The organism is Streptomyces sp. NPDC017936 (genome assembly GCF_044328485.1).
In the GTDB taxonomy this organism is placed as follows: Bacteria; Actinomycetota; Actinomycetes; order Streptomycetales; family Streptomycetaceae; genus Streptomyces.
Genome location: NZ_JBIRHK010000027.1, coordinates 11,976 through 69,646, shown reverse-complemented (window position 1 = coordinate 69,646; position 57,671 = coordinate 11,976). Strand labels below are relative to the sequence as shown.

At 73.4% G+C, this 57,671-nt stretch carries 39 protein-coding genes and 1 other RNA gene (1 of these 40 only partly in view); 25 read left to right on the top strand and 15 right to left on the bottom strand.

Translation table 11 applies throughout. From position 1 onward, the window contains the following. Window positions 1-2,838, top strand: the 3' portion of a protein-coding gene (locus tag ACH4F6_RS37455; RefSeq protein ID WP_397964947.1) for an NAD-glutamate dehydrogenase. It extends 2,106 nt beyond the left edge of the window; 2,838 of the gene's 4,944 nt are visible here — the last part of the coding sequence; the start codon falls outside the window, past its left edge; the stop codon is at window positions 2,836-2,838. Between the two features lie 97 nt (window positions 2,839-2,935). Here the strand turns inward: ACH4F6_RS37455 and ACH4F6_RS37450 are convergent, their stop codons facing one another. Both ACH4F6_RS37450 and ACH4F6_RS37445 read right to left on the bottom strand, forming a co-directional pair. Next, window positions 2,936-3,793, bottom strand: a complete 858-nt coding sequence (locus ACH4F6_RS37450; RefSeq protein ID WP_397964945.1) for an ABC transporter ATP-binding protein — start codon at window positions 3,791-3,793, stop codon at window positions 2,936-2,938. Continuing rightward, window positions 3,786-4,703, bottom strand: coding sequence for an ABC transporter permease (locus ACH4F6_RS37445; RefSeq protein WP_397964943.1), 918 nt, complete (start codon window positions 4,701-4,703; stop codon window positions 3,786-3,788). The genes ACH4F6_RS37450 and ACH4F6_RS37445 overlap by 8 nt, the downstream gene beginning before the upstream one ends. Before the next feature lie 251 nt (window positions 4,704-4,954). Between ACH4F6_RS37445 and ACH4F6_RS37440 the strand changes: the two genes are divergently transcribed. After that, window positions 4,955-5,593, top strand: a complete 639-nt coding sequence (locus tag ACH4F6_RS37440) for a TetR/AcrR family transcriptional regulator (RefSeq protein ID WP_397964941.1) — start codon at window positions 4,955-4,957, stop codon at window positions 5,591-5,593. Between the two features lie 69 nt (window positions 5,594-5,662). Here the strand turns inward: ACH4F6_RS37440 and ACH4F6_RS37435 are convergent, their stop codons facing one another. Next, on the bottom strand, window positions 5,663-6,157 hold the full coding sequence (locus ACH4F6_RS37435) for a MarR family winged helix-turn-helix transcriptional regulator (protein ID WP_397964939.1): 495 nt from the start codon (window positions 6,155-6,157) through the stop codon (window positions 5,663-5,665). Between the two features lie 143 nt (window positions 6,158-6,300). Here ACH4F6_RS37435 and ACH4F6_RS37430 point away from each other — a divergent pair, with 143 nt between their 5' ends. After that, window positions 6,301-6,714 (top strand): organic hydroperoxide resistance protein, encoded by a 414-nt coding sequence (locus ACH4F6_RS37430; RefSeq protein WP_397964938.1) that lies wholly within the window; start codon window positions 6,301-6,303, stop codon window positions 6,712-6,714. A gap of 36 nt (window positions 6,715-6,750) precedes the next feature. Here ACH4F6_RS37430 and ACH4F6_RS37425 read toward each other — a convergent pair whose 3' ends face one another. From ACH4F6_RS37425 to ACH4F6_RS37385, 9 genes are all read right to left on the bottom strand, one after another. Then, entirely contained in the window at window positions 6,751-8,307 is a 1,557-nt protein-coding gene (locus ACH4F6_RS37425) for a hypothetical protein (RefSeq protein ID WP_397964936.1), read from the bottom strand. Window positions 8,308-8,379: 72 nt separating this feature from the next. Continuing rightward, window positions 8,380-9,717 carry a hypothetical protein gene (locus ACH4F6_RS37420; RefSeq protein ID WP_397964934.1) on the bottom strand — a complete coding sequence of 446 codons (1,338 nt, stop codon included), beginning with the start codon at window positions 9,715-9,717 and terminating at the stop codon, window positions 8,380-8,382. Beyond that, a complete protein-coding gene (locus ACH4F6_RS37415) occupies window positions 9,714-11,993 on the bottom strand; it encodes a CDP-glycerol glycerophosphotransferase family protein (RefSeq protein WP_397964932.1) in 2,280 nt (759 codons plus the stop codon). Before ACH4F6_RS37415 ends, ACH4F6_RS37420 begins: the two co-directional genes overlap by 4 nt. 8 nt (window positions 11,994-12,001) lie before the next feature. After that, window positions 12,002-14,206 carry a bifunctional glycosyltransferase family 2 protein/CDP-glycerol:glycerophosphate glycerophosphotransferase gene (locus tag ACH4F6_RS37410; protein WP_397964930.1) on the bottom strand — a complete coding sequence of 735 codons (2,205 nt, stop codon included), beginning with the start codon at window positions 14,204-14,206 and terminating at the stop codon, window positions 12,002-12,004. Between the two features lie 80 nt (window positions 14,207-14,286). Continuing rightward, the gene (locus ACH4F6_RS37405; RefSeq protein WP_397964929.1) at window positions 14,287-16,551 is read right to left on the bottom strand and encodes a CDP-glycerol glycerophosphotransferase family protein; all 2,265 of its coding nucleotides are present in this window, start codon (window positions 16,549-16,551) and stop codon (window positions 14,287-14,289) included. A gap of 149 nt (window positions 16,552-16,700) precedes the next feature. Continuing rightward, window positions 16,701-17,582 carry a carbohydrate ABC transporter permease gene (locus ACH4F6_RS37400; protein WP_397964928.1) on the bottom strand — a complete coding sequence of 294 codons (882 nt, stop codon included), beginning with the start codon at window positions 17,580-17,582 and terminating at the stop codon, window positions 16,701-16,703. Continuing rightward, window positions 17,579-18,925: a carbohydrate ABC transporter permease gene (locus ACH4F6_RS37395; protein ID WP_397964927.1), complete on the bottom strand. Its 1,347-nt coding sequence runs from the start codon at window positions 18,923-18,925 to the stop codon at window positions 17,579-17,581. The genes ACH4F6_RS37400 and ACH4F6_RS37395 overlap by 4 nt, the downstream gene beginning before the upstream one ends. 7 nt (window positions 18,926-18,932) lie before the next feature. After that, the gene (locus tag ACH4F6_RS37390) at window positions 18,933-20,315 is read right to left on the bottom strand and encodes an ABC transporter substrate-binding protein (protein WP_397964925.1); all 1,383 of its coding nucleotides are present in this window, start codon (window positions 20,313-20,315) and stop codon (window positions 18,933-18,935) included. Window positions 20,316-20,877: 562 nt separating this feature from the next. After that, window positions 20,878-24,429, bottom strand: a complete 3,552-nt coding sequence (locus tag ACH4F6_RS37385) for an FHA domain-containing protein (RefSeq protein WP_397964923.1) — start codon at window positions 24,427-24,429, stop codon at window positions 20,878-20,880. A gap of 389 nt (window positions 24,430-24,818) precedes the next feature. On the opposite strand from ACH4F6_RS37385, the gene ACH4F6_RS37380 reads away from it, so the two are divergent. From ACH4F6_RS37380 to ACH4F6_RS37365, 4 genes are all read left to right on the top strand, one after another. Then, window positions 24,819-26,558 (top strand): protein kinase, encoded by a 1,740-nt coding sequence (locus ACH4F6_RS37380; protein ID WP_397964922.1) that lies wholly within the window; start codon window positions 24,819-24,821, stop codon window positions 26,556-26,558. Between the two features lie 152 nt (window positions 26,559-26,710). Then, on the top strand, window positions 26,711-27,958 hold the full coding sequence (locus tag ACH4F6_RS37375) for a serine/threonine-protein kinase (protein ID WP_397964921.1): 1,248 nt from the start codon (window positions 26,711-26,713) through the stop codon (window positions 27,956-27,958). Window positions 27,959-28,299: 341 nt separating this feature from the next. Further along, window positions 28,300-29,406, top strand: a complete 1,107-nt coding sequence (gene prfB, locus ACH4F6_RS37370; RefSeq protein WP_397964920.1) for a peptide chain release factor 2 — start codon at window positions 28,300-28,302, stop codon at window positions 29,404-29,406. Between the two features lie 283 nt (window positions 29,407-29,689). Beyond that, on the top strand, window positions 29,690-30,430 hold the full coding sequence (locus tag ACH4F6_RS37365) for a hypothetical protein (protein WP_397964919.1): 741 nt from the start codon (window positions 29,690-29,692) through the stop codon (window positions 30,428-30,430). Window positions 30,431-30,519: 89 nt separating this feature from the next. On the opposite strand, the gene ACH4F6_RS37360 is transcribed toward ACH4F6_RS37365, so the two are convergent. After that, a complete protein-coding gene (locus tag ACH4F6_RS37360) occupies window positions 30,520-30,711 on the bottom strand; it encodes a hypothetical protein (protein WP_055639109.1) in 192 nt (63 codons plus the stop codon). A gap of 342 nt (window positions 30,712-31,053) precedes the next feature. Here ACH4F6_RS37360 and ftsE point away from each other — a divergent pair, with 342 nt between their 5' ends. Beyond that, the gene (gene ftsE, locus ACH4F6_RS37355) at window positions 31,054-31,743 is read left to right on the top strand and encodes a cell division ATP-binding protein FtsE (RefSeq protein ID WP_397964918.1); all 690 of its coding nucleotides are present in this window, start codon (window positions 31,054-31,056) and stop codon (window positions 31,741-31,743) included. Between the two features lie 36 nt (window positions 31,744-31,779). Further along, window positions 31,780-32,697 (top strand): permease-like cell division protein FtsX, encoded by a 918-nt coding sequence (gene ftsX, locus ACH4F6_RS37350; RefSeq protein ID WP_397964917.1) that lies wholly within the window; start codon window positions 31,780-31,782, stop codon window positions 32,695-32,697. 36 nt (window positions 32,698-32,733) lie between these two features. Here ftsX and ACH4F6_RS37345 read toward each other — a convergent pair whose 3' ends face one another. Beyond that, window positions 32,734-33,936 (bottom strand): RNA-guided endonuclease InsQ/TnpB family protein, encoded by a 1,203-nt coding sequence (locus ACH4F6_RS37345; protein ID WP_397964915.1) that lies wholly within the window; start codon window positions 33,934-33,936, stop codon window positions 32,734-32,736. 248 nt (window positions 33,937-34,184) lie between these two features. Between ACH4F6_RS37345 and ACH4F6_RS37340 the strand changes: the two genes are divergently transcribed. From ACH4F6_RS37340 to ssrA, 3 genes are all read left to right on the top strand, one after another. Further along, window positions 34,185-35,357, top strand: coding sequence for a S41 family peptidase (locus tag ACH4F6_RS37340; protein ID WP_397964914.1), 1,173 nt, complete (start codon window positions 34,185-34,187; stop codon window positions 35,355-35,357). Window positions 35,358-35,437: 80 nt separating this feature from the next. After that, window positions 35,438-35,980 (top strand): SsrA-binding protein SmpB, encoded by a 543-nt coding sequence (smpB, locus tag ACH4F6_RS37335; protein ID WP_397964975.1) that lies wholly within the window; start codon window positions 35,438-35,440, stop codon window positions 35,978-35,980. Window positions 35,981-36,121: 141 nt separating this feature from the next. Beyond that, window positions 36,122-36,525: a transfer-messenger RNA gene (gene ssrA / locus ACH4F6_RS37330) on the top strand. Between the two features lie 77 nt (window positions 36,526-36,602). Here ssrA and ACH4F6_RS37325 read toward each other — a convergent pair. After that, complete coding sequence (locus ACH4F6_RS37325) at window positions 36,603-37,898, bottom strand: MFS transporter (RefSeq protein ID WP_397964913.1); 1,296 nt, start codon at window positions 37,896-37,898, stop codon at window positions 36,603-36,605. 83 nt (window positions 37,899-37,981) lie between these two features. Between ACH4F6_RS37325 and ACH4F6_RS37320 the strand changes: the two genes are divergently transcribed. From ACH4F6_RS37320 to ACH4F6_RS37260, 13 genes are all read left to right on the top strand, one after another. Then, window positions 37,982-38,947 (top strand): LysR family transcriptional regulator, encoded by a 966-nt coding sequence (locus ACH4F6_RS37320; protein WP_397964912.1) that lies wholly within the window; start codon window positions 37,982-37,984, stop codon window positions 38,945-38,947. Between the two features lie 387 nt (window positions 38,948-39,334). Then, on the top strand, window positions 39,335-40,099 hold the full coding sequence (locus tag ACH4F6_RS37315; RefSeq protein ID WP_397964911.1) for a hypothetical protein: 765 nt from the start codon (window positions 39,335-39,337) through the stop codon (window positions 40,097-40,099). Between the two features lie 1,379 nt (window positions 40,100-41,478). Beyond that, window positions 41,479-43,569 (top strand): bifunctional polysaccharide deacetylase/glycosyltransferase family 2 protein, encoded by a 2,091-nt coding sequence (locus ACH4F6_RS37310; protein WP_397964973.1) that lies wholly within the window; start codon window positions 41,479-41,481, stop codon window positions 43,567-43,569. Beyond that, window positions 43,566-44,882 (top strand): acyltransferase family protein, encoded by a 1,317-nt coding sequence (locus ACH4F6_RS37305; protein ID WP_397964909.1) that lies wholly within the window; start codon window positions 43,566-43,568, stop codon window positions 44,880-44,882. The genes ACH4F6_RS37310 and ACH4F6_RS37305 overlap by 4 nt, the downstream gene beginning before the upstream one ends. Before the next feature lie 412 nt (window positions 44,883-45,294). After that, window positions 45,295-46,566 (top strand): metallophosphoesterase family protein, encoded by a 1,272-nt coding sequence (locus tag ACH4F6_RS37300; protein ID WP_397964907.1) that lies wholly within the window; start codon window positions 45,295-45,297, stop codon window positions 46,564-46,566. Window positions 46,567-46,918: 352 nt separating this feature from the next. After that, window positions 46,919-48,307: a nitrate/nitrite transporter gene (locus ACH4F6_RS37295; protein WP_397964906.1), complete on the top strand. Its 1,389-nt coding sequence runs from the start codon at window positions 46,919-46,921 to the stop codon at window positions 48,305-48,307. Between the two features lie 205 nt (window positions 48,308-48,512). Beyond that, the gene (locus ACH4F6_RS37290) at window positions 48,513-49,697 is read left to right on the top strand and encodes a uroporphyrinogen-III synthase (RefSeq protein ID WP_397964905.1); all 1,185 of its coding nucleotides are present in this window, start codon (window positions 48,513-48,515) and stop codon (window positions 49,695-49,697) included. A 193-nt stretch (window positions 49,698-49,890) separates the two neighbouring features. Further along, window positions 49,891-50,484: a CGNR zinc finger domain-containing protein gene (locus ACH4F6_RS37285; protein WP_397964904.1), complete on the top strand. Its 594-nt coding sequence runs from the start codon at window positions 49,891-49,893 to the stop codon at window positions 50,482-50,484. A gap of 428 nt (window positions 50,485-50,912) precedes the next feature. Then, window positions 50,913-51,434 carry a sigma-70 family RNA polymerase sigma factor gene (locus ACH4F6_RS37280; protein WP_010039908.1) on the top strand — a complete coding sequence of 174 codons (522 nt, stop codon included), beginning with the start codon at window positions 50,913-50,915 and terminating at the stop codon, window positions 51,432-51,434. A gap of 50 nt (window positions 51,435-51,484) precedes the next feature. Then, entirely contained in the window at window positions 51,485-52,258 is a 774-nt protein-coding gene (locus ACH4F6_RS37275; RefSeq protein ID WP_397964903.1) for an anti-sigma factor family protein, read from the top strand. A 96-nt stretch (window positions 52,259-52,354) separates the two neighbouring features. Further along, a complete protein-coding gene (locus ACH4F6_RS37270; protein WP_397964901.1) occupies window positions 52,355-54,757 on the top strand; it encodes a HelD family protein in 2,403 nt (800 codons plus the stop codon). Window positions 54,758-55,119: 362 nt separating this feature from the next. Then, on the top strand, window positions 55,120-56,535 hold the full coding sequence (locus ACH4F6_RS37265) for an NAD-dependent malic enzyme (protein WP_397964900.1): 1,416 nt from the start codon (window positions 55,120-55,122) through the stop codon (window positions 56,533-56,535). Window positions 56,536-56,867: 332 nt separating this feature from the next. After that, window positions 56,868-57,149, top strand: a complete 282-nt coding sequence (locus ACH4F6_RS37260) for an HU family DNA-binding protein (protein WP_397964899.1) — start codon at window positions 56,868-56,870, stop codon at window positions 57,147-57,149. Window positions 57,150-57,671: the final 522 nt, after the last annotated feature.

Below are 57,671 nucleotides of genomic sequence, written 5' to 3'. Positions count from 1 at the left end.
GCGTACGCCAAGTACCTGCGGCAGGCCGGCTCCACCTTCAGCCAGGACTACATGGAGGACACCCTCCGCACGAACGTCCACACCACGCGTCTGCTCGTCAGGCTGTTCGAGGCACGGATGTCGCCGGACCGGCAGCGCGCCGGGCACGAGATCGTCGACGCGCTGCTGGAGGAGCTGGAGGCCGCGCTCGACCAGGTGGCCTCCCTCGACGAGGACCGGATCCTGCGGTCCTTCCTCACGGTCATCAAGGCGACCCTGCGCACCAACTTCTTCCAGAAGTCCGCGGACGGCGCGTCGCACGACTACGTGTCCATGAAGTTCGACCCGCAGGCCATCCCCGACCTGCCGGCGCCGCGCCCCGCCTTCGAGATCTGGGTGTACTCGCCGCGGGTGGAGGGCGTGCACCTGCGGTTCGGGAAGGTCGCGCGCGGTGGTCTGCGCTGGTCCGACCGGCGCGAGGACTTCCGCACCGAGATCCTCGGCCTGGTCAAGGCGCAGATGGTGAAGAACACCGTCATCGTGCCGGTCGGCGCCAAGGGCGGATTCGTCGCCAAGCAGCTGCCCGACCCGAGCGTCGACCGCGACGCGTGGATGGCCGAGGGCGTCGCCAGCTACAAGACCTTCATCTCGGCGCTGCTCGACATCACCGACAACATGGTCGCCGGCGAGGTCGTCCCCCCGGCGGACGTGGTCCGGCACGACGAGGACGACACCTACCTGGTCGTCGCCGCCGACAAGGGCACGGCGACGTTCTCCGACATCGCCAACGAGGTCGCGCAGTCGTACGACTTCTGGCTCGGCGACGCCTTCGCCTCCGGCGGCTCCGCGGGCTACGACCACAAGGGCATGGGCATCACCGCCCGCGGCGCCTGGGAGTCCGTCAAGCGGCACTTCCGGGAGCTGGACGTCGACACGCAGACCGAGGACTTCACCGTCGTCGGCATCGGCGACATGTCCGGTGACGTGTTCGGCAACGGCATGCTGCTCAGCGAGCACATCCGCCTGGTCGCCGCCTTCGACCACCGGCACATCTTCATCGACCCGCACCCCGACGCGGCGACCTCGTACGCCGAGCGCCGCCGGCTGTTCGAGCTGCCGCGCTCCAGCTGGGCCGACTACGACACGGGGCTGCTGTCGGCCGGCGGCGGCGTCTTCCCGCGCACGGCGAAGGCGATCCCGGTCAACGCGCACGTCCGCGAGGCCCTCGGCATCGAGACCGGCGTCACCAAGCTGACCCCCGCCGACCTGATGAGGGCGATCCTCAAGGCGCCGGTGGACCTGCTGTGGAACGGCGGCATCGGCACCTACGTGAAGGCGAGCACGGAGTCCCACGGCGACGTCGGCGACAAGGCCAACGACGCCATCCGCGTCGACGGCGCCGACCTGCGCGTCAGGGTCGTCGGCGAGGGCGGCAACCTGGGCCTGACCCAGCTGGGCCGCATCGAGTTCGCCCGCAACGGCGGCAAGATCAACACGGACGCCATCGACAACAGCGCGGGCGTGGACACCTCCGACCACGAGGTGAACATCAAGATCCTGCTCAACGGCCTGGTCACCGACGGCGACATGACCGTCAAGCAGCGCAACAAGCTGCTCGCCGAGATGACCGACGAGGTGGGCCGGCTCGTCCTGCGCAACAACTACGCGCAGAACACGGCGATCGCCAACGCCCTCGCCCAGTCCCGGGACATGCTCCACGCCCAGCAGCGCTTCATGCGCCACCTGGTGCGCGAGGGCCACCTCGACCGGGCGCTGGAGTTCCTGCCCACCGACCGGCAGATCCGCGAGCGCCTCGCCTCCGGGCACGGCCTGACCGGCCCGGAGACGGCCGTGCTGCTGGCGTACACGAAGATCACCGTGTCGGACGAGCTGCTGCACACCTCGCTGCCCGACGACCCCTACCTGCGCGGTCTGCTGTACGCGTACTTCCCGACGGCGCTGCGCGAGGCGTTCCCCGAGCACATCGACAGCCACCCGCTGCGCCGTGAGATCACCACGACCGTGCTGGTCAACGACACCGTCAACACCGGCGGCACGACGTACCTGCACCGGCTGCGGGAGGAGACCGGCGCCTCGCTGGAGGAGATCGTGCGGGCGCAGACCGCGGCCCGGGCGATCTTCTGCTCGGCGCCCGTGTGGGACGCGGTGGAGGACCTCGACAACCGGGTCGAGGCCGAGATCCAGACCCGGATCCGCCTGCACTCGCGCCGTCTGGTCGAGCGCGGCACGCGCTGGCTGCTCAACAACCGGCCGCAGCCGCTCCAGCTCGCCGAGACCGTCGACTTCTTCGCCGAGCGCGTCGAGCAGGTCTGGTCGCAGCTGACGAAGCTGCTGCGCGGCGCGGACCTGGAGTGGTGGCAGAAGATCTACGACGAGCTGACCGGCGCCGGCGTGCCGGACGAGCTCGCCACGCGGGTCGCCGGGTTCTCGTCCGCCTTCCCGGCCCTGGACATCGTGTCGGTGGCCGACCGCACGGGCAAGGACCCGCTGGACGTCGCCGAGGTGTACTACGACCTCGCCGACCGCCTGCACATCACGCAGCTCATGGACCGCATCATCGAGCTGCCGCGCGCCGACCGCTGGCAGTCCATGGCCCGCGCCTCCATCCGCGAGGACCTGTACGCGGCGCACGCGGCGCTGACCGCGGACGTCCTGGCCGTCGGCAACGGCACCTCGACGCCCGAGCAGCGCTTCAACGCCTGGGAGCAGAGGAACGCGGCGATCCTGGGCCGGGCGCGCACCACGCTGGAGGAGATCCAGGGGTCGGAGACGTTCGACCTGGCCAACCTGTCGGTGGCGATGCGGACGATGCGGACGCTGCTGCGGACGCATTCGTAGGCGCACGGATCCGTAGGCGCACGGAAGGGCGCCCCCCGGTGGTCCGGGGGGCGCCCTCGTCGTGGTGCGGGCCGTGCGGGGCCGGTGGCGCGGGTGGCTAGGCGGCCGGCTTCGGCTGGGGCTTCTTCTTCGACTTGTCGCCCGTGAAGGCCTCGTAGGCCTGCATGACCTCCTCCGTCGGGCCGTCCATGCGCAGCTCGCCGCGCTCCAGCCACAGCACGCGGTCGCAGGTGGTGCGGATCGCCGCGTTGCTGTGGCTGACCAGGAACACCGTGCCCGCGTGCGCGCGCATCTCCTGGATGCGCTCCGCCGACCGCGCCTGGAACCGGGCGTCGCCGGTGGACAGGGCCTCGTCGATGAGCAGGACGTCGTGGTCCTTGGCGGCCGCGATGGAGAAGCGCAGCCGGGAGCCCATGCCGGAGGAGTAGGTGCGCATCGGCAGGGAGATGAAGTCGCCCTTCTCGTTGATGCCGGAGAAGTCGACGATCTCCTGGTAGCGCTCCTTGATCTGCTCCCGGGACATGCCCATCGCGAGGCCGCCGAGGTGGACGTTGCGCTCGCCGGTCAGGTCGCCCATGAGGGCCGCGTTGACGCCGAGGAGGGAGGGCTGGCCGTCGGTGTAGATCTTGCCGCGCTCCACCGGCAGCAGGCCCGCGACCGCCTTCAGCAGCGTCGACTTGCCGGAGCCGTTGGTGCCGATCAGGCCGATGGCCTCGCCCTTGTGGGCGACGAAGGAGACGTTCTTGACCGCGTGCACCGTGCGCACGCCGGCCGCCTTCTCGCTCTGCTTGCGGCGCAGGATGCGGTTGAGGGCCGCGGTCGCGGAGCCGCGGCCGGCGCCGGTGCCGTTGACCCGGTAGACGATGTCGACGCCGTCCACGACGACGGTGGGGACCGGCTCGTCGGCGCCGACCGGCGCGTCGGCGGGTGCGGTGAGCTTCGCTGTGTCAGCCACGGCCGTAGGTCTCCTCAGCCTTCCAGAAGTAGATGAAGCCGCCGACGCCGGCGAACAGGGCCCAGCCGATCGCCCACGCCCACACGTGCGGCGGCAGCTGGTCGGCGTGGAAGCTGTCGATGAGCGCGAAGCGCATGAGGTCGATGTAGACGGCGGCGGGGTTGGCGCGCAGCAGGTCGTCGAGCCAGGTCGGCCAGTCGTGGTGGCTCTTCAGCAGGTTGTCGATGCTCCACATCACGCCCGAGACGTACATCCAGGTGCGCAGGACGAACGGCATCAGCTGCGCGATGTCCGGGGTCTTGGCGCCGATCCGGGCCAGGACCCCGGACACGCCCGCGTTGAACAGGAACTGCAGGATCAGGACCGGGACGCACAGCACCCAGGAGAAGGCCGGCGGCACGCCGACGACGAGCAGGATGACCACCAGGGCGGCCATCGAGAACAGCAGCTGCTGGAGCTGCTGGAGACAGAAGGAGATCGGCAGGGCGGCGCGCGGGAAGTGCAGGGCGCGGACCAGGCCGATGTTGCCGGAGATCGCGCGGGTGCCGGCCATGATCGAGCTCTGGGTGAACGTCCACACGAAGACGCCGGTGACCAGGAACGGGATGAAGTCCGCGACGCCCCGCTTGGTGCCCAGCAGGACGCCGAAGATGAAGTAGTACACCGCCGCGTTCAGCAGGGGTGTCATGACCTGCCAGACCTGGCCCAGCTTCGCCTGGCTGTACTGCGCGGTGAGCTTGGCCGTGGCGAACGCGCTGATGAAGTGGCGGCGCGCCCACAGCTGGCGGACGTAGTCCGGCAGGGAGGGGCGGGCGCCGCTGACCGAGAGGCCGTGCCGGGCCGCGAGGGCCGCGAGGTCTTCGGGGACCGCGGGCCGCGTCTGGGGCGGTGTGGGGAGGACCTGGCTCACATCCGCTGCTTTCACTCGGGGGAGGGGGGGTGCGCGTTCCGGCTCGCCGCCGCGTCGGCAGGCGTTTTCTCACGCTTCTCTTGACGTTTTCTTACGTCGGAACGGGACCGTATCGTCGCAACGTGAGCGTAGGTCCATCGGCGTCGGAACGCAACCGTTTCGTCGTCACGCCGAGACCGGTGCGTGGCGGTGACGGTCCGGTTCCGTCGGGCGTGCCGCGTGGGGACGGGTCCGTATCGTCGCAACGCCCTATGCTGGTCCGCATGACGACGAACGCCGACGGCCCCCAGCCGCGTCCGCGCCGCCGTGCCCCCGCGGGAGCGGCCGTGCTCCGGGAGGACGTGACGGAGGCCATCCGGGCCGCCGTGTTCGAGGAGCTCGCGACCGTCGGCTACGCGCGCATGTCCATCGAGGGCATCGCCCGGCGCGCCGGCGTGGGCAAGACCGCGGTGTACCGGCGCTGGCGTTCCAAGCTGCACCTGGTGCTGGACGTCGTGTCGGCGATCGCGGTGCAGGGACTGCCGGCGCCGGGGACGGGAAGCCTCGAGGGCGACCTGCGGGTGCTGTACGAGGTGACGTCACGGGCGCTGCGGCATCCGGTGGCCTCGCAGGTCATCCCGGACCTCCAGGCCGAGGCGGCCCGCAACCCCGAGATCGCCGGGGCGATGCAGAAGGCGCTGCGCGACGGGCAGGAGGGGGTCGCCCTGCGCATCGTGTCGGAGGCGGTCCAGCGGGGCGAGGTGAGCCCCGCACTGGACGACGAACTGGCGCTCGACCTGATCTCGGGCCCGTTGTACTGGCGCTCGGTGGTGATCCGCAGCCCGAAGCTGCCCAAGGGGTACCTGGCCGCACTGGCGCGGGCGACCGCCGAGGCGATCAAGGCGCTGTGAGCGCGGGGCGGGCCGCGGAAGCGGGCGGCGGCGCCTCCCGCGGGGGTTCCGGACGGCGTCCGGCCCGCTCTACTCCTCCTCCGGCGCCGCCGCGTCCAGCGCGGCGGTGAGCCGGTCGAGGCGTTCGCGCAGTTCGCGGATCTCCTCGAGGCCGAAGCCGGTGGCGTCGGCGATCCGGCGCGGCACCCGCAGGGCGCGCTCGCGCAGCGCCGTGCCCTCCTCGGTCGGGCGGACCACCACCGAGCGCTCGTCGCGGACGCTGCGCTCGCGCCGCACCAGTCCGGCCGACTCCAGCCGCTTCAGTAGCGGCGAGAGCGTGCCGGAGTCCAGCCGCAGGTGCTCGCCCAGCTTCTTGACGGGCAGTTCGCCCTCCTCCCACAGGACCAGCATCACCAGGTACTGGGGGTAGGTCAGCCCGAGGTCCTTGAGGATCACGCGGTAGACGCCGTTGAAGGCACGCGAGGCGGCGTGCAGGGAGAAGCAGATCTGGCGGTCCAGGCGGAGCCAGTTCTCCTCGGCGGCGGCAGCGGCAGCCGCGGGAGTGGATGTCGACATCGGGGTCATGCCTCCAGGGTAGCTCTGGCGAGCCATTTAGTTGTGCACAATTGAATTGTGTGCTCTACTTGTGGTCGTGGGACGGCCCGGACGCCGAAGGACGCTCGGGCCGGCCGCCCCCGACACCGATTTCCGAGAGGGATGGTTCATCCATGGACGCGCTCTACACCGCAGTCGCCACCGCCACCCACGGCCGCGAGGGCCGCGCGGTCTCCTCCGACGGCACGATCGACCTCGCGCTGGCCATGCCGGTGGAGATGGGCGGCAACGGGCAGGGCACCAACCCGGAGCAGCTCTTCGCCGCCGGGTACGCGGCCTGCTTCGGCAGCGCGCTCGGCCTGGTCGGCCGCGCGGTGAAGGTCGACGTCAGCGACGCCGCCGTGACCGCCGAGGTCGGCATCGGCAAGCAGGGCGAGGGCTTCGGCCTCAAGGTCGCGCTCCGCGTCGAGCTGCCGGACACCGTGGACGAGGCGACCGGCCGCAAGCTGGTCGAGCAGGCCCACCAGGTCTGCCCCTACTCCAACGCCACCCGCGGCAACATCGAGGTCGAGCTCGTCATCGAGTGACCCGGGCGTCGGCGCCGGCCGGTCCCGGCGGGCGCCTCACCCCGCGATCCGCGCCAGCACCTCCCCCGTCCGCCGGCTCCACGCCACCACCACCGCCTCCTCGGGCAGCGGGTGCCGGCGCGTGAGCAGCAGCCAGCGGACGCGGTGGCGGCGGGCGATCGCCGACCGCTCGACGCGGGTCGACGCCGGGGAGAGGTAGGCCTCGACGTCGGCGAGCCGCCGCAGCCGCTCCCGCTCCTCCAGCGCCGCGTCCGGCCAGGCGGGCGCGGCGAGGTTCACCCCGTACCCGGCGATCGCGTGGACGGCGAAGTAGCCGTCGGTGAGCACCACCTCGCCGGGCCTCATGTGCCGCGCGGCCCAGTCGTACGAGGGCCAGCGCGGCGGCTGCGCGAAGCCGACCGGATCCAGCGCGCGCGGTACGACCGCCCCGGCGTGCACGGTGAGCAGGCCGAGGCAGGCCCCGCCCGCCGCGACCGCCCCCAGCGCCCGCCGCCGCGCGCCCCACGGCCGGGGCGCCGCCAGTTCCACCGCCAGCGCCCACTGCAGCGGCACCAGGGTGAGACCGAGGACGCGGCCGTAGGTGTAGTGGCCGCTGACCCAGCCGTACGCCACCACCAGGCAGTCCAGGGCGAACATCAGGACCAGCGGATCGCGCGCCGACCGCCGCCCGCGCCGCCACAACGCCGGCAGCCCCAGCAGCGCCAGCCAGAAGTGCCCCGCCGGCCCCTCGTACAGCCGCCGGTGCATCGCGTCCACGCTGCCGTCCCCGGCCAGCGCGAACACGTCGCAGTACGGCCAGGCGGCGGCGACCAGCAGCGCCGTCACGACGGCCGCACCCCACCTCACCGCCAGGCCCGCCCGCCACCCCCGCTGCCACCCCGCGACGAAGGCCGCGCCCCCGGTCGCCGCCGCGATCGCCGTGATCGGGTGCACCAGGAGGATCACCCCGTACCACGCGCCCACCGCCCCGTACCCGGTGAGGCCGCGCAGCCCGGCCGGACCCACGAACCGCACCCGGCGCCCGTCACGCGCGCGTGCCGCCGTCGACGCCCACGCCCAGAAGGCGAGCCCGATGGCGAAGGCGGACGGATAACCGAGGTTGCCGGTCATCGACATCAGGCCCAGGTAACCGCTCCACCAGGCCCGTTCGGTGCCCCACAGCAGGGTCATCGCGACCAGCGCGAGCACCGGCGCCCACGGCCGGGGCGTCAGCACGCGCGTGAAGCGCCCGATGCCGGTCAGCAGCACCAGCAGGTTCACCGGCCCGGCGACCCGCAGCACCTCCCAGCCCGTCAGCCCGGTCAGCCGGGCGAACGCCCCCTCGGCCACCGCGTACGGCGAGTAGTAGGGGCTGCCCGCCCCCGGCAGGTCCGCCGTCGGATGGCGCGGGTGCAGGAGGTCCGCCTTGAGGCGCTCGACGACCGCCGCGTGCTGGCCGGCGTCGCAGCACGACGGCACCCGCCAGTACGCCAGTGACATCACCAGCCAGAACAGGAACCCGCAGACCTGGTACGGGGTCGGACGCCACACCCGTCCGCCGCGCAGCGCCGTCGCACCGCGCAGCGGACGCCGGACGAGGGCGTCGACACTCATCGGACCGCGGGGAACGGGGGCACGGGAGGCATTGGCCATATGTTCCCGCCCGGGTCACCGGCCTTGCCGCCCTCACCTCATCGAGTGAACCAGATCGGGCCTTTCCCGGCCCGGCAGGCCCGGCAGCGCGACCCGCTCCCGTACGAGGGACTCCAGCAGCAGCGGCACGCCCAGCACCGGCAGCAGCCACGCCTGCACGATCAGCCGGTCTCCCCAGATGGCGATGTCCGGGTGCCCGGCCTGGGTGAGGATCCCGGTGAAGGCGGCGGCCGCCGCGAAGAGACCGAACGCCCGGCGCGGCCCGCGCGCCGCCCCCCACGCCCCGGCCGCCAGCGCCGCCACGAACAGCGGCTGCCACAGCTGCCGGCGCAGCCACTCCCCCCAGAAGTTCCCCTGGAGCTGCCAGAACTCCGGCCACACGCGCGTGCGGTCCGGCCGGGAGAAGTGGTGGGTCAGCAGGTCCTGGAGGCTCTCCGTCTCCGAGGGGTACCGCAGGTGCCGCGCCAGCAGCAGCGTCCCCAGCACCCCGCACGCGCCCGCGACGGCGACCACGGCGACCCCGCGTCCCACCGGCCGGCCGCGCCACCGGCGCCGCACGGCGATCAGCGCGGCCGCGCCCGCCAGGCACAGCCCGAGGAACAGGGCCTGCGAGTGCTTGACGGCGAACAGGGCGGCCAGCGCGCCGCCCACCAGCCACGCGCCCGCCCGCACCCGCCCGTCCAGGGCCAGCGCACAGCCCCACACCGCCGTCAGGGTCAGCGCCAGCATCAGCCCTTCGGTCATCGGACGCATCGCGGTCGCGCCGCACGGCAGGACGTAGTAGAGGGCCTGCCCGGCCAGACGGACGCGGGCGGGCGCCCGCAGCGCCCGCAGGACCAGGAAGGCCAGCACCCCGCCCACCGCGGTCACCACGACGCCGGCCGCCCACAGACCCCACGTCACGCCGAACAGGGAGAGGAAGGGGACGAGGAACGCCGGGTAGCCGGGCCGCGCCTCGAAGATGCGCATGAAGCGCTCCGGCATGAACGGCACCGTGTGCCCGCCGGTCTGCCCCGCCGCCAGCCGCGCCCCGACGGTGCGCCACTCGCGGGCCCGGCACTCGGCCGTGATCCGCGGGGTGGGGTCGGCGCGGTGGAAGCGCACCACGTCCACCCGCTGCCGGCGGACGGCGACCGAGGCCTCCCCCTCGCACACGAAGTCGATCGTCGCGGCCGCCGCCTCCCGCTTGTCCTCGCCGCTCAGGCTCAGCGCGTACGACAGGTAGTTCTTGCTGTCCGGGGTGTCCCGGCCGGTGACGTTCGCGAGCTGGAGCAGCGCGAACACGGTGGCCAGGACCAGCGCCCAGGTGCGCGGCCGAGGTCCCGGCGGCCGTCCGCCGGCCGGGCGCGGACCCGTCCTCCGCGTCCTCATGTGGACGCCAGCAGGTCGGGCGCGGTGGCCGGTCCCGGGACCCGCGCCGGCGCGCGCTCCGGCTCCGGCATCGGCTCGCCCAGCAGCAGGGTCCGTACGACCCGCTCGGCGGCCCGCCCGTCGTCGAACGCGCAGAACCGCCGGCGGAAGACCGCCCGCAGCCGCGCCGACTCCTCGTCCCGCCAGTCTCCGGAGGAGAACAGCCGGGCCAGCTCCCGGTAGCTGCGCGACACGTGGCCGGGCGCCTCGGCGGTGATGTCGAAGTAGGCGCCCCGGCTCGCCGCGTACGCGCCCCAGTCGTCGGCGTGGACGACGACCGGCCGGTCCAGGTTGGCGTAGTCGAACATCAGGGCGGAGTAGTCGGTGACCAGGACGTCGGAGGCGAGCATCACGTCCTCGACGTGCGGCTCGTCCGTCGCGTCGACGAGGATCCCGCGCCGGTGCAGCTCGCTCAGACCGAGGCCGCGCGCCGGACCGGTCGCCAGGGAGGGGTGCAGACGGACGACGAGGGTGTGGTCCGCACCGAGGTCGGCGGCGAAGCGGGCCAGGTCGATCCGGTCGACGTGGCCGCCGCGCCGGTAGTCGCGGCGCGTCGGCGCGTACAGCACGACCGTGTGACCGGCGGGGATCCCGAGCCGGGCACGCACCTCCGCACCCGTGTCCACCCCCGGCCCCGCGCGCCCGTCCGCCGCCGCCCGCGCGGCGGCGTGGACCAGCACGTCGTTGCGCGGGCTGCCGGTCCGCACCGACGTGAAGTGGCACGGGTACGCCCGTTCCCACACCAGTTCGGAGTGCGGGTTGGCGACCAGGCTGTAGTCCCAGCGGTCGGCGCGGCGCAGCATCTGCGGCACGTCCACGCCGTACCGGGCGCCGGGCTTGTCCAACAGGTCCGCCGCCATGTACTTCAGCGGGGTGCCCTGGTGGGTGTGGACGTGGACGCTGCCGGGGCGTTTGACCAGCGCGCCCGGCCAGTTGACGTTGTTGACGAAGAAGCCGGCCCGTGCGGTCAGCCGGTGGTAGGCGGGGGAGCCGAGGAGCACGTGCTCGACACCGTCCGGGAGCCGCGCGGCCGTCTCCTCGTCGCGCACCACCCACACCCCGCGCAGCTGCGGGGCGATCTCCCGGGCCTTGCGGTAGACGGCCCCCGGATCACCGAGCACGCCCCGGTGCGAGAACGCCGAGTACACGACGAGCCCCGGATCCAGCGGGCGCCGCGCCCGGACCGGGGCGAGGCCCCGGCGCACCCGCGCCCCCGCCGCACCCCGCACCTGCCCTCCGCGCCGGGCGATCTCCCGGCCGGCGCGCCCGGCCAGCCGGGAGATCCGGTAGGCCGCGTAGCCGCCCTCCAGCACCCGCAGCCCGGCCGGCACCGGCTCGCCGGGCCCGCCGCCGGGCTCCGGGCCGGGCCGGCGGGCACGGAACATCTCGGCCGTCCGGCGGAAGAACTCGCCCCTGTCCGACGGCGGCAGCCGGTCCGGCTTGGCCAGGATGTCGAGGCAGTGCTCGCCCATCTTGCGGTGCAGGTAGGGACGCCAACCCGCCAGCTCCGGACGGGAGTCGACGAAGGCGAAGACCCGCTCGTACTGGTCGTGGACGTCGAAGTGCTTGCGGCTGGTGGTGGACAGGATGTTGCCCTGGCGGCGCTGGCGGTAGTACAGGCAGATCCGGTCCAGCGTGGCGATGCGCTCCGCGCTGAGCATCACCGGGAACGTCCAGGGGGTGTCCTCGTAGTAGCCGGGCGGGAAGCGGAAGCCGTTCTCCTCCACGAAGCCGCGCCGGTACGCCTTGTTCCACACGACCATCAGCAGGTCGAGGATCTCGGGGCGCTCGGCGGCCGTGAACGTGCCGTCGCCGCAGTCGGCGAGGACCTGCGCGAGGGCGTTGCGGCGGGTGCCGCCCCACCAGTGGGTGCGGGCGTAGTCGAAGACCAGGACGTCGGGGTCGCCGGTCTCGTCGAGGCGGTCGGCCATGGCGCGCAGCGCGCCCGGGGTGAGGGTGTCGTCGCTGTCGAGGAAGAGGAGGTGGTCGCCGTTCGCGTGCGGCAGGCCCGCGTTGCGGGCGCGCCCGAGGCCGACGTTCTCCGGCAGGTGCAGGACCCGCACCCGGTCGTCGCGGTCCGCGTACTCGTCGAGGATCGCGCCGCAGCCGTCGGGGGAGCGGTCGTCGACGGCGATGACCTCGAGGTCGCGGTACGACTGCTCCAGGACCGAGTCGAGACACTCGCGCAGGAAGCCCTGCACCTTGAAGCAGGGGACGATGATGCTGAAGCGGGGCACTGCTGGGGTCAGCTCCTTACGAGGGGGGAGGCGGCGGGGGCCGGGACGCGCTCGGCGAGCGGCCGCACGGGCGCGATCGCCTCCGGGGGCTCGCCGAGCAGCACCCGGCGCACCACGCGCTCGGCGGCCCGGCCGTCGTCGAACTGGCAGAAGCGGGCGCGGAACGCGGCGCGCAGCGCGGCCGACGCGCCGTCCGCGTACGAGCCGTCGCGGAACACCCGCGCCAGCTCCTCGGGCGTGCGGGCGACGGGTCCGGGCGGGGCCGCCATCAGGTCGAAGCAGACGCCGCGCGTCTCGGTGTAGACGTCCCAGTCGTCGGCGTACACGACGATCGGACGGTCCAGGTTGGCGTAGTCGAACATGATGGACGAGTAGTCCGTGACCAGCGCGTCGGCGGCGAGGCAGACGTCCTCGGCGGAGTGATGCCCGGTGACGTCGAGGATCCGGCCGGTACCGCGCCGGGTGCCCCGGTCGTAGAAGTAGTGGGCGCGCAGCAGGACGACGACGTCCTCGCCGGCCGCCTCGCAGAAGGCCTCCAGGTCCAGGCCCGTCTCGAAGCCGGTCCGGTAGTCGCGGTGGGTGGGCGCGTAGAGGACGGCCGTGCTGCCCTCGGGGACGCCCAGCTCCCGCCGGACGCGGGCCACGTCGTCCGCGGTCGCCGTGTAGAAGACGTCGTTGCGCGGATAGCCGTACTCCAGGTGTTCGTACGCGCCGGGGAAGGCGCGTTCCCACACCTGGGTGGAGTGGGCGTTGGAGGAGAGGTTGTGGTCCCAGCGGTCCACCCGCCCCAGCAGCTTGGTGAAGGAGCCGGTCGCGGCGGCCACCACCGGGTACGTCGACTGGTCGACGCCCATCTTCTTCAGCGGGGTGCCGTGCTGGGTCTGCACGTGGACGCTGCCCTCGCGCTTGACCACGCCCTCCGCGAAGTTGGCGTTGTTGACCAGGTACTTGGCGCGGGCCAGCACCTGCCAGGAGCGGCGGCTGCCGAGGACGGCGTGGTCGACGCCGTCGGGCACGGCGTGCGCCCGGCCGGGCTCGACGAGGAACACGGAGCGGATGTGCGGGGCGAGTTCGGCGGCCTTGGCGTGGATCGCGGCCGGGTTGCAGGCGTACCCGCGTCCCCAGTAGGCGCAGTACACGGCCAGACGGGGGTCGATACGGCGGCGCAGCTGGATCCGGTAGTACAGGCGCGTGCGCAGTCCCCGGGGGCGCGGGACGCGCCGGGCGGCCGCCGACGCCGCCCGGTTGGCTCCCAGCAGCGCGCGGAACGCCGAGTACGCCCCCGCCGCCAGCAGCCGGTGCTGCACCCCCGGTTTCCCGCCCGGCGCGCGGAAACCGGCCGGCCGGTGGCCGCGGTAGAGCCGGCTCGCCCGGCGGAAGAAGGCCCGGCGCAGGGATCCGGGCAGCCGCGCCGGGTGCGCGGCCGTCTTCAGGACGGCGGCGAAGAGCTGTTCGAACAGCGGCCCCGACCGGCCGGCCGGCAACGCCAGGCCGGCCGCCTGCGTCAGCACCAGCTCCGTCTGGTCCAGCAGGTCGGCGTGGTGCCCGCCCGGCAGGTTGAGCCGGCTGCCCTGCCGCCGCAGCAGGTGCCGTACGACGACCCGGCGCAGCACCGCGATCCGCTCGGCGCGCAGGGTGACCAGGCCGCCGAAGCCGACGTCCGTGTGCAGGCCCGCGGGGAAGGCGAGCGTGTGCCCGGTGAGGAAGGCCCGCCGGTGGACCGCGCTCCACGCCGGCAGCCGCACGCCGGTCACCTGCGGGGCCTCGGCCGGCGCGAAGGCGCCCTCGGGGGCCCCCGCCAGCAGCGGGGCGGCCGGGTTGGCCGGCTCGCCCTCCCACCAGGGGACGCGCTCGTGCTCCGTGTACAGGACGTCGACCTCGCCGGTCTCGGCCAGTCGCGCGTCCACGGCGGTCAGCGCGCCGGGGGCGAGCGTGTCGTCGCCGTCGAGGAACAGCACGTACGCGCCGGTCGCCGCCCGCAGCCCCGCGTTGCGCGCCCCGGCGAGGCCCGCCGACGGCGGCGAGTGCACGGGGGCCACCCGGGGGTCCCGCGCGGCGTGTCCGGCGGCGACGGCCGCGGCCGGGGCGTCCGGCGCGTCGCAGACCGGGATCAGCTCGAAGTCGCCGAAGGACTGGGCGAGGACCGAGTCCAGCGCCTGGGACAGCCGGCCGGCGACCCCGTGCGAGGGGACGATGATGCTGAAGCGGGGCATTGCGCTCTTTCTGCGTCGAGGGGGCCCGGCGCCGCCGTCCCCTCTGCCCGCCGGGCGGCCGCGGGGGAGCGGCGGGGCCCTCAGCGGTGTTCGGTGACGGTGACGGGGCCGGACGGCTGCGGCACGGTGGTGAGCGAGGGGCGCGCGAGCGCCGTCCCCGACGACGGCGCCGGCCGGCGCTCGGCGAGCGGCACGACCGGCGGCTGGTCCGTCTCGCCCAGCACGACGTGCCGGACGACGCGCTCGGCGGCCCGTCCGTCGTCGTACGGGCAGAACCGCTCGCGGAAGGCCGCGCGCAGCCGGGCCGAGCGCGAGTCGCGCCACTGGCCGGTGGTGAAGACGTCGACCAGCTCGTCCTCGGAGCGGGCGACCGGGCCCGGCGGGAAGGTCCGCAGGTCGAAGTAGGTGCCGCGGACCGCCTCGTAGGCCGCCCGGTCGTCGTCGGCGGCGTGGACGACGATCGGCCGGTCGAGGTTGGCGTAGTCGAACATGATCGACGAGTAGTCGGTGACCAGGGCGTCCGAGGCCAGGCAGAGGGACTCGACGCTGGGGTGGTCGGTGACGTCGAGGACCCGGCCGCCGCGGGGCAGCGCGGCGGGCTGTCCGTAGTGGGCGCGGGCCAGGAGCACGAAGCGCGGGCCCAGGCGCCGCAGGACGCGTTCCAGGTCGAGCGGGGGGCGCTGGGTGCGGAGGTGGTCGCGGTGGGTGGGCGCGTAGAGGACGGCCACCGTGTCGCGGGGGATGCCGAGGGCGTCGCGCAGGCGGGCCACGTCCGCGGCCGTCGCCTGCTGGAACACGTCGTTGCGGGGGTAGCCGTACTCCAGCGTGGTGTAGCCGCCGGGGTAGGCGCGCTCCCAGGTCAGGGTGGTGTGGCGGTTGGCGGACAGGAGGTAGTCCCACTTGTCGACGCCCCGCAGCAGCTCCTCGAAGTCCATGCCGCGGGCGGCCGCCGGGTGCTCCCGGAGGTCGAGGCCCATGTGCTTGAGCGGGGTGCCGTGCTGGGTCTGCACGAAGACCTGGCCGGGGCGCTTGACCAGCCGGCGGTCGAAGTTGACGTTGTTCACGAGGTACTTGGAGCGGGCCAGCGCCGTCCAGTAGGCGGCGGTCCCGGGGCGCAGGGGCCGCGGGCCCGGCGGGATGGTGTGCCGGTGCTCGGGGCGGGCGATCCACGCCGTGCGCACCTGCGGGGCGTGGGCGCGGAACGCGGCTTCCAGCGCGCCCGGGTTGCAGCCGTGGCCGCGCCCCCAGTAGGCGGCGAAGACGGCCCGGTCGGCGCGCAGCGGGAGCCGCAGCTGGATCCGGTAGTGCGCCTGCAGCAGACCGGCGCGCAGGGCGCGGGTGAGCGCGGCGGCGAGCTCGAGCGCGCGGTGGTGCAGGGCCACGGCCGCCAGGAGGGCGCGGTAGGTGCGGTGCAGGCCGAGCCGGACGAGGGCGTGGCGGACCCGGGAGCGCGGCGGGACGGGCGCGCCGGGGGTGCGGTAGCGGCGGTAGTGGGCGCGGGCCCGGCGCAGGAACTCGGCGCGCGTGCCGCGCGGCAGCCGGCCCGGCCGGGTGAACACGGTCGTCAGGTGGTCCACCATGCGGCGGAACAGCACCGCCCGCCACCGGGCGAGTTCGGGCCGCTCGTCGAGGAACGCGAAGACCCGGTCGTACTGGTCGAAGACGTCGAAGTGCCGGCGGCTGGTGGTGGACAGGATGCTGCCCCGGCGGCGCTGCCGGTAGTGCACGCAGACCCGGTCCAGGGTCGCGAGGGAGTCGGCGGTCATCAGCGCCGGGTACGTCCAGGCGGCGTCCTCGTAGAAGCCGGGCGGGAAGGCCAGGCCGGTGCGGGTGAGGAAGTCCCGCCGGTAGGCCTTGTTCCAGGCCACCATCAGCACCCTGAGCAGGCCCGGCCGGTCCTCCAGGCGGAAGGGCGCCGGGCCCTGCTCGCCGAGCTGCGCGGCGAACTTGTCGCGCTCCGTCTCGCCCGTCCACCGCGTGACCGCGTAGTCGTAGACCAGGACGTCCGGCTCGCCGGTCTCCTTCAGCCGGTCGGCGATCGCCTGCAGCGCGTCCGGGACGAGCGTGTCGTCGGAGTCCAGGAACAGCACGTAGTCGCCGGTCGCCTGCGCCAGGCCCGCGTTGCGCGCCGGCCCCAGCCCGACGTTCTCCGGCAGGTGCAGCGGGCGCACCCGCGGGTCGCGCCCCGCGAACTCGTCGATGATCTCGCCGCAGGCGTCCGGTGAACGGTCGTCGACGGCGATCACCTCGAGATCGGCGTACGACTGGGACAGCACCGATGCGAGGCACTCGTGCAGATACGCCTGCACCTTGTACGCGGGGACGATGACACTGAACCTGGGCAAGGGACATCCATGGGTCGGCGCGGACGACAGGGCCTGGCCCGGCAACGGCCGATGGAGTGACTTGGTTACGTTCGCCTACGGCATCCGGGGGACACGGGGTGAACGCGTGGGGGCGGGCGGGTGACGGCCCACCCCCCTTGCGGTGCCGCCTACTTGACCGCGCCGGCCATCACGCCGGACACGAACTGCCGCTGGAACGCGAAGAACACGGCCAGCGGGACCACCATCGAGATGAACGCGCCGGGCGCCAGCACGTCGATGTTGTTGCCGAACTGCCGTACCTGCGTCTGCAGGGCGACCGTGACGGGCTGGCTGCCGGCGTCGGTGAACACCAGCGCGACCAGCATGTCGTTCCAGACCCACAGGAACTGGAAGATGCCCAGGCTCGCGATCGCCGGGCCGCCCAGCGGCATCACGACCCGGACGAACAGCCGCAGTTCGCCCGCGCCGTCCAGGCGGGCCGCCTCCAGCAGTTCGCGCGGGATCTCCGCGAAGAAGTTCCGCAGCAGGAACACCGCGAACGGCAGGCCGAAGCCCACGTGGAACAGGACCACGCCCAGGACGGAGCCGAACAGGCCGATCCCGCCGAACAGTTCGGCGATCGGGATCAGCGCCACCTGCACGGGCACCACCAGCAGGCCGACCACGCCCAGGAACCACCAGTCCCGGCCCGGGAACTCCATCCACGCGAACGCGTAGCCGGCGAGCGAGCCGATGACCACGACCAGGACCGTCGCGGGCACCGTGATCAGCACGGTGTTGACGAGCGAGTCCGTGATGTCGCCGTTCTCCAGCAGCTTCCGGTAGCTGTCCACGGTCAGCCGGGACGGCTCCGAGAACACCGTCCACCAGCCGCTCGCGCTCAGGTCCTCCGGCGAGCGCAGCGAGGAGATCAGCAGACCGATGGTCGGCACCAGCCAGAACATCGCGACGACGACCAGGAACGCCCGGACCAGGCCGCCGCCCAGCTTCTCGACGATCCGCGCGGCCGGCGACCGCTTCGCCCGCACGGTCTCGGCGGAGGTCTTCATCGCCGCACCTCCCGCCTGAGCCTGCGGATGTTGAACCACATCACCGGGATCACCAGCAGCAGCAGGAACACCGCGATGGCGCTGGCGATGCCGGGCTGGTCCTCGGAGAAGCCCTTGCGGTACAGCTCCAGGGCGAGCACGTTCGCGTCGTCCTGGGAGGAGCCGGGGGCGATGATGAAGACCAGGTCGAACACCTTCAGGACGTTGATCATCAGGGTGACGACGACGACCGCGAGGACCGGCGCGAGCAGCGGCACGGTGACCCGGCGGAACACCTGCCACTCGTTCGCCCCGTCGACCCGTGCCGCCTCCAGCAGCTCCCGCGGCACGCCCGCCAGCCCGGCCGCGATCAGCACCATCGCGAATCCCGCCCACATCCAGATGTACGAGCCGATGATCGCCGGGGTGACCAGCGACGGGCCGAGCCAGTCCAGCCCGTTGTACGGCGCCGCGAAGTTGCTCGCCGGCAGCCGCAGCCGGGCCCCGTCGGCCTCCTCGGGGAGCGTGAAGGTGCCGTCGCCCGCGGCCTTCGTCGACGCGACGACCTCGCCGTCCTTGACCGCCTCGATCCGCATCCCCGCGTAGCCCAGCTCGGACGGGTCGGGGGCGCCGAGCGTGCCGACGCCCTTGCCGCGGGTGAAGTCCTGCCAGGTCGTGCCCGTGACCCTGCCCGGCTCGGGCCGCGCCTGCACGGCCTTCCTCGCGCCGTCGGGCATCTGGTCGGGGGCGACGCCGACCAGGGGCAGGGCGACCGGATCGCCGGCGCGGACGGGCTCCTCGGTGATGAAGGCACCGCCCTTCTCGGGCTCCAGCGGCGACTGGCGGCCCGGGTGGGCCTTCGGGAACGCCGACGCCTGCGCGAAGGTGTCGTGCACGCCGACCCAGACCGCGTTCGCGACGCCCTTGTCCGGGTCCTGGTCGTAGACCAGCCGGAAGATGATCCCGGCGGCGAGCATCGAGATCGCCATCGGCATGAAGACGACCAGCTTGAACGCCGTGCCCCAGCGCACCCGTTCGGTCAGCACCGCGAAGACCAGACCGAGCGCGGTCGCGACCGTCGGCGCGAACACCACCCAGATCACGTTGTTCTTCAGTGCCGTGCGGATGCCGTCGTCGGTGAACAGGGCCCGGTAGTTGTCGAGACCGGCGAAGCCGTCGCCGGACTGGTCGGAGAAACTGCGCACGACCGAGTACCCGATCGGGTAGACCACGAGCGCGCCCAGCAGCACCAGGGCCGGCAGCAGGAACAGCGCTGCCACCGTCCGGCGGGTGCCGGTCACGCTCCCGCGCGAGCGAGGAGGGGCGGGGGCCTTCGCGGCCCCCGCCGCCGTGTTCGACGCCATCGCCGGGTCAGTTCCCGTACGCCGCCGCCGCGTCCGACTCCAGTTTCGCCTGGATGCCGGCCACGTCCGTCGGGTTCTTCAGGAAGTCCTGGAGGTCCTTCCACTCGCCCTTGCCGGGCGTGCCGCCGAAGGCCTGCGGGGCCTGGTCCGACATGTCGAAGCGGAAGTCGTCGCCCGCCGCGATCAGCGACTCGGCGATCTTGCGCTGCACGTCGTTCGGGTAGACGGAGAGGTCGAGGTTCTTGTTCGGCGAGAGGTAGCCGCCGAGCTTCGCGTGGACGGCCGCCGCGTCCGGGGAGGCGAGGAAGGTCGCCAGCGCCTGGGCGCCCTCGGAGTCCTCGAGGATCACCGCCGCGTCGCCGCCGGAGACCACGGGCGCGGTGTCGCCGACCTTCGGGAACGGGAACACCTTCGCGTCCGTCCCGACCTTCGCGCCCGCCTGGACGATGTTGACCTGCGCGAAGTCGCCCTCGTAGACCATGCCGGCCTTCGGCTGGTCGCCGCCGGTGAAGGTCTGCGTCACCGAGGCCGGGAAGTCCGTCTGCAGCGCGCCGGTCGCGCCGCCCGCGACGTAGTCCTTCTTGCCCCAGACCTGCGCGAGCGTGGTCAGCGCCTCCTTCACGGACGGGTCGGTCCACTTGATCTCGTGCTTCGCGAGCTGGTCGTACTTCTCCGGGCCCGCCTGGGAGAGGTAGACGTTCTCGAACCAGTCGGTCAGGGTCCAGCCCTCGGCGCCGCCCACCGAGAACGGCGTGACACCGGAGTCGTAGACCGTCTGGGCGGTGGTGAGGAGTTCGTCCCAGGTCTTGGGCTCGGCGGCCCCCGCGTTCTCGAAGACCTGGGCGTTGTACCAGACCAGCGACTTGTTGGCGGCCTTGTAGTAGACGCCGTACTGCTTGCCGCCGACCTTGCCGATGTCCTGCCAGCCCTGGGAGTAGTTCTTCTGCAGCTCCTTCAGGGCGGCGGCGCCGAGCGGCTTGGCCCACCCCTTGTCCACGGCCTGCTTGATGGCGCCCGGCTGCGGAAGCATCGCGACGTCCGGCGGCTGGCCGCCCGCGACCTTCGAACCGAGGAAGTTGATGATCGGGTCCTGCGCCGGCACGAAGGTCACCTTGGCGCCGGTCCGCTTCTCGAACTCCGCGAGAACCTTCTTGAAGTTGGCCTGCTCGGCACCGGTCCAGACGGCGGCGACCTCGAGCGTCGTGCCGTTCAGTTTCGGGAGGGCGAGCGTGCTGCCCGACTCCTTGGCCGGGCTGCTCTCGTCCCCGCCGCTCTTGTCCTCGTCGCCGCCGCACGCGGTGAGCGAGAGCGCGAGGGCTCCCGCGACGAGCGCGGCGGCTGTCTTCACGGTCCTGCGTGTCCGGATGGTGCTGCTGCTCCTGTTGCGCATCACTGCCCCGTTCTGCGTCCTCGTCGAACGTTCGAGCGCTGTCCCGTGGGCACTGGTCTACGCCGGGTGCGAAAGATCGGCAAGTACGCGTGCGGTGTCGAGCGGGAGATCGTGACCGCGTCGTAATTGCCCCGCGCACGGGTGCCGGAGGAGGAGGAAGGCACCGCGCGCGGTGCCGGACAGGGGGCGGTGTCGTACGAGCCGCGGGGGCCGGTCCGCGGGCAGCGCGACCGGTCCGTGGGCAGGGCGACCGGTCCGCGGGCAGGGCGACCGGTCCGCGGGCCGGCGCGAGCGCGCAGAACCGGGGGTTCGCCCCGAGCCGGCAGGGAGGACGGTGGTGCCGGCGGGACCACCCCGCCCAGGAGAGCCGCCCTGCACCGGCGGGGCCGCCGGTGCAGGGGAGGCCGCGGGCACCAGCGGGACTGCCTCGTTCAGGAGAGCCGTCCTGCGCCGACGGGGCCGCCCGGTACCAAGGGGGCCGCCTCCACCGGCGCAGCCGCCCGGGACCAACGGAAGCCGCTTCCACGAGCGGGGCCGCCCCGCGTGGAGCCGGGGAGCCGTCCTACAGCAGCGACGGCACCTGTGCCGCCGACACCTCGCGTGCCGCCCGTTCGAGCGCGCTGGCCAGGAGGGCGAGGTCCGTCGGGCCGTTGCCCAGCTCGCGGACCGGTCTGCGGGCCGGGGGGTCGCCCATGCGCTGCCACTCCAGGGGGACCACCGTGGGGCGCAGGGTCGCCGTGCGCGGGATGCGGCCCGTGACGCGGCCGCCCTGGAAGGGCGTGAGGCGGCCGTCCGCGCTCTGCAGCCGACCGCGGCCGGGTCCCGGCTCGTCGGCGCCGGAGCCGGGGGCGTCCAGGGCGATCCGCAGCGTGGCCTGCCGGGCGGGCTCCGACTCGGCCGTGCGGCCGCCGGGGCCGGCCGCCGCCACCAGGTGCACGCCGAGCCGCTCGCCGTCGCGGGCCACCGCCTCCAGCGCGCGCATCACGGAGCCCGCGGCGGGCCGGCCGGGGGAGCCGAGGGCGGGGGAGACCAGGGCGTCCAGGTCGTCGACGACGACCACCAGGCGCGGCAGCGGCGGCGGCGCCTCCGCCCGCTGCCGCGCCTGCGCCCCGGGGCGCAGGCGCAGGGTCGAACTGGGCGGGGTGTCGAGGTCGGCGGCACCCGCTCCCGGGACGCCGCCCGGCTGCCGCTGCGGCCCGATGCGGCCCGACACCGCCCGGTGGGTGTGCCACTCGGCGAAGTCGGAGCGGCCGAGCAGCTCGGCCCGCCGCTTCAGCTCGGCGCTCAGCGACTGCGCGAACTCCCGCATCCGGACGGGGTCGTTGGCGGTGAGGTGCGTCGTGACGTGCGGTACGTCCGTACAGACGCGCAGACCGTCGCCGTGGCCGTCGGCGCCCTTGCCCACGGTGTCGCGGCCGTCCACGAGGACGATGCCCAGCCGGTCGGGGCGTTCGGCGGCGGCCAGCGAGGCGACGAGCGCGCGCAGCAGCTCGGTGCGGCCGCTGCCGGCCGGGCCCTCGATCAGCAGGTGGGGACCCTCGGCGACCAGGTCCGCGGTGACCGGGCCGCGCGGTCCGGCGCCGAGCACGGCCCAGGCCCGGCCGCCGAGCGCCTCGGTGTCGTCGGCCGCGTCCGCCCAGCGGGCCATCAGGGAGGCCGGGGTCGCCCGGGCCAGGCCCAGTTCGTCGAGGAGCCGGGCCGACTGGGGCAGCGGCGCCGACACACGCGCGGGGCGCCCGCCGCCGCCCGCGCCGTCCGGGCGCAGCGGGGCCAGCGCCCGCGCGAAGCGCTCCGCCCAGGCCGGGGAGACCGCGTCCACCGCGCCGACGGTGCCGTGGCCCACCGGGCCGGGCGGCTCCGCGTCCGCCCCGGCCGGCGCGACCCGCAGCAGCCGCAGCGCGCTCGCCACGTCCCCGCTGAGCAGCGCGACCGCCCCGCACGCGCGGAACGTGGGGGCCGCCGCACAGGCCGCCTCGTACGTCTCCGTGACCGGGGAGGCGGGGGACGCGGCGGGCGTCTCGGCCAGGCACAGGACGTGTATGCCGGCCAGGGGGCCCGCGGTCGCCAGCCGGGCCATCGCCCGGCGCAGGTCGGCGCCGCCGGGGTCGCCGTCCACGACGACCACCGTGTACGGGCCCCGGTAGCCGTCCGGGGCGTCGTCCGTCACCGCCCAGGAGGGGCGGCGGCCACCGGGCCGGGGCGGCGGGACCGGGGCCGTGGCCGCGGTCCCGGCTTCGGCGAGGTGGTCCTCCAGGCGGCGCATGAGCTCGTCGGTGCGGGCCGCGGCCTGGTCGCGGTCGTAGGCGAGGAGGAGACGGCAGTCCTGGCCGTGCCCGGGACGCACGTGCGGGAGCCAGCCCAGCCAGGACCACTCGGCGGCGCGCTCCTCCTCGGAGCGCGTGTGGTCCGCGCTGATCAGGACGATCTCCAGAACGTCCGGGGAGTGCAGCGCGGCGAGCTGGGCCAGCACCGCGCGCGCCAGCCCGGACAGGCGCGGGCGGGGCCCGGCCAGGCCCAGCGCGCCCACCTCGCGCAGCCCCGCCGTCACCGGTACGGCGGGCAGCAGGCCCGAGCCGTCGGGCGCCGCCCGGTCGGCCGTGCCGAGCCGGACCGCGAGGGCCTCCGGGTGGTCCGGGCCGCGTTCCCACAGACGGGGACCGGGGCCCAGCGCGGTCAGCAGCAGCGCGGCCGGGTCCGGCCAGGTGTCCGGCACGCGGGCGGCGTCGGCCGCCGGCGCCGCGGCCGGGCCGGCCGGCGGCTCGACGTGGCTCTCCGGTCCGGCGGCGCCCTGGTCGCCGCCCCGTCCGCCGGTCAGCCGCCGCGCCCACGCGGACAGCCCGCCGCGCCTGCGCAGGCCCTGGGGCACGTCGGTGCCGCGCAGGGGCGTGCCCTTGCGGCGCGAGGCGGCGCCGCTCCCCTCGTCGAGGGGCGGCGCCTCGGGGGCGCCCGCCGGGAACGGCCGGGCGGTGTCGTGCGGGCCGCGGGCCCCGTCCGCCGCGGGGAAGGAGCCGAGCCCCGAGCGGCCGCCGTGGGTTTCCCCGGAGCCGGAGCCGGAGCCGAAACCGGAACCGCCGGCCGTGGGGCGGGGGCCGTTCTCGAGGCGGGGGGCGCCGCCCTGGCCGGGCACCACGGGCGTGGTCCCCGCCGGGCGCGTCCGCTCGCCGCGGGCGGGGGCGGAGCCGCTCCAGGCGACCGTGCCGCGGGCGTGCCCGGTGGGGCCGGAAGGGGCGTCCGGGCCGCCGGGCGTGCGCGGGGGAGGGATGCTCGCGGCGGCGGTGCCGGTGCCGGCGACCGTCCTGGTGGCCGGGCCGGTCCCGGCCGGGTGTCCCGCGGCCGCGCGGCCCGGCGCTCCCGCCGGGCCGTCGCCCGCCCCGCGCGCGGGGGCCGGGTCCGGGACGGGAGCGGCCCCCGCGCAGGACACGCGGACGTGTCCCTCGCCGTCCGGGGTGGTCGTGACCCGGGCCCCCGGTCCCCCGGGCGGAGCGAGCCGCAGCGCGGACTCGCCGACCCGCAGCAGGGCGCCGGGCGCGAACCGCAGGGGGCGGGCCTGGACGGGGGCGCCGTCCAGGGTGGTGCCGTTCGTCGAGCCGAGGTCGGCGACCGTGACGCGGCCGTCGGCGCCGAGCGTCACCGCGCAGTGCAGCCGGGAGACGTCCGGGTCGTCCAGCGGGACGTCGGCGTCGGCGGAACGGCCCACGCGGACCTGCCCGCCGTGCAGCAGGTGGACCCCGCCCGCGTCCGGCCCCGCCACCACGTCCAGCCGGGCCGGGGCGTCGTCGACCTCCGGATGCGGCTCCGGGTCGGCCGGGGCGCCCAGGGACAGCACGGCGCCGTCGACCAGCGGCGGCTCGCCGAGCGTGCAGCGGCCGGCGTCGAGCCGCTCCGCGCCCGCGTACAGCACGGGCTGCGTCCCCCCGGACGGCGCCGCGCCCTCCCCGGAGACCGCCGCGGCCAGGGCGGACGCCACCGCGGCCAGAGCCGTGCCGGCGGGCGCCGTGACCAGCACGTCGCAGCTCGCGGCACGGCCCCGCGCCGCCCATCCCCCCGCGCGAGCGGACTCGGGCGCGGAGGAGGGCGGGCACGTCGGGTCTACGACGGTCAGCCGGATCTGCATCGCCGCCAGCGGTCCCTTCTGCCCGGGCGCGGACTTCCCCCACCCCGCACGAGCACGTCGGCCAGTACTGCACGCATCCTCGCACCTGCCACTGACAACGCGCCCGCCGCCGGGAGACAAGTGATCTTGATTGGTCGGCTCTGCCCGCAAAAGTGCCTGGCGGACGACCCGGCGACGACCGCTTGAGATCGGTCACGTCCGCCCGCGGCAACCAACGGACCGGGGCGAGCGTCTTTCCCCCGAACATGGGCCGGAAGGGGCGCGTAACGGTAGGTGGGACCACAGGAAGACGACAGCCCGGCGCCGGGGACCCGGCACTACAGTGGGTCGGAACAAGTGGGTCGGAACACTGGCAAGCAAGCAGAGACAAGCAGCAGGGAGCGCATGACGTGCGGCCGGTAGGCAGCAAGTACCTGCTCGAGGAGCCGCTCGGACGCGGCGCCACGGGCACCGTCTGGCGAGCCCGCCAGCGCGAGACCGCGGGCGCCGAGGCGGCCGTGCCCGGCCAGCCCGGGGAGACCGTCGCGATCAAGGTCCTCAAGGAGGAGCTCGCGAGCGACCCCGATGTCGTGATGCGCTTCCTGCGCGAGCGCTCCGTGCTGCTGCGCCTGACGCACCCGAACATCGTCCGGGTCCGCGACCTGGTCGTCGAGGGCGACCTGCTGGCGCTGGTCATGGACCTCGTCGAAGGCCCCGACCTGCACCGCTACCTGCGCGAGAACGGCCCCTTCACACCCGTCGGCGCCTCCCTCATGACCGCGCAGGTCGCCGACGCCCTCGCCGCCAGCCACGCCGACGGCGTGGTCCACCGCGACCTGAAGCCGGCCAACGTCCTGCTGACGCAGAACGGCGGGGAGATGCACCCGCTGCTCACCGACTTCGGCATCGCCCGCCTGGCCGACTCCCCGGGCCTGACCCGCACCAGCGAGTTCGTCGGCACGCCCGCGTACGTCGCCCCCGAGTCCGCCGAGGGCCGCCCGCAGACCTCCGCCGTCGACGTCTACGGCGCCGGCATCCTGCTGTACGAGCTGGTCACCGGCCGCCCGCCGTTCTCCGGCAGCTCGGCCCTGGAGGTCCTCCACCAGCACCTGAGCGCCGAGCCGCGCCGCCCGTCCACCGTCCCCGACCCGCTGTGGACGGTCATCGAGCGCTGCCTGCGCAAGAACCCCCAGGAACGCCCCAGCGCCCAGAACCTCGCGCGAGCGCTGCGCGTCGTCGCCGAGGGCATCGGCGTGCACGCGAACTCGATGCAGATCGCCGCCGCCGAAGGCGTGGGCCACCTCCTCGCGCCCGACCCGGCGCCCGCGACCGTGCCCGGCGCGCCGACCGGCGGGTACGACCCGAACGCCGCGACCAGCGTCCTGCCGCACACCTCCGGACCCGGCGGCCCGCCCGGCGCCGCCGACCCCACCGCGGTCCTGCCCCACACCGGGGGCCCGGCGGGCGCCGCCGACCCGACGGCCGTGCTGCCCCACACCGGGGGGCCGGCAGGCGCCGCCGATCCCACCGCCGTGCTGCCGCCGGTGCCGCCCCACCAGGCCGGCGGACAGGGGCCCCAGGGCCGGCAGCCCGAGGAGCCGCACCCCTGGCAGAACCAGCTGCGCGCCGCCCGCGACCGCAACGAGCAGACCCAGGTCCAGTACCTCGACCCCGACGAGGACCCGCTGCGCCGCCGCCCCCAGCGGCAGGTCGCCCGCCCGCAGCAGCAGCCGCGCCCGCAGCAGCCCAGGCCCCAGCAGCGCCCCCAGCAGGGCTACGGCCACCCGCAGCAGCAGCCCCAGCAGTACGCCCCGCAGCAGCAGCCCCAGCCCCGGCGGTACACGCCGCAGCCCCAGCAGCCGCCGCAGCGGCCCGCGCCGGAGCCCCGGCAGCCGCGCGAGCCGAGGCAGCCGCGCGAGCCGAGGCAGCGCAGCGCCAACCCGATGAGGATCCCCGGTCTCGGCTGCCTGAAGGGCTGCCTGTTCACGGTCGTCATCCTCATCGTGGCCGGCTGGCTGGTCTGGGAACTGAGCCCGCTCCAGAGCTGGATCGGCACCGGCAAGGGCTACTGGGAGCAGCTCGGCGACTGGTTCCAGAAGACGAGCGACTGGATCGGCGAACTGGGCGGGACGTCCGGCGACGGCGCCTGACGGACGGGCCGGTCCCACGGGCCGGCCCCGAGGGAACCCGACCGCAGGTCTGTGGATTTGTCGACACCCAGTGGGTGATTTCGGTCTCCGCGGTGAAGGCCGCCCTCCCGGACGCGTAGCTTTGTCGGCAACACGCGTCTGTAGGAGCAGCCTTGGCACGGAAGATCGGCAGCCGGTACACCGCCCACCAGATCCTGGGCAGGGGCAGCGCCGGCACGGTGTGGCTGGGCGACGGGCCGGACGGACCCGTCGCCGTCAAACTGCTGCGCGAGGACCTCGCGTCCGACGAGGAGCTGGTGGGCCGCTTCGTGCAGGAGCGCACCGCCCTGCTCGGCCTGGAGCACCCGAACGTGGTCTCCGTGCGGGACCTGGTGGTCGACGGCAACGACCTGGCGCTGGTCATGGACCTCGTCCGCGGCACGGACCTGCGCACCCGCCTGGACCGCGACCGGCGGCTCGCGCCCGAGGCCGCCGTCGCGATCGTCGCGGACGTCGCCGAGGGGCTCGCCGCCGCGCACGCGGCCGGGGTCGTGCACCGCGACGTGAAGCCGGAGAACATCCTGCTGGACATGCAGGGACCGCTGGGCCCCGGCGGCTCCCACCGCGCCCTGCTGACCGACTTCGGCATCGCCAAGCTGATCGACACCCCGAAGCGGACCCGCGCCACCAAGATCATCGGTACGCCGGACTACCTCGCCCCCGAGATCGTCGAGGGCCTCCCGCCGCGCGCCTCGGTGGACATCTACGCGCTGGCCACGGTCCTGTACGAGCTGCTGGCGGGCTTCACCCCGTTCGGCGGCGGCCACCCGGGCGCGGTCCTGCGCCGTCACGTCACGGAGTCCGTCGCCCCGCTGCCCGGCATCCCCGACGAGCTGTGGCAGCTCCTCGTGCAGTGCCTGGCGAAGGCGCCGGCCTCGCGGCTGCGGGCGTCCGAGCTGGCGGCGCGGCTGCGGGAGCAGCTGCCGGCGCTCGAGGGGATGCCGCCGCTGGACGTGGACGAGCCGGACGCGGAGGCGGCGCGAGAGGGCGAGCCGGCCGAGACGGACCCCGCCGCTCCGGCGCCCGCGCCCGCCGGGCGGGTGCGGCGGGGCTCGGTCCCGCTGGTGCCCGGCGCCCGGCCGGACTCCAACCGGGACACGCACACCTCGATGCGGGTGCCGGCGCCGGACGAGCTGGCGGGCGGCGCGCACGGGACGGCCCGGGTGCCCCGGGCGGCGGGCGCACCGCGGCCCGGCTCGGCCCGCAACCGCGCGTCGGCCCGGCGGCGCCGGATCACGCTCGGTGCGGCGGCGGTCGTGCTGGTGGCGGCCGTGGGGATCGGTACGTGGGCGGCGACCTCCGACGACGACGCGGGGGCGAGCCCCCGGGACACGGAGAGCTCGGCCCCGGCGACGCCCTGACCCGCGGGTCCTCGCCCCGCCGCCCTCGCCCGTCCCGTCCCCCGGGGGCTCCGCCCCTTCGACCCCGCCGGAGGGCTGCCGCTCCCCGGGCCCCCGCCTCGGCCCTGAACGGGCCTCGTCCTCGATCGCCGGACGGGCTGGAACGCACCGGCCCCTCGCCCGGAAGGTGCCCGGGGCGGGCCGAGCGGTGCGGGCCCTCGTGCCCGAGCGAGCCGGGCGGCGGACGGGCACGGGCCGGGGACCGGGGGCGGAGTCCCGGGCGAGGCCCGCGCCGGGGGAGGGGAGCGGGTCGGCCACGGCCGGCGGCGTTCCTCGCCTGGCGGAGCCGTTACGCTGGGAGCGTGGCAGTCGTCGATGTATCCGAAGAGCTGAAGTCCCTCTCCTCGACCATGGAGTCGATCGAGGCCGTTCTGGACCTCGACAAGCTGAGGGCAGACATCGCCGTGCTCGAGGAGCAGGCGGCCGCGCCGTCCCTGTGGGACAACCCGGACGAGGCGCAGAAAATCACCAGCAAGCTGTCCCACCTCCAGGCCGAGGTCAGGAAAGCCGACGTGCTGCGCGGCCGGATCGACGATCTCGCCGTGCTGTTCGAAATGGCCGAGGAGGAGGACGACCCGGACACCCGCGCCGAGGCGGAGGCCGAGCTGGCCGCCGTCCGCAAGGCGCTGGACGAGATGGAGGTCCGGACGCTGCTCAGCGGTGAGTACGACGCCCGCGAGGCGCTCGTGAACATCCGCGCCGAGGCCGGTGGCGTCGACGCCGCCGACTTCGCCGAGAAGCTCCAGCGCATGTACCTGCGCTGGGCCGAGCAGCACGGCTACAAGACCGAGATCTACGAGACCTCGTACGCCGAAGAGGCCGGCATCAAGTCGACCACCTTCGCCGTGCAGGTGCCGTACGCCTACGGCACCCTCTCGGTCGAGCAGGGCACGCACCGGCTGGTGCGCATCTCGCCCTTCGACAACCAGGGGCGCCGCCAGACCTCCTTCGCGGGCGTCGAGGTGCTCCCCGTCGTCGAGCAGTCCGACCACGTCGACATCGACGAGTCCGAGCTGCGCATCGACGTCTACCGGTCCTCGGGCCCGGGCGGTCAGGGCGTGAACACGACCGACTCCGCCGTGCGCATCACGCACCTCCCCACCGGCATCGTCGTCTCCTGCCAGAACGAGCGGTCGCAGATCCAGAACAAGGCGACGGCCATGAACGTCCTCCAGGCGAAGCTGCTGGAGCGGCGCCGGCAGGAGGAGCAGGCCAAGATGGACGCCCTCAAGGGCGACGGCGGCAACTCCTGGGGCAACCAGATGCGTTCGTACGTCCTGCACCCGTACCAGATGGTCAAGGACCTGCGCACCGAGTTCGAGGTCGGCAACCCCGAGGCCGTGTTCAACGGTGAGCTCGACGGGTTCCTGGAAGCCGGAATTCGCTGGCGCAAGCAGCAGGAGAAGTAGGTTTGTCGACAAGGTAACCGCCCCTGGATCAGGGGCGGTTACCTTTTTCTCCGGGTTTTACATCACACTCACAGATTCAACTCCCGGCAAAGCGCGGCGATGTGGACATTACGCGCGCAACGGCCTTGACGTTGCTGTCAAAAATCGGAAGGGTGAAGTGTGGCATGCGTATCTCTGGGGCGCATGTGAACCGGGGGACTTGAGCAACTTCCCAGCTGCCTCCGTAGATCACCGCCCCGCGCGCGGCCTCATCGACGAATCGGCTACTGGGGGTAGCAACCACATGACGAAGAAGACGCGCGTCCGGATCGCGCGCATAGCCGCGGGCGCCGTGATCGCCGCGGGCGCCTCGCTGACGGTGGCGGGTGCCGCCAACGCGGTCGGCGAAGGCGACAGCGGCCTCGTGGAGACGGTCGCGGGCGACGGGGAAGTGAGTACCGCCGACGACCCCATCTGCGACATTGTCGCCAACCCTGACTGCGAGGACCCCGGTGGGGAGAACCCGGGCGGGGAGAACCCCGGTGGGGAGAACCCGGGCGGGGAGAACCCGGGCGGGGAGAACCCCGGTGGGGAGAACCCGGGCGGGGAGAACCCGGGCGGGGAGAACCCGGGCGGGGAGAACCCGGGCGGGGAGAACCCCGGTGGGGAGAACCCGGGCGGGGAGAACCCGGGTAACAACAGCGGCTCGAACAACAACGGCGGCTCCGGCAACTCCGGCGGTTCCAGCTCCACCGGTGGCAGCACCGGCACCACGGGCGGCTCCTCCACCGGCGGCTCCTCCACCGGCGGCACCGGCACCACCCCCGACGGCACCGCCGTCCAGGAGGTCGGCAGCTCCGCGCTGACCGACACCTCGGACTCCGTCTCCGACGCGGCCGCCCAGGGCGGTGGCAAGGAGCTGGCCGAGACCGGTGCCGGCCAGACCACCTTCCTGATCATCGGCGCCGCCACGATGATCGCCGGCGGCATCGGCTTCCGCGTGCTGCCGCGCCTCGTCGAGGGCCGCGGCGCCGCGGCTGCCTGAGGGTAGCCGCGGCCGTACGCACCGTACGCGCTCATGACGAAGGGCCCGGAGCCTGTCGCTCCGGGCCCTTCGGCGTCGTACGGCGCGCGCTACGCGGTCTGGTGCGCCAGCAGCGCCACCGCCGCCACCAGCACCGCCAGCAGCGCGATCAGCGCCATCGGGTTGAGACCCGCGAAGAAGTTCTCCTGCTGCAGCCGCTCGCGGTTCGCGCGGCACACGGGGCACCGGCCCTCGCTCACGGGCGCCGCGCAGTTAGCGCACACCAGCCGGTCGTACGTCATGCGCTCGCCCTCCTCGCACCGGTTCCACGTACACAACGCTCGCGCGGGCGCGAACGTTCCCCCACCCACTGTGCCAGGTTCCTCCGGAGGTTGCGCGGGCGCTTCAGGAAGGGGCTTCCGCCGCATCGCGACCGCGGGTCCGCGGGGGCAGGCCGCGCCGACGCGGCGGAGCCGCACATCGACACGGTCCCGCGCTCCTGCCGGTGCCGTCCTCGGCCCTTTTCACCGGCCGACCGGTATAAATGGGCACAAACTCCACGCAACCGCAACCGGTGACTGCGCGGGCGTACCCGGTTCGCGTATGGTCACGCTCATCTACCCCCGGCGACCCGTGGTGCATCCGTGATCCGATTCGACAACGTCTCCAAGGTCTACCCCAAGCAGAGCCGCCCCGCACTCAGGGATGTGTCCCTCGAGGTGGAGAAGGGCGAGTTCGTGTTCCTCGTGGGGTCGTCCGGCTCCGGCAAGTCCACCTTCCTGCGGCTGATCCTCCGCGAGGAGCGGTGCAGCCACGGCCAGGTGCACGTCCTGGGCAAGGACCTCGCGCGCCTCTCCAACTGGAAGGTGCCGCAGATGCGCCGCCAGCTGGGGACGGTCTTCCAGGACTTCCGGCTCCTTCCGAACAAGACGGTGGCGGAGAACGTCGCCTTCGCGCAGGAGGTCATCGGCAAGTCGCGCGGCGAGATCCGCAAGTCCGTGCCGCAGGTGCTCGACCTCGTCGGGCTCGGCGGCAAGGAGGACCGCAGGCCCGGTGAGCTGTCCGGCGGTGAGCAGCAGCGCGTGGCCATCGCGCGGGCCTTCGTCAACCGGCCCAAGCTGCTGATCGCCGACGAGCCCACCGGCAACCTCGACCCGCAGACCTCCGTCGGCATCATGAAGCTGCTGGACCGGATCAACCGGACCGGCACGACCGTCGTGATGGCCACGCACGACCAGAACATCGTGGACCAGATGCGCAAGCGCGTCATCGAGTTGGAGAAGGGCCGCCTCGTCCGCGACCAGGCACGCGGCGTCTACGGCTACCAGCACTGACCGCGACCGTCCACGGAAAGGCCTGAACAACACGCCATGCGCGCCCAGTTCGTACTGTCGGAGATCGGTGTCGGTCTCCGTCGCAACCTGACGATGACCTTCGCCGTCATCGTCTCCGTCGCCCTGTCGCTCGCCCTGTTCGGCGGGTCGCTCCTGATGAGCGACCAGGTCAGCACGATGAAGGGCTACTGGTACGACAAGGTCAACGTCTCGATCTTCCTCTGCAACAAGAGCGACGCCGAGTCCGACCCCAACTGCGCCAAGGGCGCGGTGACCGAGGACCAGAAGAAGCAGATCAAGTCGGACCTCGACAAGATGTCGGTCGTCGACACGATCACCCACGAGTCGCAGGACGAGGCCTACAAGCACTACAAGGAGCAGTTCGGCGACTCCCCGCTGGCCAGTTCCCTCACGCCGGACCAGATGCAGGAGTCGTACCGCATCAAGCTCAAGGACCCGGAGAAGTACCAGGTCATCGCGACCGCCTTCGACGGGCGGGACGGCGTGCAGTCGGTGCAGGACCAAAAGGGCCTGCTGGACAACCTGTTCGAGCTGCTCAACGGCATGAACTGGGCGGCGCGGGCGGTGATGGCGCTGATGCTCGTCGTCGCGCTGATGCTGATCGTCAACACCGTGCGCGTCTCGGCGTTCAGCCGTCGGCGTGAGACCGGGATCATGCGGCTCGTCGGCGCCTCCGGCTTCTACATCCAGGCGCCGTTCATCGCGGAGGCGGCGGTCGCCGGCCTCATCGGCGGCACGGTCGCGTGCGGATTCCTGGTGATCGCGCGGTACTTCATCATCGACCACGGCCTCGCCCTGTCCGAGAAGCTGAACCTCATCAACTTCATCGGCTGGGACGCCGTGCTGACGAAGCTCCCGCTCATCCTCGCCACCAGCCTGCTGATGCCCGCGCTGGCCGCGTTCTTCGCGCTGCGCAAGTACCTCAAGGTTTGACCGCTCCTCTCCCTCGGCGGGGAGGGGATTCCTGGCTCAGACAGCCTCCTGGAGCAGCGCTCCAGGAGGTCTTGCGTCCTCGACGCCAGCCGGGTTCAGACCTGCCCGGACGAGCATCACCTGCGCGGAATTCTTGTCCCTCGGGGACACGAGTCCGCACGCGGTACAACTGTAGGTGCGTTCCGACAGCGGGAGGGCGTGCTTGGTTCTCGCTCCGCATCTTCCGCAGTCCATGGTGGTGTGCGCGGGATGCACCAGGTGCACGATCCGTGCGTGCTTGCGGCCCATCTCGATCAGAGCCTGCTTCGTTGCTCCGATCGCGGCGTCCGCCGCTGCGCGCGCCATGGACGTCTTCGCGAGGAACTTGGGCTTGAAGTCCTCCACTGCGACTGCATCATGATCGCGCACAATGCTCTTCGCCCACTTGCGTGCGGTGTCCTGCCGCTGCCGGGCAATCTTGGCGTAGGTCTTCGCCCGCCATCGTTTCGCCTCCTGGTAGCCCTTCGAAGTCGCCTGGCCCTTCACCGGCTTGCGGCGGGCCATCATCCGGTCATAGCGGGACAGGGTCCTCTGAGCCTTCCTGCCGTGCTGTGCGTGGGGAAGGTCGTGGGTGTCGCCGGTAGTGGTCGCGGTCTCCCGTACGCCCCAGTCGACGCCGAGCACCCGGCCGGTCTCCGGGAGCGGCTGGACCTCGGAGGGGACAACGAAAGAGGCGTACCAATCGCCCGTACTGTCCTGGTACACCCGCACCGACGAGGGCTCGGCGAGGAGTTCCCGTGACCATACGACGGTCAAGACGATGCCGCCGGCCAGGTGCAGCCGCCTGTCCTTCAACCGGAAACCGCGCCGCGTGTAGTTCAGGCTTGGAGAGCTGTCGTGCTTCTTCTTGTACTTGGGCATCCCCGCCCGCTGCTTGATCGGCAGGCGACTCCTGATGTCTTTCAGGGCCTTCGCGCGGGACTTGCTGAAATCGCGAATGACCTGCTGCTGCGGGACTGACGCGCCATCGGCCAGCCATGGTGTGACGGCGCGCGCCTCGGTGAGCATCTTGTCCAGACAGGCCGGACCGCACTTCTCCCTGTCGAGGTAGGCTCTCTTCGAACGAGCGACGCACTCGTTCCACACCCATCGACAGCGGTCCCACTCGGCCGACAGTGCCTTCCTTGCAGTGTGCGACACACGCAGCCGGTACGTGAAGCGGGCATGTCCAATTCGGTCGCCCTCCTGCGCCGCGGCCATGTTGCCCTCGCCTTCACCGTTGCTCTTTCTCCATCCGGGTAGCCCGTTTCCTGTCACCAGACCGTACGCACGGCACTCGAACGTCTGGGCCCCGGTTTGTGGATGTCATCCCAAAGAGTCATTGGCATGCTGGTCGCGGCTGCCCGGTCCCATACCGTTCCGTCTTGGGCGCAGCGGTGATGTATGCCACGAGGGCCGTACGGTCGAGCGACCGTACGGCCCTTTGGCGTTCGCCTAGACTCGCCGCCATGTCAGGCAGTGATGACCCGTTCTGTCCGCCCCGTCGCTTCGGCCGTGGAGCCGCCCTGACGCTGGTGTTCGCGAGCGTGCTCGTCGCGGGCGCGGCCACCGGCTCGCTGCCGGGCGACGGCCGCGGGGCGGCGTCCGGCCGGACCCGCGCGGCGGCGCCGGTGAGCCACCCCGAGGCGGTGACCAGGGCCGCCGAGGAGGCGATGGCCGACGGGAAGTCGCCGCTGGAGGCCGCCGAGCGTGCCGTCAGCCGCAGCGGGGACCGCTGGGCCGCGGTGTACTCCGAGGGCGAGTACGAGGAGTTCGCGGAGTCCCTCGACGGCCGGTACACCGGCGTCGGCCTCCAGGCGCGGCGCGAGCGGGACGGCCGGATCGAGGTGACCGAGGTGCGGTCCGGGTCGCCGGCGGCCGCCGCCGGGATCCGCGCGGGCGATCGGCTGCGCAGCGTCGACGGGCGGGCGGTCGACGGACGGCCGGTCACCGAGGTCGTCTCCTTACTGCGCGGCGACGCCCTGGACGAGCCCGCCGGCACCACCGTCCGGCTCGGCGTCCAGCGCGGCACGCGCGCGTGGACCGAGACCCTGCGCCGGGCCCGTCTGTCCACCGACTCGGTCACCGCGCGCACCCTCCCCGGGGGCGTCACCGTCATCACCGTCGTCGCGTTCACCAAGGGCGTCGGCGACACCGTCCGCACCGTCGTCGAGAAGGCCCCGGCCGGCGCCGGGATCGTCCTGGACCTGCGGGGGAACTCCGGCGGTCTGGTCACCGAGGCCGTCTCCACCGCCTCCGCCTTCCTCGACGGCGGCCTGGTCGCCACCTACGACGTCGAGGGCGAGCAGCGCGCCCTGCACGCCGAGCCCGACGGCGACACCGCCAGGCCCCTGGTCGCGCTCGTCGACGGCGGCACCATGAGCGCGGCCGAGCTGCTCACCGGCGCCCTGCAGGACCGCGGCCGCGCGGTCGTCGTGGGCTCCCGCACCTTCGGCAAGGGTTCGGTCCAGATGCCGAGCCGGCTGCCCGACGGCTCCGTCGCCGAGCTGACCGTCGGCCACTACCGCACCCCCTCCGGCCGCACCGTCGACGGCACCGGCATCACGCCCGACCTGGAGGCGGACGACGACGCCCTGCAGCGCGCGGAGACCGTGCTGAGCGGGCTCGGCGACGACTCCTGAGCGACCTGCCGGCCACGGCGTAATCGGCTTTCCCTCCGACCCCCTCCAGGTGCGAAAATGGCGGCACTATGAGCAAGGGAATGTACGTACCGAAGGAGTCCCAGCCCAAGCAGGGCGGGGCGGCCGCCAAAGCCAGGGACGGCGAGAAGGGCGGCAAGCGCAAGATCGTCGCGCAGAACAAGAAGGCCCGGCACGACTACGCGATCATCGACACCTACGAGGCCGGGATCGTGCTCACCGGCACCGAGGTGAAGTCGCTGCGTCAGGGGCGGACCTCGCTGACCGACGGCTTCGTCCAGATCGACCGGGGCGAGGCGTGGCTGCACAACGCCCACATCCCCGAGTACAGCCAGGGCAGCTGGACCAACCACTCCGCGCGCCGCAAGCGCAAGCTGCTGCTGCACCGCGAGGAGATCGACAAGCTGGCGGTGAAGTCGGAGGAGACGGGTCACACGATCGTGCCCCTCGCCCTGTACTTCAAGGACGGCCGGGCGAAGGCCGAGATCGCGCTGGCGCGCGGCAAGAAGGAGTACGACAAGCGGCAGACCCTGCGCGAGAAGCAGGACCGGCGGGACGCGGACCGCGCGGTCGCGGCGGCCAAGCGGCGGCAGCGGGGCGCGTAGCCCGGATGGTCACCGTCCTGCCGGGGGCAGGTCGCCGGCCGGGGGGAATAGGCTGGCATCGGCGTGCGTTGGTCACGTACGATGGCACCTGCACTCCACAGCGGGTGCGGGCCCTCCTCGGAGGGATTGAAAAATCAACATGGGGATGATCGGTTTCGACAGCGGATGTCGAAGCAGGGGAAGCGTGTCGAGGAAGCGGCCATGATCTCGTAAACCACAGGCCGAAAAAAATAATCGCCACTGTTAAGAGCGATTCTCCCAAGGCGACGCAGTTCGCCCTCGCTGCCTGATCAGGTAGCTAGGCAACTGCCCCTTACTTAAGGGAGTGTCAGCCCGGGCTCGTTCCCGACCCGGATCCTGGCATCAGCTAGGGAACTAAACCTTGATCCCGGTCACGGGGTGAAGAGGGAAATCACACAGTGACTGGGCCCGTCGGCGACTTGTTCGCGTGATCGCCGGGGCCGAGAAAATCACAGCGGACTGCACACGGAGAAGCCCTGGTTCCGCACCGTTGGACGCGGGTTCGATTCCCGCCATCTCCACTCATCCCATGTACAGAAAGCCCCCCGTCCCCTCAGGGACGGGGGGCTTTCTGCTGCCGCAAGGCCCCTGCGGGGACGCGTCAACGGTCCGTGTGCGAGTGACTCGTCCGGGTGGGCGTGGTGAGGGTGAGCAGCAGGGCGGTCGCCGCCGCCGCGACGGGCACGCCGTAGCCGGCGGCGGGGGAGAGGTGCTCGACGACCCAGCCGCCGGTCGCGCTGCCGCAGGCGATGCCGCCGAGGAGGCCGGTGACGGCCAGGGTCATCCCCTCGTTGAGGCGGGCCTTCGGGGTGCGCTGCTGGACGAGCGCCATCGTGGTGACCATCGTGGGCGCGGTCGCCATGCCGGCGACGAGCAGGGCGGCCGCCAGCAGCGGGAGCGAGCCGACGGCGGTGGCGGCCAGCAGCGGCAGGGTGAGCAGGGCGGTCATCGCCGCCACGGTCCACGGGTGGCGCCGGGCCGCCGGGCCGGACGGCCGCATCGCCCCGTACACGAGCCCGGCCGCGCAGGAGCCGGCCGCCTGCAGGGCCAGGACGAGCCCGGCCGCGGCCGCGTGCCCGCGCGCGTCGGCGAACGCGATCGTGACGACCTCGCTCGCCCCGAACACGGCCCCCAGCGCGAGACAGACGGCGAGCAGGGCGGGGACGCCGGGACTGCGCAGCGGCGAGCCCGCCTTCGTGCGGGGGTGCGGGGGCGGCTCGGTCGAGCGCTGCGCCGCGAAGAGCAGGACGCCGGCCACCATCAGCACCACGCCGGCCAGCGTGCCGGCCTCCGGGAAGAACGTGCCGCACAGGAAGGCCGCGAGGACCGGGCCCAGCATGAAGCACAGCTCGTCGGCCGCCTGCTCGAACGCGTTGGCGGTGTGCAGCGCGTCCGGGTCGCCCTGGAGGAGGTGGGCCCAGCGGGCGCGGGACATGCCTCCCGTGTTCGGTGTCGTCGCGGTGGCCGCGTAGGCGGCGAACAGGGTCCAGTCCGGGGCGCCGTACCGCACGCACAGCACCAGGGCGAGGCTGCCGAGCGCCGCGAACAGGGTGGCCGGGACGGCGGTCCGGGCCTGCCCGTGGCGGTCGACGAGCCGCGCGATCCACGGCGCGACGAGCGCGGTCGCGGCGAGCCCGGTCGCGGTGACGGCGCCGGCGAGGGCGTACGAGCCGCGCGTGCCGGCGATCATCACGACCGCGCTCACGCTGAACATGCCCATCGGCAGGCGGGCGAGGAGGTTGCCGGCGGTGAAGGCGCGGGCGCCGGGCAGCGCGAGGAGACGGCGGTAGGGGCCGGGGGGCCGGGCGCGGACGCGGGCTCTCGGGGTGAAGTCGACGGTCACGAGGGTGTCGGCGGTGACCGTGGGGAAACGGGGGGCGGACCTGGATCGCGGCATGCGCCCACCGTCGCCCGTCGGTGATCACGCGGTCCAACACCTTCTCCGCGCTGATTCACGCACCCGCGTTGTAAGTTCTCCGGATGCCCGCTCATCTCGACCCCCGACTCCTGCGCGCCTTCCTCGCCGTCGCCGAGGACCTGCACTTCACCCGCGCCGCGGCCCGCCTCTACGTCGCCCAGCAGGCGCTCAGCCGGGACGTGCGGCGGCTCGAGCGCGAGCTGGGGGCCGAGCTGTTCGTGCGGACCACGCGGCAGGTGACGCTCACCCCGGACGGCGAGCGGCTGGTGCCGCACGCGCGCCGGGTGCTCCAGGCGCAGGACGACCTGCTCGCCGCGTTCCGGCAGGCCCGCCCGCTGCTGGTCGACCTGAACTCCCAGGGCCTCGAGACCGGGCGCCGCGTGCTGCACCGGGCCCGTGAACTCGCGCCCGAGCAGGAGCTGATGGCCCGCTACGAGAGCGGTCTGACCGGAGCCGCCGTCGAGATCGTCGCGGGGCGGCTGGACGCGTCGTTCGGCCGGTACGCGGGCCTGGACCCGGTGCTGCGGGCCCAGCTGGACCACCAGCTCGTGCGCTACGAGCCGATGGCGGTCCTGCTGCCCGAGGGGCACCGGCTGGCGGGCGCGGCGCGGGTGCCGGTGGCCGCGCTGGCGGGGGAGAGCGTGTACGCGGGCGCGGGCAACCCCCGGACGCCGGAGTGGACCGACCTCGCCCGGCTGCTGTTCGAGGGGCGCGGCATCGAGCTCGCGCCGCCCGCCCCGCTGGCCGTGGGGATCGAGGAGTTCCAGCGGATCATGTCCAAGGAGCCCCACCCCATCCTCGTGGTGGTGGGTTTTCCGGCCATGCCTGGGACGGTGCTGCGGCCACTGGTCGACCCGGTCCCGCTGTCCCCGGTTTCCCTCGTCTGGCGAAAGGGGCTGGTCCATCCCGCCCTCGACGCACTGCGCCGGGCGGCGGTCGAACTCGGGTTCGCCGAGTCCTGGCTGGAGCGTCCCGTCAAGGGATGGATTCCGGCCATAGACATGAACATGACGTCAAGGGAGGAATGAGACATCGCGTACGCGGACGGAGCGTCTGCGCTAGATTCGGCGCCCTGAGCAAGAAGGGGTGAACGGGGGCGTTCGGACCGGGTGGGGGCCCGGATCCGCCGACATGCACCGCGTCGTCGTGGCGCGCCCGGAAACCACCCCTGGTGTCCCGTGGGGGGAAACGCGCACGTGAAGAAATGGCGGGAAGAAGCCCAACCGGAGTGGCCGGAGTCGGCGTCGTCGACCCGGAACGCCCCGGTCCTGGAGGGCAGCGTCCAGGCGTTCTCCGAGGCCGTCGGTCGGTCCTCGGCGGGCGGCCCGGCGGGCGGCGGTCGTCGGCCGGCGCCGGACGGGCCGTCCGGAGGCGGCCGGACATCACTGGACGTTCCGGTGGAAATCGGCGAGCCGATGTCCTCGAACGTCCTTTCCGAAAACGAACGGTCGAACGGTGGCCTCCGGGACCCCTGGGGTGAGCCCGCCGGGGTCACCCCGGAAGGGCTGCCCGGCGTCGCGGCGGGCGGTGACGGGCAGGACAGCGACCCCGACGAGGTGACCGTCCAGCTCGACTCCCCGCAGCGGGTGCCGGGCGCGCGCGGCGACGGCCCGGAGGCCTCCGACGTACCGGTGTTCGTCGACGAGTCCGGCCGCCGCAGCCGTACCTTCCGCCGGATCGGCATCCTCGTCGGGCTGGCCTGCGCGGCCTACGCCGTCGTCATCGTGGCCACCCTGCTGTCGGGCAACGCCGGCGCGCCGTGGCTGCCGGTGCCGGGCCCGAAGGGCGACGAGCCGGCCGGCCAGGTCGAGGCCTCGGAGGCGCCCGGTTCCCCGGCGGCCCCGACGCCGCCGGGCTTCGCGGCGCCGGGCCGCCCGGGCGTCACCGCCTCCGGCCCCGCGCCGGCGAGACCCGGGGCGAGCGCGGCGCCTAGCGCGTCGGGGCCGGGCGGTGCCGCGGCGCCGAGCGCGTCCGGCGCGGCCGCTCCACGGACCTCGTCGAGCCCCTCCGCCCGGCCCGGCCGGCCCAGCCCGGTGGCGGCCGGCGAGTCCCCGCCCCCGGCGCCGAGCAGCCCGGCCGCCTCCCCGCCGCCGCCGGACCCGTCGCCGTCGGTCAGCGCGGACCCCTCGCCCGCCTCCTCGCCCTCACCGGCGGGAGGGGCCGCCGGGCCCGCCACCTGACCATGTCGGCGCCGGGGCGTGAACTCCGGCACCGGTGTGGGGGGACGGGGTCTGCGGAGCCTGTGGACTCCCCGCGGTCCATGGAGTTCGTGGAGCTTGCGGAGGTCGTGGAGTTCGTGGCGGAGCCCATGGAGTCCGTGGGATCCGTGGGGGCTTCGGTACCTGCCGGGGGAAGCCGGCGGGACGCGGGGAGCCCGGTGGGCTTCCGCAGGCCGCGGGCCGCTGGGACATCGTCCCCGGGATCCTGCGGCTCCCCGAGGTCCCGGAAGCCTCCGGGCTTCCCGCCGTCCGCGAGGACGGCGGGGCGGACCCGGAGGCTCCGCCCCGCAAGCGGGCGAGGTGAACCGCAGCCCCGGCAGGTGCGGCCGGCCGGAGCCCGGGGAGTCCCCGACTCCCTTGAGCCGACGGGTCCGTGAGACCGAAGGCCGGCGAAGTCCGCGGACGCTGTCGGCCGCAGAGCCCGCACGCGTGCCCCGGGCCTCGGACCCCCGCGGCCCGAGGTCCCCGGCTCTCCGCGCCGCGCACCCCCGCGGCTCCCGAACCGCGGCGGGGGCCGTAGCCGCAGGAGTCCCCGGCTCCCGGGCGCCGAAGTCCGAGGAGCACCGAGCCCCCGAGCCTGCCGAAGGCGCGAACCCCGAACTCCGAACTCCGAAACCCCGGGTCCCCGAGGTCCCCGGTCTGCGAAGTCCCACGAACCGACCCCGGGATCCGGGGTCTGCGAGGGCCCGCGAGCCGTGTCCCCGAGTCCCGCACACCAGATCCCCGAACCCGTAAGCCCAGGCCCCGAGCACCGCGAGCCGAGTCCCCTAGCCCGGCGAACCGAGGCCTCGAGTCCCCGAACCGCCGCAGTCCCGGGCCCCGCGAGCCGAGGCCCCGAGTCCCGCGAGCCGAGTCCCCCAGCCCGGCGAACCGAGGCCTCGAGTCCCCGAACCGCCGCAGTCCCGAGTCCCGCAAGCTCAGGCCCCGAGCACCGCGAGCCGAGTCCCCCAGCCCGGCGAACCGAGGCCTCGAGTCCCCGAACCGCCGCAGTCCCGGGCCCCGCGAGCCGAGGCCCCGAGTCCCGCGAGCCGAGACCCCGAGCTTCCCCGTCCCCGAGACCTCCCAAGTCCCCGAACCCCGCGAAAGAACCTCCTCTCATGGCAGCACGCACCAGCCGGCGTACGACCCGACGGTCCGCCGGGCAGTCCGTTCCCCCCGTGCACGGCGAGCACGGTGAACCGCGTCCGGGCGGGCACCGGTCCGGGCGTCCCGGCCGGCGCCGGCCGCGGGCCCGCCGGACGACCGGTGAGGCCTCCGGCGACAACCGCGCGAACGTCCGCCGACGGCTGCTCCAGCCCTTACGGCTGCGCCATCTGCTGCCCCTCCTCGTCCTCGGGGTGATGATGGCGATGCTGATGCTGCGCGGCTACGTCCACAGCGAGGTCCTCGCCGACTACCGCGTGCGCCCCGAGGCCGCCGCCGACCGGGTGCCGCGCGGCATCCTCGACGGCGGACCCGTCGTCGACACCCGCGGCGGGCAGGCCACCAGCATGGACGTGCCGGACGGCCGGATCGTCCTCACCTTCGACGACGGACCCGACCCGCGCTGGACCCCGAAGGTCCTCGACGTCCTGAAGAAGCACGACGCGCACGCCGTCTTCTTCATCACCGGCACCATGGCCTCCCGCTACCCCGGCCTCGTCCGGCGGATGGTCGACGAGGGCCACGAGATCGGCCTGCACACCTTCAACCACCCCGACCTCTCCTACCAGTCGAAGAAGCGCATCGACTGGGAGCTGACCCAGAACCAGCTCGCCCTCGCGGGCGCCGCCGGCATCCGCACCTCCCTCTTCCGGCCGCCGTACTCCTCCTCCGCCTCCGCGCTGGACGACAACTCCTGGCCGGTCACCCAGTACGTCGGCAGCCGCGGCTACCTCACGGTCCTCACCGGCGTCGACAGCGAGGACTGGCGCAGGCCGGGCGCCGCGCAGATCGTCCGCAACTCCACACCGGCCGACGGCAAGGGCGCGATCGTCCTCATGCACGACTCCGGCGGCGACCGCAGCCAGACGCTGCGGGCCCTGGACACGTACCTTCCGCAACTGAAGGAGCGCGGCTACGTGTTCGAGAACCTCACCGACGCCCTCGGCGCGCCCAGCGCGCACACCGAGGTCACCGGCCTCGACCTGTGGAAGGGCCGGGCCTGGACCGCGCTGGTCGAGGCCGCCGACGACATCACCGGCGTCCTCGTCGTCGGTCTCGCCGTCATCGGCTTCCTCGTCTTCGCCCGCTTCGGCCTGATGCTGCTGCTCTCCGGCGTCCACACCCGCCGCACCCGCCGCCGTGACTTCGTCTGGGGCCCCGACGCACCGGTCACCGAACCGGTGTCGGTGCTGGTCCCGGCGTACAACGAGGCCAAGTGCATCGAGAACACGGTGCGTTCGCTGGTGAAGAGCGACCACCCCGTCGAGATCCTCGTCGTCGACGACGGCTCCTCCGACGGCACCGCCCGGATCGTCGAGGACCTGGACCTGCCCGGCGTACGCGTCGTCCGCCAGGTCAACGCGGGCAAGCCGGCCGCCCTCAACCGCGGGATCGCCAACGCCCGGCACGACCTCATCGTGATGATGGACGGCGACACCGTCTTCGAGCCGTCCACCGTCCGCGAACTCGTCCAGCCCTTCGCCGACCCCGAGGTGGGCGCGGTCGCCGGCAACGCCAAGGTCGGCAACAAGGACACCCTCATCGGCGCCTGGCAGCACATCGAGTACGTGATGGGCTTCAACCTCGACCGCCGCATGTACGACGTCCTGCGCTGCATGCCCACCATCCCCGGCGCGGTCGGCGCCTTCCGCCGCTCCGCCCTGGAGCGGGTCGGCGGCATGAGCGACGACACCCTCGCCGAGGACACCGACATCACCATGGCCCTGCACCGCGACGGCTGGAAGGTGGTCTACGCGGAGAAGGCCCGCGCCTGGACCGAGGCCCCGGAGTCGGTCCAGCAGCTGTGGTCCCAGCGCTACCGCTGGTGCTACGGCACCATGCAGGCGATCTGGAAACACCGTCGCGCCCTCGTCGAACGCGGTCCCTCGGGCCGCTTCGGCCGCGTCGGCCTGCCCCTGGTCTCCCTGTTCATGGTGGTCGCCCCGCTGCTGGCCCCCCTCATCGACCTGTTCCTGGTGTACGGCCTGCTCTTCGGCCCCACCGGGAAGACGATCGCCGCCTGGTTCGGCGTCCTGGCCGTGCAGGCGGCCTGCGCGGCGTACGCCTTCGTCCTGGACCGCGAACGCCTCACGCCCCTCATCTCCCTCCCGCTCCAGCAGCTCCTCTACCGCCAGCTGATGTACGTCGTCCTGCTCCAGTCCTGGATCACCGCCCTCACCGGCGGCCGGCTGCGCTGGCAGAAGCTGCGCAGGAAGGGCCAGGTGGCGGCCCCGCCGGACGCCGCGTCCGCCGGCGCGACGGCCGTGGAAGGAGGGGTGGCCCGATGAGCGCACGGCCGACGGACACGACGTCCGAGTCACCGGTCCTGCCCACCCGGGGCCACGGCGTGGAGCGGGGCCCGGACGAGGGACGCGACGACGGTCCGGAGAAGACCGCGGGGACGGCTGCGGAGAGCGCCGCGGAGTCGGCCGCCGGGAGCACCGCGGCGAAGGCGAAAGGCGGCGGACGCGACCGGTACTTCGACCTGCTCCGTGCGATCGCCCTCTTCCGCGTCGTCTTCTACCACCTGATGGGCTGGGCCTGGCTGCCCGTCGTCTTCCCGTCCATGGGCGTGATGTTCGCGCTCGCCGGCAACCTCATGGCCCGCTCGCTGGACAGACGCCCCGCGCTGGAGGTGGTGCGGGGCCGGCTGCGCCGTCTGCTGCCCCCGTTGTGGCTGCTGGGCGCGGTGGGCCTGACCGGCATGCTGCTGGTCGGCTGGGGGCCCGGCGCCGACGGGCGCCCTGGCTGGTGGTGGCTCCACCTCGCCTTCTGGATCCTGCCGCTGAGCGACCCGCCGTACGGCGAAGGACTGCCCGGGGTGCACGGGCTGATCGGCGACGACTGGGCGGTCGACATGGCCGTACCCCTCTGGTACATCCGCGCCTACCTCTGGTTCGTGCTGCTCTCCCCCCTGCTGCTGCGCGCGCTGCGCCGGCTGCCCTGGCCGACGATCCTCGCGCCGATCGCGCTGTCGGCGGCGCTGGAGTTCCGCTGGCTGTCGGTGCCGGGCTGGCGGCTGGACTCGGTCCTCGTCGACTTCGGCACGTTCGGCGCCTGCTGGCTGGTGGGCATGGCCCACCAGCAGGGCGTCCTGCGCCGGCTGCCCCGCTACGTGGTCCCCTCGCTCGCGCCGGCGGTGGCCGGGACCGGCCTCTGGTACGCGCTGAGCCACGGCTTCGAGGAGGGCCACGACCTGGACGACATGCCGTTCGCCCAGTCGCTGTGGTCGTTCGCGGCGGTCGTGCTGCTCCTGCACATCAGCCCGTCGTGGTCGAAGTGGCCGGGTCCGCTGCGCCGTTGGGACCGGCTGGTCACCCTGCTCAACTCCCGCGCCGTGACGATCTACCTGTGGCACAACCTGTGCATCGTGGTCGTGGAGTCCCAGTGGGACCGGCTGTGGAACGTCCCGGGGCTGGAGGACGACGCCCCTTGGCTGTTGACGAGTCCCTGGGCCCAACTGCCGTTCGTCTGGCTCCTCACCGCGGGCTGCGTCGTCTGCTTCGGCTGGGTGGAGGACCTGGCGGCCCGACGCGGGCCACGTCTGTGGCCGGACGGGCGGGTCCGTGCGGGCGCCGGAGCCGGAACGCACCGGGCCTGACCGGCGCCGACGGCCCCTGCGCCCGCCCTGTACGCCGTTCGCCTCGTTCGCGGTGCGTCCATCGAGAGCCCTGGTGAGTATGCCCGGTATGACCATCGATCGGATGGGCCGGAGTCCAGGGTTCTCGAGATGGAGGAACGTGAACGGGATACGCCGGATGATCGTTCTCGTCGTGACGGGCGTGCTGGCCGCGGCGCTCTCGGCCGGGACGGCCCCCGCGGGGACCACCTCCGAGGGTGGAGGAACGAAGCCGCCGGGGCCGACCCCTCCGCCGGGGACCGCCCCCTACGGCGAGCCCCACGGCGGGGGGCCGAAGCCGCCGAGGCCGACCCCACCACCGGGGACCGGGCCCCCCACCACCGAGGCCTGGGCATGGACCCAGCTGACCAGCCGTGGTACCCAGATCCGCTACGTGACCACCGACACCGCCCTGGTGTGCCCCTCCGTGCGGTACACCCTGGGCCCGGCCAGGGCCGTCTTCCCGATGCACCGGGTGAGCACTCCCACGCCGTCGCAGTTCCCCACCACGGTGTGCGAGCTGGGCGTGCCCCTCGGAGCCTTCGACGCGGTGCTCGTGCAGTCGACGGTCCAGGCGGCCGTGGTGCACCCCGCGAACCGTCAGCTTCCCCTGCCGCACTGGACCGGGACCACACGTCCTCGCACCATCGGCGTCATCGGCGACACCGGCTGCCGCGTCACGACGGCGGGTCCCAACCAGGACTGCGCCGACCACCAGACCGGCTGGCCGTTCCCCCGGATCGCGAACAGCGCCGCCATGAGGCACCCGGATCTCGTGATCCACGTCGGCGACTACCTCTACCGTGACGACCCGGGCCAGGCCACCGACACGGCGGCGAATCCGGGCTGCACGACCCCGGCGGACCGGTTCAGCTGGGCCTGTGTCGTCGCCGACTTCTTCAGACCGGCGGAGAGCCTGCTGGCCGTGGCGCCGGTGGCGTTGACGCGGGGCAACCACGAAGACTGCCGCACCCCGCCCGCGACGGGCGGCGCGGGGGCCGCGTGGTTCCGCTACCTCGCCGACGATCTCCGGGCCGACGGTTCCTGCGACCAGTACACCGACCCCGTGGAGATCCGCGCGGGCGCCCTGCACCTCCTCTCCGTGGACTCCTCGTTCGCCGACCCGGCCGACAGCGGGAGCCTCGCGCAGCAGGCGATCTACACCCAGCAGTTCGAAGCCGTGAACCGGGCTGCGGGGCAGCATCCCGGCACCGACCACTTCCTCTTCACCCACAAGCCCCTGTGGATGGTGAGATCGGCCGGCCCCCCGCCCCGATGGGTCACCCCCGTCCTCGACCGGGCGGTCGCCGGTACGACCCTGGGGCGGCCGGCGAACAACATCCGCACGGTGCTGTCGGGTCATGTGCACCTCTACCAGATGATCGATTTCAACACCACGCGGCCGCCGCAGGTGACCGTGGGCTTCTCCGGCGGGGACCCGCTGGACCAAGGGCCGAACGACGCCGACGTCATCGGAAAGCCGGTCGGCACGCCGACGCAGCCCGTGAACCACTCGGTCACCCAGGGAAGGGTCTTCGGATACGCGATCCTGAACCGCAACAACGGAACCTGGGACCTCACCTCTCACGACCCGACCGGCACGGTCCGCGGTCAGACCTGCACGCTGAGCGTGAGCACCGCCCAGAAACAGTTCACCTGCCACTGAAGGGCACCCCGGCCTCGACGGAGGCGCACACCCGCCCCCGGCTCCACGCCCGGGGGCGGGGGCGCGACCCCCGCACAGTGACGGCCCTCGGCGAAGCAGCTCGCCCGGCGCGCCGGCCCGGCGCACCGGCCCGGACTCCGGGCCCGACGGCCGGCCGCGGCCCCGGCCCGGCCCGCCGCCCCGGCGCCGAGTCCTGTCCGCGACCTCTCACCCGGCGTCCGCCCGAGGTGAGAGCAACGTTCCCTTCCGGTCACTCACAGCCACAGTCCGGAAACGAGCCCTCCCTACCTTCGGGACTCATCACCGCTCATCACCCGGAACCACCCGAGCCCCGGAGCACCGTGGAGGCGCCATGACAGCCCTTGGCACAGCACCCCCGTCCCCCGTGAAGAAGGCGGGTCGCTGGATCGAGGAGTGGGACCCGGAGGACGAGGCCTTCTGGAACGAGAAGGGCGAGAGGATCGCCCGCCGCAACCTCCTCTTCTCCGTCCTGTCCGAGCACATCGGCTTCTCCATCTGGACCATGTGGTCGGTGCTGGTGCTCTTCATGGGCCCGGAGTACGGACTCACCCCGGCCGACAAGTTCCTGCTGACGTCGATGGTCACGCTGGTCGGAGCGGTCGTCCGGGTGCCCTACACCTTCGCCGTGGCGATCTTCGGCGGCCGGAACTGGACGATCATCTCCGCCGGGCTGCTGCTGATCCCGACGATCGCCGCGTTCACGGTGATGGAGCCGGGCACCTCCTTCGGGACCTTCCTCCTGGTCGGCCTGCTGGCGGGCATCGGCGGCGGCAACTTCGCCTCCTCGATGACCAACATCAACGCCTTCTTCCCGCTCCGCAAGAAGGGCTGGGCGCTCGGCCTGAACGCGGGCGGCGGCAACATCGGCGTCCCGGTCCTGCAGCTGACCGGTCTCGCCGTCATCGGCGCGAGCGGCGGACCGCGCGTGCTGCTCGGGATCTACATCCCGCTGATCGTGGTCGCCGCGACCCTCGCCGCCCTGTACATGGACAACCTGGCGTCCGTGAAGAACGACACCGGCGCCGCCGTCGACTCCGCGAAGGACGCCCACACCTGGATCATGTCCTTCCTCTACGTCGGCACCTTCGGCTCGTTCATCGGCTACAGCTTCGCCTTCGGCCAGGTGCTGACCACCCAGTTCGGCCGTACGCCGCTCCAGGCGGCCTACCTCACCTTCATCGGCCCGCTGCTCGGCTCCCTGATCCGCCCGGTCGGCGGCTGGCTGGCCGACCGCTACGGCGGCGCCCGCATCACCCTCTACAACTACGTCGGCATGGCCGCCGCCACCGCCGTGCTGATCTTCGCCAGCATGCAGAAGTCGCTGGGCCTCTTCGTCGCCGTCTTCGTGGTGCTGTTCGTGCTCAGCGGCCTCGGCAACGGCTCCACGTACAAGATGATCCCCGGCATCTTCCAGGCGAAGGCCGTCGCGAGGGGACTCCGCGGCGAGGAGGCCGCCGCCTACGGCCGGCGCCTGTCCGGCGCCTCCATGGGCCTGATCGGAGCGGTCGGCGCGCTCGGCGGCGTCGGCATCAACATGGCCTTCCGCCAGTCCTTCCTCTCCTACGGCTCCGGCACCGGCGCGTTCGTCGCCTTCCTCGCCTTCTACGCGGCCTGCTTCGCGGTCACCTGGGCCGTATACCTTCGCCGCCCGGCCGCCCGGACCACCGCCTCCGGCACCGCGTCCGAGGCCAAACCGCAGCTCAGTTACGCCGAGGTGTGACACTGTGCCCGTCCGGGGGATCACCCCCCGGACCGCCGGCGGGGAGAACCGCCGGTCGTGTCCGGCGTCACCGGGGCCCGGCCATCGGTAACACCGGCGACATGAAGCCGAACCGAGCCTGTCACGCGGCGTTGACAGGCTCGATCGGCATGCGGGTGGACACCACCTCATGCCGGTGCCACGACTCGAGTGCGGGACGAGAGTGATGCAAGAGCGACAACAGCGACCGGACCAGGGAGCCGTCTCCGTCGGGGACACCGAGGAGCACGGCCCCCTCGCCGGGTTCACCATCGGCGTGACCGCCGCGCGCCGGGCCGACGAGCTCGGGGCGCTGCTCCAGCGGCGCGGGGCGGCGGTGCTGCACGCGCCGGCCCTGCGGATCGTGCCGCTCGCCGACGACGGCGAACTGCTCGCCGCCACCAAGGACCTCCTCGACCGGACGCCGGACGTGGTCGTCGCCACCACCGCCATCGGGTTCCGGGGCTGGGTGGAGGCGGCCGACGGCTGGGGGCTCGGCGAGCAGCTGATCGCCCGGCTGCGGGAGGTGGAGCTCCTCGCGCGCGGCCCCAAGGTCAAGGGCGCCATCCGCGCCGCGGGCCTGACGGAGGAGTGGTCGCCGTCGAGCGAGTCGATGGCGGAGGTGCTCGACCGGCTGCTGGAGGAGGGGGTCGACGGCCGCCGGGTCGCCGTCCAGCTGCACGGGGAACCGCTGCCCGGCTTCGTGGAGGCGCTGCGCGCCGGGGGAGCGGAGGTCGTCGGCGTGCCCGTGTACCGGTGGATGCCGCCGGAGGACCTCTCGCCCCTCGACCGGCTCCTCGACGCCACCGTCTCGCGCGGACTGGACGCGGTCACCTTCACCAGCGCGCCGGCCGCGGCCTCGCTGCTGTCGCGGGCCGAGGAGCGCGGGCTGCTGTCCGACCTGCTCGCCGCCTTCCACCACGAGGTCCTGCCGGCCTGCGTCGGCCCGGTCACCGCGCTGCCGCTCCAGGCGCGCGGTGTGGTCACCGTCCAGCCGGAGCGGTTCCGGCTCGGCCCGCTGGTGCAGCTGCTGTGCCACGAGCTGCCCGGGCGGGCCCGTTCCCTGCCGGTCGCCGGGCACCGGCTGGAGATCCGGGGGCACGCGGCCCTGGTCGACGGCTGTCTGAAGCCCGTGCCGCCGGCCGGGATGTCCCTGCTGCGGGCGCTGGCCCGGCGGCCGGGGTGGGTCGTGCCGCGGGCCGACCTGCTGCGGGCGCTGCCGGGGGCGGGACGGGACGAGCACGCCGTCGAGACGGCGATGGCGCGGCTGCGGACGGCCCTGGGGGCGCCCAAGCTGATCCAGACGGTGGTGAAGCGCGGGTACCGGCTGGCCCTGGACCCGGCGGCGGAGGCCAAGTACGCGGACGCGTGAACGGAGGGCGCGCCGGGGTGCGGGCGGCGCGGGCGCCGGTGCCGTCGGTACGGCCGCCGGTGCCGGTGTCGTCGGTACGGCCGTCCGCGCCGGCGGACGCCCGCGGCGGTGCGAGGGGTTCCGCCTCCCGCCGCCACCCGGCACTGTGAGAGGAACGCTTCCCGAGGAGCCTTCCCTAGGCGGTGACCGGCACATGGCACTGGCTACGCCCCCGTCCCCCCACGACCCGCGGTTCGACGCCGGACGGGTCTGCCTGGACCTCCTCGCCACCGGTCATCCCCTCGAACGGCTGGACGCCGTCCCGGCGTTGTGCGCCTGGATCACCGGTTCGGGCCTGGTCCCGCCCGGTACCCCGCTGGCCCACGCGGCCCCCGCCTGGCCGGTCGCCTTCCGGGAACTGCGCGGTGACGTCGGCCGGTTGGTGCACGCCTGGCTGTCCGGCGACGGGCGCCCCCACGACCTCCCCCTCGCCCGGGTCAACGACGTCGCCCGCGCCGCGCCCCCGGCCCCTCGCGCCGTCCGCGGGGAAGACGGCGCGCTGGTCCGCGCGTTGCACGCGCCGCCGGACTGCGCCGCGCTGCTCGGCGCGGTCGCCCGCGACGCCGTGGACCTGCTCACCGATCCCGTCGCGCGGGCGGGGCTGCGCCAGTGCGAGGGCGACAACTGCCCCCTCGTCTACGTCGACACGTCCCGGGGCCGCCGCAGGCGCTGGTGTTCCAGCGAGGTCTGCGGCAACCGGGAACGGGTCGCCCGCCACCGCAGGAGGACGTCCCTCACCCGGGCCTGACCCCCTGTCCTCTTCCCTCCTCCTTCCCGCGCGGGGCTCGCGGCGGCCCCTCCGGGGGAGCCCGTCAGGCCCCCGTCACGCCTTCCGGCCGCGCCCGCCGGTCAACCACCCGTCCGGTATGCCGTGTTCGCGCCCGGACCGTCGAAGTGATTTCGATTACACGTCGTTTACCTTCGCCGTCCGGCGGGCACGGCGCGCCGGATCGGCCGTGTGGCGGAAATGTAAAGGAAGAGGGGCGGGAATGTGCGCTCATGTCCCCCTCGTCGGGTCGCCCCGAAGAAAACTGTCGGCGGGGTTTGAACACCCAACGGGCCCGCTGCGTACCCGTTGTGGAGCGACCGACTCGGGGGAACCCCCGGACACCGGAGGTGGGCGTGCGCAAGGATGCGGCCGTGGCCAATGAACGTGGATCGAGGGCCCGACATCGCATGTCCCAGCCCTCGGAACCCGATGAGGAGCTGATGCGCGCCCTGTATCGGGAGCATGCCGGACCCCTGCTCGCGTACGTCCTGCGCCTGGTCGCCGGCGACCGGCAACGCGCCGAGGACGTCGTGCAGGAGACACTCATCCGTGCCTGGAAGAACGCCGGACAGCTCAATCGAGCGACCGGATCTGTACGCCCCTGGCTGGTGACGGTCGCGCGCCGCATCGTCATCGACGGCCACCGCAGCCGGCAGGCCCGGCCGCAGGAGGTCGACCCGTCGCCGCTGGAGGTCATCCCCGCGGAGGACGAGATCGACAAGGCGCTGTGGCTGATGACGCTGTCGGACGCGCTCGACGACCTGACCCCGGCACACCGGGAGGTGCTCGTCGAGACGTACTTCAAGGGGCGTACCGTCAACGAGGCGGCCGAGACGCTGGGGATACCCAGCGGCACCGTGCGCTCAAGGGTTTTCTACGCCCTGCGGTCGATGAAGCTGGCTCTGGAGGAGCGGGGGGTGACGGCGTGATGAGCATGTACGGGGGATTCGGAGCAGGTGGGCCGGGTATGTCTGGCCCCATGCAGGGATCTGTGGGATCTCCGAGCCCGAGCGAACACGAGACCGTGGGCGCCTACGCCCTCGGGATCCTCGACGACGCCGAGGCAACCGCTTTCGAGGCGCACCTCGCGGGCTGCGAGTGGTGCGCGCAGCAACTCGACGAACTCGCGGGGATGGAGCCGATGCTGGCCGCCCTCGCGGACCTGCCGGGCGCCGGGACGCCCGCGATCGGCGAGTCCCTGTCCGCGAAGCCGGGCCCGCGGCTCGTGGAGAAGCTCGTCGACGAGGTCGCGGACCGCCGCGCCCAGAAGCGCCGGCGCAGCTTCTACATGATCGCGGCGGCGGCCGCGCTGATCGTCGGCGGCCCGCTCGTGGCGGCGGCCACCAGCGGCGGCGGCAGCGGCGACGCGCCCAGGGTCCTGGCGGACGGCAGCCCCGCCAAGACCGCCTTCGACACCTTCTCCGACAAGGCCACGGCCACCGACCCGACCACCAAGGTCACGGCGACCGTCGCCACGCAGGAGAAGGCCTGGGGCACCGAGGCCGTCGTCGAGCTGAAGAACGTGGCGGGCCCGAACAAGTGCTCGCTCATCGCCGTCGGCAAGAACGGCGAGCGGGAGACCGTCTCGTCCTGGTCCGTGCCGGAGTGGGGCTACGGCCTGCCCGGCGCCAAGACGGAGCAGAGCAAGAACCCGCTCTACGTCCAGGGCGGCGCGGCCCTCAGCCCGAACGAGATCGACCGCTTCGAGGTCATGACCTTCGACGGCAAGAAGCTCGTCGAGATCGACACGTAGAGTCCCGCCCGGTGGTTCCCGCCGGGCGGGCCCCTCGCCTCCCGCGCCCCCTTCGCGTACGGTTGACGGCTGCCCAGCACGTCAGAAGGGGGCCCGGTGGCCGCTCAGGCTCAGCAGGAAACCGCGGTCGGCCCGGTCGAGGACTCAGCTCAGGACTCAGTCCGCGACCGGGAGATCAGCGTCGAACAGGAACACCTGGACCGGGTGTACCGGCGTCTCGAGGAGAAGATCCACGAGGCGGAGTTCCTCATGCACGACGCGGCTCGCCGCGGCCAGGTGGGCACGCCCGGCGCCCTGGCAGAGCGGGACGCGCAGGTCTTCCGCGCCGGGATCCACCTCAACCGGCTCAACAACGAGTTCGAGGACTTCCTCTTCGGCCGGATCGACCTGCTGCTCGGCAAGGACGGCAAGAAGGGACCCGACGGCGCCTACACCGCCGTGGAGCCCGCGGACGGCGCGGTCCGTCCCGACAACACCGCCGACATCGCCGAGACGCTGCACATCGGCCGCATCGGCGTCCTCGACGAGGACTACGCCCCGCTGGTGATCGACTGGCGGGCCCCCGCGGCCGCCCCCTTCTACCGCTCCACGCCGGTCGACCCCGGCCGGGTCGTGCGCCGCCGGGTGATCCGCTCCAAGGGCCGCAAGGTGCTCGGCGTCGAGGACGACCTGATGCGCCCCGAGCTGAAGGCCCGTCTCGACGGCCACGAGCTGCCCGTCATCGGCGACGGCGCCCTCATGGCCGCCCTCGGCCAGGCCCGCAGCCACACCATGCGCGACATCGTCGCCTCCATCCAGGCCGAGCAGGACCTGGTCATCCGCGCCCCCGCCGCCTCCGTCACCTACGTCGAGGGCGGCCCCGGCACCGGCAAGACGGCCGTCGCCCTGCACCGGGCCGCGTACCTCCTCTACCAGGACCGGCGCCGGTACGCGGGCGGCATCCTGATCGTCTCCCCGACCCCGCTGCTCGTCGCCTACACCGAGGGCGTGCTGCCCTCCCTCGGCGAGGAGGGCCAGGTCGCGATCCGGGCCATCGGCTCCCTGGTCGACGGCGTGGAGGCCACCCTGTACGACTCCCCGGCCGTGGCCCGGGCGAAGGGGTCGTACCGCATGCTGAAGGTGCTGCGGAAGGCCGCGCGGGGCGCCCTGGAGCTGGGGCGCCCGGACGCCCCCGCGGCCGGACGGCTCACCTTCGACGCCGCCGCGGACGACGGCCCGGCGCCGGACGGGGAGGCGCCGCGGACCCCCTCCGGCCCGCCCTCCCGCCTGCGGGTGGTCGCCTTCGGCCGCCGGCTGGAGCTGGAGGCCGAGGACCTCGACCGCATCCGCCGCACGGCCCTCGGCGGCACCGCCCCCGTGAACCTGCTGCGCCCCCGCGCCCGCCGGCTCCTGCTGGACGCCCTCTGGGAGCGCTCCGGCGCCGCCGGCCGGCACACCGACCCCGAGCTGGCCGCCGAGCTGCGCTCCTCCTTCGACGAGGACGTGACCGGCGAGGACGGCTTCGTCGCGTTCCTCGACGCCTGGTGGCCGGAGCTCACCCCGAAGGGCGTCCTCGCGGCCATGGCCGACGAGCGGCGGCTCGGCCGCTGGGCCCGCCGGATCCTCAACCCCGGCGAGGTCCGCAAGGTGGCCCGTTCCCTGAGACGCGACGGCCACTCCGTGCACGACATCGCGATGCTCGACGAGCTCCAGGCGATCCTCGGCGCCCCGGCCCGCCCCAGGAAGCGGCGCGAGGTCGACCCGCTGGACCAGCTCACCGGCCTGGAGGAGCTGATGCCGGTGCGCGAGGAGTCGCAGCGCGAGCGGGCCGAGCGCCTCGCCCAGGAACGCACCGAGTACGCCCACGTCATCGTCGACGAGGCCCAGGACCTCACGCCCCTGCAGTGGCGCATGGTCGGCCGCCGCGGCCGGCACGCCACCTGGACGGTCGTCGGCGACCCCGCCCAGTCCTCCTGGTCCGACCCCGACGAGGCCGCCGAGGCCCGCGACGAGGCCCTCGGCACCCGCCCGCGCCGGCGCTTCGAGCTGACGGTGAACTACCGCAACCCGGCCGAGATCGCCGAGCTGGCCGCGAAGGTCCTCGCCCTGGCCATGCCCGGCGCCGAGGCCCCGTCCGCGGTCCGCTCCACCGGCGTCGTGCCGCGCTTCGCGACGGCGGAGGACTCCCTGGCGGCGACCGTGCGCGCGGAGGCCGGGCGCCTCCTGGACCACGTCGACGGCACCGTCGGCGTCGTCGTCGCCATGAACCGCCGCGAGGAGGCCCGGCGCTGGCTCGCCGGACTCGGCGACCGGGTCGTCGCCCTCGGCAGCCTGGAGGCCAAGGGCCTGGAGTACGACGCGACGGTGGTGGTGTCCCCGGCGGAGATCGCCGACGAGTCCCCGGCCGGCCTGCGGGTGCTGTACGTCGCCCTGACCCGGGCGACCCAGCAGCTCACGGTCGTCTCGACGGAGCGGGACGAGCCCGACGAGCGGGGCGTGCCCGACCTCCTGCGGGACTGAGCGGACCCGGACCGGGCAGCCGCGGAGGACCTCGGGAGGAAGCCTTTTCTGTGAACTCCGCGGACGGGAATGGCCTCGGTGGATCCGTTTGTTAGCCTGGGTGTGGCACCGGCCCGATCCAAGCCCCCGGGCCCAACCTTAGTCGCTACGAGCGACCACTTGCCGCGAGGCGAGCATGGCGGGTCGGTGTCATGAACGTCAGGGGAGAGGCCCACATCCGATGTGATGTGGGCCTCTTTCCGCTGTCGGCACCCCTGTGAACTCAACGTTCGCAATGCGACGCGGCTAACGCCTACTCGGCAGTAGGTGCGACGATCGGACGGCATACCCAGCGTCACAGGTGAAAGCAGAGGAAGTCGGCCATGGCAACGGCGCCCAGCGTCTCCTACTCGATGACGGTCCGGCTGGAGGTGCCCGCGAGCGGAACCGCGGTCTCCCAGCTCACCACGGCCGTCGAGTCCCACGGAGGCTCGGTCACCGGCCTCGACGTCACTGCCTCCGGCCACGAGAAGCTCCGGATAGACGTCACCATCGCGGCCACCTCGACCGCGCACGCGGACGAGATCGTCGAGCAGCTGCGCGGCATCGAGGGCGTCACGCTGGGCAAGGTCTCCGACCGTACGTTCCTGATGCACCTCGGCGGCAAGATCGAGATGGCGTCGAAGCACCCCATCCGCAACCGTGACGACCTGTCCATGGTCTACACGCCGGGCGTGGCCCGCGTCTGCATGGCGATCGCCGAGAACCCCGAGGACGCCCGCCGCCTCACCATCAAGCGCAACTCCGTTGCGGTCGTGACGGACGGCTCCGCCGTGCTGGGCCTGGGCAACATCGGCCCGAAGGCCGCGCTGCCGGTGATGGAGGGCAAGGCGGCCCTGTTCAAGCGGTTCGCCGGCATCGACGCCTGGCCGATCTGCCTGGACACCCAGGACACCGACGCGATCGTCGAGATCGTCAAGGCCATCGCCCCCGGGTTCGCCGGCATCAACCTGGAGGACATCTCCGCGCCCCGCTGCTTCGAGATCGAGGCCCGGCTGCGCGAGGCCCTCGACATCCCCGTCTTCCACGACGACCAGCACGGCACCGCGATCGTCGTCCTGGCCGCCCTGACCAACGCGCTGCGGGTGGCGGGCAAGGCCATCGAGAACATCCGCGTCGTCATGTCCGGCGCCGGCGCGGCCGGCACGGCCATCCTCAAGCTGCTGCTCGCCGCGGGCGTGAAGAACGCCGTCGTCGCCGACATCCACGGGGTCGTCCACGCCGGCCGCGAGGACCTGGTGGACGCCGCCCCGGACTCGGCGCTGCGCTGGATCGCCGACAACACCAACCCCGAGGGCCTCACCGGCACCCTGAAGCAGGCCGTGCACGGCGCCGACGTCTTCATCGGCGTCTCCGCCCCGAACGTCCTCGACGGCGACGACGTGGCCGCCATGGCCGACGACGCGATCGTGTTCGCGCTCGCGAACCCCGACCCCGAGGTCGACCCGGCGATCGCCCGCCAGACGGCGGCGGTCGTGGCCACCGGCCGCTCCGACTTCCCCAACCAGATCAACAACGTGCTGGTCTTCCCGGGCGTCTTCCGCGGCCTGCTGGACGCGCAGTCCCGCACGGTCAACACCGAGATGATGCTCGCGGCTGCGAAGGCGCTGGCCGACGTGGTGACCGAGGACGAGCTGAACCCGAACTACATCATCCCCAGCGTCTTCAACGACAAGGTCGCCGGCGCCGTGGCCGGCGCGGTGCGCGAGGCCGCGAAGGCGGCGGGCGCGACGGTCTGACACCCGCACCGGCGCCGGCCCCGGCGCCGGGCCCGCGTACGGGGCTCTGTGCGGGCTCTGTGAGGATCGCCACGGCGAGCCGGAATCACGGCGCGTCGCGGAACCCCGAGGCCCTGGCCACCCTCTATGGTGGGCGGCCAGTCAGTGGCGCTTTCGTGTGACTCCCAAGGGTGTTCTCACGACTCCTGCGGGTGCCGGATTGGCGTTCCCGCCGCAGGTAGGGGCAGGATGCGTCCCTGGGCGCGAGCGCATGGCATTGGCTGCAGCGCGCCCGACATGCGGCTCCGCCGCGTGGCACGCCTCAATGGCAAGAAGAACACGGGAGTAACAACATGAACCGCAGTGAGCTGGTGGCCGCGCTGGCCGACCGCGCCGAGGTGACCCGCAAGGACGCCGACGCCGTGCTGGCCGCGTTCGCCGAGGTCGTCGGCGACATCGTCTCCAAGGGCGACGAGAAGGTCACCATCCCCGGCTTCCTGACCTTCGAGCGCACCCACCGTGCCGCTCGCACCGCGCGCAACCCGCAGACCGGCGACCCCATCCAGATCCCGGCCGGCTACAGCGTGAAGGTCTCCGCGGGCAGCAAGCTCAAGGAAGCGGCCAAGGGCCAGTGAACGCTCCGCTCTGAGCGCCGGGGACTGTGAGCGCCGGGGACCGGCCGCCGGGGGCGCCTGAGCGCCGTCGGTGACCGCGGGCCGCCGGTGGCCGGCCGCCGCCCACGCGGCGGCGGAACGCCGGACACGGCCCCGCGCCCCAGGGCCCGCGCCCGTCGCCCAGGGACGGAAAACACGACGAAGGGGCGGCCACCCGGTTCGGGTGGCCGCCCCTTCGCATGCCTCACGGCTGCCGCACGACGCGCCCCTCAGGGACCGCCGGCCCGGCCGGGCGCCTTCCCCGGCGGTGCGGCGTGGGTCAGCCGAGGGCCTTGCCGGGGAGTTCGACCTTCGCGCCCGGCTCCACGAGCTTCTCCGTGCTGTGTCTTCCCGGGGGACGACCCCCGGACCCCCGGCCGCGGGGTGTTGCTTCCGGCCGGGGCGGTGTGGCGTGGGTCAGCCGAGGGCCTTGCCGGGGAGTTCGACCTTCGCGCCCGGCTCCACGAGCTTCTCCGTGCTGTGTCTTCCCGGGGGACGACCCCC

Bases quoted from the DNA above. Each gene is read 5' to 3' on its own strand.
- ACH4F6_RS37440 (WP_397964941.1), top strand. From the start codon at position 4,955: ATGCTGGTCCGCATGACGACGAACGCCGACGGCCCCCAGCCGCGTCCG.
- ACH4F6_RS37435 (WP_397964939.1), bottom strand. From the start codon at position 6,157: ATGACCCCGATGTCGACATCCACTCCCGCGGCTGCCGCTGCCGCCGCC.
- ACH4F6_RS37430 (WP_397964938.1), top strand. From the start codon at position 6,301: ATGGACGCGCTCTACACCGCAGTCGCCACCGCCACCCACGGCCGCGAG.
- ACH4F6_RS37425 (WP_397964936.1), bottom strand. From the start codon at position 8,307: ATGAGTGTCGACGCCCTCGTCCGGCGTCCGCTGCGCGGTGCGACGGCG.
- ACH4F6_RS37420 (WP_397964934.1), bottom strand. From the start codon at position 9,717: ATGAGGACGCGGAGGACGGGTCCGCGCCCGGCCGGCGGACGGCCGCCG.
- ACH4F6_RS37410 (WP_397964930.1), bottom strand. From the start codon at position 14,206: ATGCCCCGCTTCAGCATCATCGTCCCCTCGCACGGGGTCGCCGGCCGG.
- ACH4F6_RS37400 (WP_397964928.1), bottom strand. From the start codon at position 17,582: ATGAAGACCTCCGCCGAGACCGTGCGGGCGAAGCGGTCGCCGGCCGCG.
- ACH4F6_RS37395 (WP_397964927.1), bottom strand. From the start codon at position 18,925: ATGGCGTCGAACACGGCGGCGGGGGCCGCGAAGGCCCCCGCCCCTCCT.
- ACH4F6_RS37390 (WP_397964925.1), bottom strand. From the start codon at position 20,315: ATGCGCAACAGGAGCAGCAGCACCATCCGGACACGCAGGACCGTGAAG.
- ACH4F6_RS37385 (WP_397964923.1), bottom strand. From the start codon at position 24,429: ATGCAGATCCGGCTGACCGTCGTAGACCCGACGTGCCCGCCCTCCTCC.
- ACH4F6_RS37365 (WP_397964919.1), top strand. From the start codon at position 29,690: ATGACGAAGAAGACGCGCGTCCGGATCGCGCGCATAGCCGCGGGCGCC.
- ACH4F6_RS37360 (WP_055639109.1), bottom strand. From the start codon at position 30,711: ATGACGTACGACCGGCTGGTGTGCGCTAACTGCGCGGCGCCCGTGAGC.
- ftsX (WP_397964917.1), top strand. From the start codon at position 31,780: ATGCGCGCCCAGTTCGTACTGTCGGAGATCGGTGTCGGTCTCCGTCGC.
- ACH4F6_RS37345 (WP_397964915.1), bottom strand. From the start codon at position 33,936: ATGGCCGCGGCGCAGGAGGGCGACCGAATTGGACATGCCCGCTTCACG.
- ACH4F6_RS37340 (WP_397964914.1), top strand. From the start codon at position 34,185: ATGTCAGGCAGTGATGACCCGTTCTGTCCGCCCCGTCGCTTCGGCCGT.
- smpB (WP_397964975.1), top strand. From the start codon at position 35,438: ATGTACGTACCGAAGGAGTCCCAGCCCAAGCAGGGCGGGGCGGCCGCC.
- ACH4F6_RS37325 (WP_397964913.1), bottom strand. From the start codon at position 37,898: ATGCCGCGATCCAGGTCCGCCCCCCGTTTCCCCACGGTCACCGCCGAC.
- ACH4F6_RS37320 (WP_397964912.1), top strand. From the start codon at position 37,982: ATGCCCGCTCATCTCGACCCCCGACTCCTGCGCGCCTTCCTCGCCGTC.
- ACH4F6_RS37315 (WP_397964911.1), top strand. From the start codon at position 39,335: ATGTCCTCGAACGTCCTTTCCGAAAACGAACGGTCGAACGGTGGCCTC.
- ACH4F6_RS37310 (WP_397964973.1), top strand. From the start codon at position 41,479: ATGATGGCGATGCTGATGCTGCGCGGCTACGTCCACAGCGAGGTCCTC.
- ACH4F6_RS37305 (WP_397964909.1), top strand. From the start codon at position 43,566: ATGAGCGCACGGCCGACGGACACGACGTCCGAGTCACCGGTCCTGCCC.
- ACH4F6_RS37295 (WP_397964906.1), top strand. From the start codon at position 46,919: ATGACAGCCCTTGGCACAGCACCCCCGTCCCCCGTGAAGAAGGCGGGT.
- ACH4F6_RS37290 (WP_397964905.1), top strand. From the start codon at position 48,513: ATGCAAGAGCGACAACAGCGACCGGACCAGGGAGCCGTCTCCGTCGGG.
- ACH4F6_RS37285 (WP_397964904.1), top strand. From the start codon at position 49,891: ATGGCACTGGCTACGCCCCCGTCCCCCCACGACCCGCGGTTCGACGCC.
- ACH4F6_RS37280 (WP_010039908.1), top strand. From the start codon at position 50,913: ATGTCCCAGCCCTCGGAACCCGATGAGGAGCTGATGCGCGCCCTGTAT.
- ACH4F6_RS37275 (WP_397964903.1), top strand. From the start codon at position 51,485: ATGCAGGGATCTGTGGGATCTCCGAGCCCGAGCGAACACGAGACCGTG.
- ACH4F6_RS37265 (WP_397964900.1), top strand. From the start codon at position 55,120: ATGGCAACGGCGCCCAGCGTCTCCTACTCGATGACGGTCCGGCTGGAG.
- ACH4F6_RS37260 (WP_397964899.1), top strand. From the start codon at position 56,868: ATGAACCGCAGTGAGCTGGTGGCCGCGCTGGCCGACCGCGCCGAGGTG.